Source organism: Corynebacterium sp. MSK122 (assembly GCF_030229435.2).
Taxonomy (GTDB): Bacteria; Actinomycetota; Actinomycetes; order Mycobacteriales; family Mycobacteriaceae; genus Corynebacterium; species Corynebacterium marquesiae.
In genome coordinates this window covers 1-57,671 of sequence record NZ_JASPHV020000004.1, presented here as the reverse complement: position 1 = coordinate 57,671, position 57,671 = coordinate 1, and the positions used below count along the sequence as shown (strand labels likewise).

General features: G+C 59.0%; 52 protein-coding genes. 39 read left to right on the top strand and 13 right to left on the bottom strand.

All coding sequences use genetic code 11. The annotated features are described in order from the left end of the window. Positions 1 to 161 precede the first annotated feature (161 nt). Positions 162 to 698 carry an isochorismatase family protein gene (locus QP934_RS02845; protein WP_419126753.1) on the bottom strand — a complete coding sequence of 179 codons (537 nt, stop codon included), beginning with the start codon at positions 696 to 698 and terminating at the stop codon, positions 162 to 164. A 38-nt stretch (positions 699 to 736) separates the two neighbouring features. Further along, complete coding sequence (locus tag QP934_RS02840; protein ID WP_419126752.1) at positions 737 to 2,224, bottom strand: leucyl aminopeptidase; 1,488 nt, start codon at positions 2,222 to 2,224, stop codon at positions 737 to 739. Positions 2,225 to 2,327: 103 nt separating this feature from the next. Between QP934_RS02840 and QP934_RS02835 the strand changes: the two genes are divergently transcribed. Further along, the gene (locus QP934_RS02835; RefSeq protein WP_419126751.1) at positions 2,328 to 3,425 is read left to right on the top strand and encodes a branched-chain amino acid aminotransferase; all 1,098 of its coding nucleotides are present in this window, start codon (positions 2,328 to 2,330) and stop codon (positions 3,423 to 3,425) included. Between the two features lie 7 nt (positions 3,426 to 3,432). On the opposite strand, the gene QP934_RS02830 is transcribed toward QP934_RS02835, so the two are convergent. Together QP934_RS02830 and QP934_RS02825 are read right to left on the bottom strand one after the other, a co-directional pair. Next, positions 3,433 to 4,227: a nicotinate-nucleotide--dimethylbenzimidazole phosphoribosyltransferase gene (locus QP934_RS02830; RefSeq protein ID WP_419126750.1), complete on the bottom strand. Its 795-nt coding sequence runs from the start codon at positions 4,225 to 4,227 to the stop codon at positions 3,433 to 3,435. Between the two features lie 11 nt (positions 4,228 to 4,238). Next, positions 4,239 to 4,931: a DUF3043 domain-containing protein gene (locus QP934_RS02825; protein ID WP_284836324.1), complete on the bottom strand. Its 693-nt coding sequence runs from the start codon at positions 4,929 to 4,931 to the stop codon at positions 4,239 to 4,241. Positions 4,932 to 5,072: 141 nt separating this feature from the next. Between QP934_RS02825 and QP934_RS02820 the strand changes: the two genes are divergently transcribed. Further along, positions 5,073 to 5,417, top strand: coding sequence for a HesB/IscA family protein (locus QP934_RS02820; RefSeq protein ID WP_005324455.1), 345 nt, complete (start codon positions 5,073 to 5,075; stop codon positions 5,415 to 5,417). A gap of 65 nt (positions 5,418 to 5,482) precedes the next feature. Here QP934_RS02820 and asnB read toward each other — a convergent pair whose 3' ends face one another. Then, a complete protein-coding gene (asnB, locus tag QP934_RS02815) occupies positions 5,483 to 7,405 on the bottom strand; it encodes an asparagine synthase (glutamine-hydrolyzing) (protein WP_419126749.1) in 1,923 nt (640 codons plus the stop codon). Between the two features lie 390 nt (positions 7,406 to 7,795). On the opposite strand from asnB, the gene QP934_RS02810 reads away from it, so the two are divergent. From QP934_RS02810 to QP934_RS02755, 12 genes are all read left to right on the top strand, one after another. Beyond that, positions 7,796 to 8,869, top strand: coding sequence for a cytochrome c oxidase subunit II (locus tag QP934_RS02810; RefSeq protein WP_284786815.1), 1,074 nt, complete (start codon positions 7,796 to 7,798; stop codon positions 8,867 to 8,869). A gap of 19 nt (positions 8,870 to 8,888) precedes the next feature. Beyond that, complete coding sequence (locus QP934_RS02805) at positions 8,889 to 9,320, top strand: cytochrome c oxidase subunit 4 (RefSeq protein WP_049377673.1); 432 nt, start codon at positions 8,889 to 8,891, stop codon at positions 9,318 to 9,320. A gap of 573 nt (positions 9,321 to 9,893) precedes the next feature. Next, positions 9,894 to 10,478, top strand: a complete 585-nt coding sequence (locus QP934_RS02800) for a cytochrome c oxidase subunit 3 (RefSeq protein WP_193393064.1) — start codon at positions 9,894 to 9,896, stop codon at positions 10,476 to 10,478. Between the two features lie 52 nt (positions 10,479 to 10,530). Next, the gene (locus QP934_RS02795) at positions 10,531 to 11,418 is read left to right on the top strand and encodes a c-type cytochrome (protein WP_005324465.1); all 888 of its coding nucleotides are present in this window, start codon (positions 10,531 to 10,533) and stop codon (positions 11,416 to 11,418) included. Further along, positions 11,415 to 12,635, top strand: coding sequence for a ubiquinol-cytochrome c reductase iron-sulfur subunit (locus tag QP934_RS02790; RefSeq protein WP_198491715.1), 1,221 nt, complete (start codon positions 11,415 to 11,417; stop codon positions 12,633 to 12,635). Before QP934_RS02795 ends, QP934_RS02790 begins: the two co-directional genes overlap by 4 nt. Continuing rightward, positions 12,635 to 14,257, top strand: a complete 1,623-nt coding sequence (locus tag QP934_RS02785) for a cytochrome bc complex cytochrome b subunit (RefSeq protein WP_337888180.1) — start codon at positions 12,635 to 12,637, stop codon at positions 14,255 to 14,257. The genes QP934_RS02790 and QP934_RS02785 overlap by 1 nt, the downstream gene beginning before the upstream one ends. Before the next feature lie 961 nt (positions 14,258 to 15,218). Further along, complete coding sequence (locus tag QP934_RS02780) at positions 15,219 to 15,848, top strand: C40 family peptidase (protein WP_337888179.1); 630 nt, start codon at positions 15,219 to 15,221, stop codon at positions 15,846 to 15,848. Between the two features lie 114 nt (positions 15,849 to 15,962). After that, entirely contained in the window at positions 15,963 to 17,006 is a 1,044-nt protein-coding gene (locus QP934_RS02775; RefSeq protein ID WP_419126748.1) for an NlpC/P60 family protein, read from the top strand. Beyond that, positions 17,007 to 18,110: a glycosyltransferase family 4 protein gene (locus tag QP934_RS02770; protein WP_419126747.1), complete on the top strand. Its 1,104-nt coding sequence runs from the start codon at positions 17,007 to 17,009 to the stop codon at positions 18,108 to 18,110. It abuts the gene before it with no gap. A gap of 38 nt (positions 18,111 to 18,148) precedes the next feature. Beyond that, positions 18,149 to 19,081, top strand: coding sequence for an ROK family protein (locus QP934_RS02765; protein WP_419126746.1), 933 nt, complete (start codon positions 18,149 to 18,151; stop codon positions 19,079 to 19,081). A 23-nt stretch (positions 19,082 to 19,104) separates the two neighbouring features. Then, on the top strand, positions 19,105 to 19,845 hold the full coding sequence (locus QP934_RS02760; protein WP_286687839.1) for a lysophospholipid acyltransferase family protein: 741 nt from the start codon (positions 19,105 to 19,107) through the stop codon (positions 19,843 to 19,845). 65 nt (positions 19,846 to 19,910) lie between these two features. Then, positions 19,911 to 21,002: a hypothetical protein gene (locus tag QP934_RS02755; protein WP_337888175.1), complete on the top strand. Its 1,092-nt coding sequence runs from the start codon at positions 19,911 to 19,913 to the stop codon at positions 21,000 to 21,002. Here the strand turns inward: QP934_RS02755 and QP934_RS02750 are convergent. Then, entirely contained in the window at positions 20,908 to 22,089 is a 1,182-nt protein-coding gene (locus QP934_RS02750; protein WP_337888174.1) for a glycosyltransferase 87 family protein, read from the bottom strand. The genes QP934_RS02755 and QP934_RS02750 overlap by 95 nt on opposite strands. A 74-nt stretch (positions 22,090 to 22,163) precedes the next feature. On the opposite strand from QP934_RS02750, the gene QP934_RS02745 reads away from it, so the two are divergent. Next, on the top strand, positions 22,164 to 22,673 hold the full coding sequence (locus tag QP934_RS02745; RefSeq protein WP_269953159.1) for a polyadenylate-specific 3'-exoribonuclease AS: 510 nt from the start codon (positions 22,164 to 22,166) through the stop codon (positions 22,671 to 22,673). Positions 22,674 to 22,717: 44 nt separating this feature from the next. Beyond that, positions 22,718 to 24,106: a class II 3-deoxy-7-phosphoheptulonate synthase gene (locus QP934_RS02740; RefSeq protein ID WP_419126745.1), complete on the top strand. Its 1,389-nt coding sequence runs from the start codon at positions 22,718 to 22,720 to the stop codon at positions 24,104 to 24,106. Here the strand turns inward: QP934_RS02740 and QP934_RS02735 are convergent. Next, positions 24,103 to 25,455, bottom strand: a complete 1,353-nt coding sequence (locus QP934_RS02735) for a protein kinase domain-containing protein (protein ID WP_349819162.1) — start codon at positions 25,453 to 25,455, stop codon at positions 24,103 to 24,105. The two genes, QP934_RS02740 and QP934_RS02735, sit on opposite strands and share 4 nt — an antisense overlap. 10 nt (positions 25,456 to 25,465) lie before the next feature. Here QP934_RS02735 and QP934_RS02730 point away from each other — a divergent pair, with 10 nt between their 5' ends. Continuing rightward, positions 25,466 to 25,870 carry an Rv2175c family DNA-binding protein gene (locus QP934_RS02730; protein ID WP_419126744.1) on the top strand — a complete coding sequence of 135 codons (405 nt, stop codon included), beginning with the start codon at positions 25,466 to 25,468 and terminating at the stop codon, positions 25,868 to 25,870. Here the strand turns inward: QP934_RS02730 and QP934_RS02725 are convergent. From QP934_RS02725 to QP934_RS02715, 3 genes are read right to left on the bottom strand one after another with little or no spacing between them, the layout of a single operon-like run. After that, positions 25,839 to 27,329, bottom strand: a complete 1,491-nt coding sequence (locus QP934_RS02725; RefSeq protein ID WP_419126743.1) for an alpha-(1->6)-mannopyranosyltransferase A — start codon at positions 27,327 to 27,329, stop codon at positions 25,839 to 25,841. The two genes, QP934_RS02730 and QP934_RS02725, sit on opposite strands and share 32 nt — an antisense overlap. A gap of 8 nt (positions 27,330 to 27,337) precedes the next feature. Further along, positions 27,338 to 28,417: a polyprenyl synthetase family protein gene (locus QP934_RS02720; protein WP_419126788.1), complete on the bottom strand. Its 1,080-nt coding sequence runs from the start codon at positions 28,415 to 28,417 to the stop codon at positions 27,338 to 27,340. Between the two features lie 50 nt (positions 28,418 to 28,467). Continuing rightward, on the bottom strand, positions 28,468 to 29,022 hold the full coding sequence (locus QP934_RS02715; RefSeq protein WP_239273574.1) for a GNAT family N-acetyltransferase: 555 nt from the start codon (positions 29,020 to 29,022) through the stop codon (positions 28,468 to 28,470). A gap of 226 nt (positions 29,023 to 29,248) precedes the next feature. On the opposite strand from QP934_RS02715, the gene QP934_RS02710 reads away from it, so the two are divergent. The 21 genes from QP934_RS02710 to QP934_RS02610 all read left to right on the top strand — a co-directional run bounded on the left by QP934_RS02710 (position 29,249) and on the right by QP934_RS02610 (position 51,153). Beyond that, complete coding sequence (locus QP934_RS02710; RefSeq protein WP_419126742.1) at positions 29,249 to 29,680, top strand: SAV_6107 family HEPN domain-containing protein; 432 nt, start codon at positions 29,249 to 29,251, stop codon at positions 29,678 to 29,680. Positions 29,681 to 29,789: 109 nt separating this feature from the next. Beyond that, positions 29,790 to 30,188 (top strand): DUF3040 domain-containing protein, encoded by a 399-nt coding sequence (locus QP934_RS02705; RefSeq protein WP_419126741.1) that lies wholly within the window; start codon positions 29,790 to 29,792, stop codon positions 30,186 to 30,188. A 450-nt stretch (positions 30,189 to 30,638) separates the two neighbouring features. Next, on the top strand, positions 30,639 to 31,073 hold the full coding sequence (gene mraZ / locus QP934_RS02700; protein ID WP_005324499.1) for a division/cell wall cluster transcriptional repressor MraZ: 435 nt from the start codon (positions 30,639 to 30,641) through the stop codon (positions 31,071 to 31,073). A 157-nt stretch (positions 31,074 to 31,230) separates the two neighbouring features. After that, positions 31,231 to 32,271 carry a 16S rRNA (cytosine(1402)-N(4))-methyltransferase RsmH gene (rsmH, locus tag QP934_RS02695; RefSeq protein WP_419126740.1) on the top strand — a complete coding sequence of 347 codons (1,041 nt, stop codon included), beginning with the start codon at positions 31,231 to 31,233 and terminating at the stop codon, positions 32,269 to 32,271. Continuing rightward, the gene (locus tag QP934_RS02690; protein ID WP_419126739.1) at positions 32,268 to 33,062 is read left to right on the top strand and encodes a hypothetical protein; all 795 of its coding nucleotides are present in this window, start codon (positions 32,268 to 32,270) and stop codon (positions 33,060 to 33,062) included. The genes rsmH and QP934_RS02690 overlap by 4 nt, the downstream gene beginning before the upstream one ends. Before the next feature lie 207 nt (positions 33,063 to 33,269). Then, the gene (locus QP934_RS02685) at positions 33,270 to 35,138 is read left to right on the top strand and encodes a peptidoglycan D,D-transpeptidase FtsI family protein (RefSeq protein ID WP_419126787.1); all 1,869 of its coding nucleotides are present in this window, start codon (positions 33,270 to 33,272) and stop codon (positions 35,136 to 35,138) included. A gap of 9 nt (positions 35,139 to 35,147) precedes the next feature. Beyond that, positions 35,148 to 36,683 carry a UDP-N-acetylmuramoyl-L-alanyl-D-glutamate--2,6-diaminopimelate ligase gene (locus QP934_RS02680; RefSeq protein ID WP_419126738.1) on the top strand — a complete coding sequence of 512 codons (1,536 nt, stop codon included), beginning with the start codon at positions 35,148 to 35,150 and terminating at the stop codon, positions 36,681 to 36,683. A gap of 2 nt (positions 36,684 to 36,685) precedes the next feature. Continuing rightward, complete coding sequence (locus tag QP934_RS02675; RefSeq protein WP_419126737.1) at positions 36,686 to 38,215, top strand: UDP-N-acetylmuramoyl-tripeptide--D-alanyl-D-alanine ligase; 1,530 nt, start codon at positions 36,686 to 36,688, stop codon at positions 38,213 to 38,215. A gap of 30 nt (positions 38,216 to 38,245) precedes the next feature. Beyond that, entirely contained in the window at positions 38,246 to 39,352 is a 1,107-nt protein-coding gene (gene mraY / locus QP934_RS02670) for a phospho-N-acetylmuramoyl-pentapeptide-transferase (RefSeq protein ID WP_239273583.1), read from the top strand. Between the two features lie 42 nt (positions 39,353 to 39,394). Further along, positions 39,395 to 40,786 carry a UDP-N-acetylmuramoyl-L-alanine--D-glutamate ligase gene (gene murD, locus QP934_RS02665; protein ID WP_419126736.1) on the top strand — a complete coding sequence of 464 codons (1,392 nt, stop codon included), beginning with the start codon at positions 39,395 to 39,397 and terminating at the stop codon, positions 40,784 to 40,786. A gap of 29 nt (positions 40,787 to 40,815) precedes the next feature. Further along, positions 40,816 to 42,216, top strand: a complete 1,401-nt coding sequence (locus QP934_RS02660; protein ID WP_340418709.1) for a putative peptidoglycan glycosyltransferase FtsW — start codon at positions 40,816 to 40,818, stop codon at positions 42,214 to 42,216. A gap of 23 nt (positions 42,217 to 42,239) precedes the next feature. Beyond that, positions 42,240 to 43,340: an undecaprenyldiphospho-muramoylpentapeptide beta-N-acetylglucosaminyltransferase gene (gene murG, locus QP934_RS02655; protein ID WP_419126735.1), complete on the top strand. Its 1,101-nt coding sequence runs from the start codon at positions 42,240 to 42,242 to the stop codon at positions 43,338 to 43,340. Continuing rightward, a complete protein-coding gene (gene murC, locus QP934_RS02650; protein WP_340418710.1) occupies positions 43,341 to 44,804 on the top strand; it encodes a UDP-N-acetylmuramate--L-alanine ligase in 1,464 nt (487 codons plus the stop codon). Further along, positions 44,804 to 45,475 carry a cell division protein FtsQ/DivIB gene (locus QP934_RS02645; RefSeq protein ID WP_419126734.1) on the top strand — a complete coding sequence of 224 codons (672 nt, stop codon included), beginning with the start codon at positions 44,804 to 44,806 and terminating at the stop codon, positions 45,473 to 45,475. The genes murC and QP934_RS02645 overlap by 1 nt, the downstream gene beginning before the upstream one ends. Before the next feature lie 313 nt (positions 45,476 to 45,788). Next, a complete protein-coding gene (gene ftsZ / locus QP934_RS02640; protein WP_419126733.1) occupies positions 45,789 to 47,108 on the top strand; it encodes a cell division protein FtsZ in 1,320 nt (439 codons plus the stop codon). 24 nt (positions 47,109 to 47,132) lie between these two features. Next, positions 47,133 to 47,864: a peptidoglycan editing factor PgeF gene (pgeF, locus tag QP934_RS02635; RefSeq protein ID WP_198491692.1), complete on the top strand. Its 732-nt coding sequence runs from the start codon at positions 47,133 to 47,135 to the stop codon at positions 47,862 to 47,864. Further along, on the top strand, positions 47,864 to 48,562 hold the full coding sequence (locus QP934_RS02630; protein ID WP_419126732.1) for a YggS family pyridoxal phosphate-dependent enzyme: 699 nt from the start codon (positions 47,864 to 47,866) through the stop codon (positions 48,560 to 48,562). Before pgeF ends, QP934_RS02630 begins: the two co-directional genes overlap by 1 nt. A 104-nt stretch (positions 48,563 to 48,666) precedes the next feature. Beyond that, positions 48,667 to 49,119 (top strand): cell division protein SepF, encoded by a 453-nt coding sequence (locus QP934_RS02625; protein ID WP_049377643.1) that lies wholly within the window; start codon positions 48,667 to 48,669, stop codon positions 49,117 to 49,119. A gap of 76 nt (positions 49,120 to 49,195) precedes the next feature. Next, on the top strand, positions 49,196 to 49,489 hold the full coding sequence (locus QP934_RS02620) for a YggT family protein (protein WP_317026169.1): 294 nt from the start codon (positions 49,196 to 49,198) through the stop codon (positions 49,487 to 49,489). A gap of 203 nt (positions 49,490 to 49,692) precedes the next feature. After that, a complete protein-coding gene (locus QP934_RS02615; RefSeq protein WP_419126731.1) occupies positions 49,693 to 50,832 on the top strand; it encodes a DivIVA domain-containing protein in 1,140 nt (379 codons plus the stop codon). Between the two features lie 99 nt (positions 50,833 to 50,931). Next, on the top strand, positions 50,932 to 51,153 hold the full coding sequence (locus tag QP934_RS02610) for a hypothetical protein (RefSeq protein ID WP_049377639.1): 222 nt from the start codon (positions 50,932 to 50,934) through the stop codon (positions 51,151 to 51,153). A 75-nt stretch (positions 51,154 to 51,228) separates the two neighbouring features. On the opposite strand, the gene QP934_RS02605 is transcribed toward QP934_RS02610, so the two are convergent. Beyond that, positions 51,229 to 52,230, bottom strand: coding sequence for an HNH endonuclease signature motif containing protein (locus QP934_RS02605; RefSeq protein ID WP_419126730.1), 1,002 nt, complete (start codon positions 52,228 to 52,230; stop codon positions 51,229 to 51,231). A gap of 288 nt (positions 52,231 to 52,518) precedes the next feature. On the opposite strand from QP934_RS02605, the gene ileS reads away from it, so the two are divergent. After that, positions 52,519 to 55,689 carry an isoleucine--tRNA ligase gene (gene ileS, locus QP934_RS02600; RefSeq protein WP_419126729.1) on the top strand — a complete coding sequence of 1,057 codons (3,171 nt, stop codon included), beginning with the start codon at positions 52,519 to 52,521 and terminating at the stop codon, positions 55,687 to 55,689. 71 nt (positions 55,690 to 55,760) lie between these two features. Here ileS and QP934_RS02595 read toward each other — a convergent pair whose 3' ends face one another. Together QP934_RS02595 and QP934_RS02590 are read right to left on the bottom strand one after the other, a co-directional pair. After that, complete coding sequence (locus QP934_RS02595; RefSeq protein ID WP_049377633.1) at positions 55,761 to 56,993, bottom strand: MFS transporter; 1,233 nt, start codon at positions 56,991 to 56,993, stop codon at positions 55,761 to 55,763. Next, entirely contained in the window at positions 56,990 to 57,634 is a 645-nt protein-coding gene (locus QP934_RS02590; protein WP_419126728.1) for a GntR family transcriptional regulator, read from the bottom strand. The genes QP934_RS02595 and QP934_RS02590 overlap by 4 nt, the downstream gene beginning before the upstream one ends. Between the last annotated feature and the right edge of the window lie 37 nt (positions 57,635 to 57,671).

The window sequence follows — 57,671 nt, the reverse complement described above, 5'->3', positions numbered from 1 at the left end:
TTTGAGAGAGCGCATGCGAGAGAGATAGAGAGAACCCCTCCCGTTTCCAGAGGGCGGCTTTGGCCGATATATGGAAACACCTTGTAGAGAGACGCTAGCGGCCCTCGGACCACATTCGGTTCGAGGGCCGCTAGCGTTGTCGACGTTCCTACGGCACGGGGCTAGCAGATGGTGGCTCCCGCTGCGGCGAGTTCTTCCAAAGCGGCCTCGCCGCGGGATTCGTCTACCGGTGAGCAATACTCACGCAGTACGCGGACAGTAAAGCCTTCCTTAAGGGCGTCGACGGCCGTGGCGTGAACGCAGTGATCGGTGGCAATGCCCACGATATCCACTGCGTCTATGTGGTGCTCGCGCAACCAGTCAGCGAGCAAGGTACCGTTCGCAGCGCCCTCGAATCCAGAATAGGCGGCGGTGTATTCGCCCTTGCGGAAGTAGGCTTGCGCCGGACCGATGGCCTCATGCATAGCTGCGCCGTGGGACTCGGCCACGCAGTGCACCGGCCACGAATCGACAAAATCCGGGTCCTTAGAAAAATGAGAACCCGGATCGATATGCCAATCCTGCGTGGCTACGACGGTTTCGTAATCCTGTTGCAGGGAAGCGATTTTTACAGCGACCTCATTGCCCCGCTCGGTGGCTAAGGCGCCGCCGGGGCAGAAGTCATGTTGCACGTCAACGATGATTAAAGCAGGCTTCATACTTCTAGGATTCTAAACGCACTAAGCCTGCTGGGGTGCTACTTTAATTCAGCAATCTCGCGCAGGGCGGCAACCACTGTGCGGGTGGGCACGCCGGTGCCCATCTTCGGGGTGTATCCATAAGCGCCCGTGGTGTTGAAGGAAGGGCCAGCCACATCGATATGGGCCCATTCGATTCCCTCGCCCACGAAGTGCTGGAGGTAGGTGCCGGCGTATTCCATGCCACCCTCACGCTTGGCGTTGATATTGCGGATATCGGCGCTGGCGGACTTCACGGATTCCTCGTGTTCTTCTAGCAAAGGCATGGCCCATGCCTTTTCGCCCACCTCGCGGCCAATCTCGGCCATGCGATCGCGGAATTCTTCCGAACCCATCACGCCGGCGGTGCGCTCACCCAGGGCGACCATCTGGGCGCCGGTCAAGGTCGCGGTTTCGATGAGGAAATCGGGGTTGTCCTCGCTGGCGCGCGCAATGGCGTCGGCAAGCACGAGGCGGCCCTCCGCGTCAGTGTTGAGAACCTCGGAGGTAATGCCGCCGTAATGGGTGATGACATCGCCCGGGCGGGTAGCATCGCTGCCCGGCATGTTTTCTGCCAGCGGCAGGGTAGCGGTGATGCCCACCTTCAGGTTCAGCTTTGCCGCAGCGATGATGGAAGCGGCCATTGCAGCGGAACCGCCCATGTCAGAAATCATGTCCCACATCTTGGCGCCCGGCTTCAGGGAAATTCCGCCGGTGTCAAAGGTAATGCCCTTGCCCACCAAAGCGACGTGGCGCTTGGCCTTCTTCGGCTTCCAGCTCAAGCGGACCAAGCGCGGCGGGCGGGCGGATCCACGGCCGACGGCCATGATGCCACCAAAGCCCTGCTTTTCCAGCGCCTTTTCATCCAAGACCTCCACCTCAAGGCCGGCTTCTGCCGCTTGGGCAGACAGGAACGCGGCGTAGGTTTCTGGGTAGAGCAGGTTGGAAGGGGTATTGACTAGGTCGCGGGCGATGAGGACGGACTCGGCGGTAATCTTGGCGCTGTCGAACTCCTGTTGAGCGGACTTCTCCGCCACCACGGTGTAGGTGGTGGTCTCCGCTGCTGACTCGGAGCGCAGGCCAGAATACTTATAGCCGCCGAGGATAAGGCCTTCCACCACCGGGCTGATTCCAAAATCGCCCAGGGAGGTGGCTACGGCCCCCACCTTGGTGATAGAGCGGGAGGCTTGGCCGGCAGCGCGGCGCAGCGTCTCATCGTCTACTTCTTCCGCATCGCCCAAGCCAACGGCGATGATGGATGCTACACCCGCCTTGGCTGGGGCCGGCACGCGCGTGACCTCACCGGCCTTGCCAGAGGCCCCTACGGCCACCAGTGCTTCATAAGTGGAGCGCAGCGCCGCGCCCCCAAGCAGATCGGTGCCTGGCAGTTCTAGGCCGCCTTCGCCCTCGAAAGCGGCGATAAGTAGAGCTTCCGCCTTCTTAGGAACCTTCTTTCCCAGCTTTACCTGGGGAAAGTGGCCGCGTGCTGGTAGATCGGACTGTGCCATTGTCTCCTCCTTTGTGGAAAGGCTTATCAATCTTCCCACCACTGTACCGCGCGGCGATGAACTTATTCCTGCCTTGCTATAGATAAAGGGGTAGATTGTGGGCATGCTTGATTACACGATTACTCGTTCTGATAGCCCTACGTCCGCGGAAAACTTGAGCGATATCCTCGCCAATCCCGGCTTTGGCAAGCACTTTACAGACCACATGGTCACCATTGACTGGACTGAAGAAAAAGGGTGGCACGATGCTCAGGTGCGCCCGTATGGTCCGATGAGCATGGACCCGGCCAGCAATGTATTCCATTATGGCCAGGCGATCTTTGAGGGTATCAAGGCCTACCGTCAGCCGGATGGTTCTATCGCTACCTTCCGTCCAGACCACAATGCGCAGCGCTTAATCAACTCCGCTGAGCGCCTGGCTATGCCCGAGCTTCCGCAGGAGGAGTTTATCGAGTCCCTGCGCCAATTGGTTGAGGTGGATCAGGACTGGGTACCAGAAGCCGGCGGGGAAGCAGCGCTGTACCTGCGCCCGTTTATGATCTCCACCGAGGTCTCCTTGGGCGTTCACCCCGCCAATTCCTACCGCTACGTGCTTATTGCCTCCCCAGCGGGTTCCTACTTCAGCGGCGGAATCAAGCCGGTTTCGGTGTGGCTGTCCACTGACTACGTGCGCGCAGCCCCTGGCGGCACCGGCGCGGCCAAGTTTGCGGGCAACTACGCAGGCTCACTCTTGGCGCAGGCCCAGGCAGATGAAAAGGGCTGTGACCAGGTGGTCTGGTTGGACGCCATCGAGCGCCGTTACATCGAGGAGATGGGCGGAATGAACCTGATGTTTGTGTATGGCTCTGGTGATAGCGCGGAGATTGTTACACCAGAACTATCGGGCTCCTTGCTGCCCGGCATTACCCGCGAATCCCTATTGCAGGTAGCGCAGAATTTGGGCTGCAAGGTCACCGAGCGCCGCATTACTACCGAAGAGTGGCAGCGCGATGCCGAATCCGGCGCGATGTCAGAGGCCTTTGCTTGTGGCACTGCCGCGGTTATTACGCCGGTGGGTCACGTATTGGGAGATTCTGCGGATTTCCAGGTCAATGGCAATGAAGCGGGTGAGATCACCATGGCCCTGCGCGAGCGCCTCACCGGAATCCAGCGCGGCGAAGTGGAGGATACCCACGGTTGGCTCCATACCCTAGTGAAGTAGTCCCCGCTTAGGCGTCCGCGGCGATCTCCACTCCGGTGAGCAGCATTGGCAGCGCCGCGAGGGCGCCGAGCGCAGGTTGTGGCTCCATTCCCAGCTCAAGCAGGGGGTGGAGCCCTAGCTGTTCCAGTGCCAACTTATGCGCAGGGGCACTGGACAGCGTGGTGGCGAAGAGCCACTCTTTCACACCGGGATTATCGCGCTCGGCAAGCAGCGCGGCGGTGGCGGTCAAGGGGGCATCGATAAGCAGGGGCGTACGGCGCTCCGCGGCTCGGGCAATGAACCCCACCGTAGCTGCTAGCACCGTGGACTGGCACGATTCAACCAGCTCCATGCCTTCGAGGTTGCGGGCGCGGAACATAGCGTCCCGGATAGCGCAGACCTCGCGCTTCCAGTCTTCCACGCTGCGCTGCTTGCCGACGATCACTACCGGCTCCGTCTGCGTCATCGTTGCCATTACCACGGCCGGTACTCGGGCGAGTTCTTCGCCGCCGGGAATGAGTAGGTCAGCCCCGGCATCAATTTCCGCATCCGCTGCTGCGGTTCCAAGGCTGTAGGCCTGGGAATAATCCGTCACGGTGACTACATTCAGCCCGGCCTCGGCGCGACGCGCAGCGGTCTCAGCGGCCGAAAGCGAGGTCTCTTGATCCGCGAAAATTACGGCGCGCACGCGCTGCGGCTCATGGGCCGGTGCCGCGCCTTGGCAAGCAGCCAGCCATTGCGCGGCGTCGGTCAGGCGCCCCCAAGGGGCGAGCTGCGCGTCCTGTGCAGTATGTGCCTTCTTATCGGGCTGCGGAATGGCCATGAGTAGTCCCCCTAAACGTCAGCACCGAGCTCCACGCGGGGGCGCGGGATGCGCCACTTGCGCGGCTGGCTGGCGCGAGAATACGCATAAAAACCAAGGCTAAAGCCGGCTTCAGTGGTGCCGGGGAACTTGGCGCGCACGGCATTATTGCAGCGGCGGGCCAAAATGAAGCCCTCGATGGCGAAGATGATGAGGATAACCATCGCTACCGCGTTGATGATTGTTGCAATGCTGGGTACCGCGTAGGTCAAGAACATGACCACGATGAGCACCAAGGCCATCGGCATGACCCAGTTGCTCAGGCTGCGGCGGGCATCCACCCAATCGCGCACATAGGCGCGCTCGGCACCCTGGTCGCGGGCGGGTAGGAAGCGCGGATCGCCTTCTGCCATGCGGGCCTGCTGCTCGCGATTTGCCTGCTGGCGCTCTTGGCGCTCCTTTTTCTTATATTCCTTCCACTCGTCCTTGCTCATGGACTTCTTCATGTCCTTGCGGTGCTGGTAGCGCTGTGCTTCGGACATGCCATGGGGATCGCGCTTTACACCGCGCGCGATCTCTTGCTCTGCGCGCTTTGGCGTAGGGCGACCCTTCGGTGGGGTATAGCCCTTGCGCTGGGGCTCTTTCTGAACTTCTGCCTGAGCTTTGTCCTGTACAGGAGCAGTCTCAGTGGAGGTCTTGTCATCTTTTTGCCACGGGAGTTTCACGTTCCTCACACTACAAGGTTTAGGTGTGAATAGGGGAATAGGCCCGGCCCAGATGGTGTTGTAGATATGGGCTACCTTTTCCCACCTGAACTAACCGGGTAGGGTAGTGGCAACGAATCCAATACTTATTGAGGAGAAGTGATGACCGCTCCAGCTTCCGCAACCGGCGTCATTCTGACTGAAGCAGCAGCCGCAAAGGCAAAGGCGCTGCTTGATCAGGAAGGCCGCGACGATCTCTCCCTGCGCATTGCCGTCCAGCCTGGTGGCTGCGCTGGCCTGCGCTACCAGCTCTACTTTGATGACCGCACCTTGGATGGTGACAAGGTTGACCAGGTAGGCGGCGTAAACCTCGTTGTGGACAAGATGTCCGTTCCCTACCTGACCGGTGCCAAGATTGACTTCGCTGACACCATCGAGTCCCAGGGTTTCACCATTGATAACCCGAATGCCACCGGCTCTTGCGCTTGTGGCGATTCCTTCAACTAAATAGAAGGACAGAAAAGAGGGTGGGTGCCACTGGCACCCACCCTCTTTATGTGTGTGGAAGGCTCTTAGAGCTTGACTGGGTAGTCGCGCTGCTCGATCTGCGGATCGATGCGCCTTTCCACAAAGATGCCGTGCCAGATCATAAAGGACAGCACGGTCCACAAGCGGCGGGAGTGATCGGAAACGCCATCTCGGTGCTCCTTGAGCATCTCGAGAACTTCCTTCCTATTGAAGATGTCCTCGGTCTGGGATTCATTAATGGTGTCCTGGGCCCAGCCATAAAGCTCATCGCCGGCCAGCCAGTGGCGCATCGGTACTGGGAAACCCAGCTTCTTGCGATGCAGAACATGCGCCGGGACGATCTGTTCCATGGCCTTGCGCAGGGCGTATTTGGTGGTGCCGTGCGAGATCTTCAGGTCATAAGGGATGGACTCGGCAACCTTGAAGACTTCCTTGTCCAAGAATGGCACGCGCAGCTCCAGCGAGTTGGCCATATTGATCTTATCGGCCTTGACCAGAATGTCACCGCGCATCCAAGTGAATAGATCCAGGTGCTGCATGCGGGCAACCGGATCAAAATCCTCGGACTGGGCGTAGATGGGAGCGGTAACCTCGCGGTGGTCCCATTCGCGCTTTGCCCACGGGATAACGCGCTGCATCTGCTCAAAGTTAAAGGAACGAGCGTTGCCGTAGTAGCGCTCTTCCATCGTCATCGAGCCGCGATTAAGCAGCGACTTGCCCTTCATGCCCTCGGGCAGAACCTGGGAGAGCTTGCCCAGACCGCGGCGCAGTGGGGACGGGATCTTTTCAAATGGGGCAAGGGACAGTGGTTCCTTGTAGATGGTGTAGCCGCCAAAGAGCTCGTCTGCGCCCTCACCGGAAAGAACTACCTTGACGTGTTTGCGGGCCTCCTGCGCCACAAAGTACAGCGGGACCAGCGAGGGATCAGCCACCGGATTGTCCAGGTACCACATGATCTTCGGGATGGACTCGGCGTATTCTTCAGGGGAAACAATCTTGACGATGTGCTCTACACCAATAGCTTCCGCGGACTCTGCCGCGACATCGACCTCAGAATAGCCCTCGCGCTCGAAACCGGTGGTAAAGGTCAGTAGATCTGGGTTGTGGCGCTTGGCCAGGGTGGCAATAGCGGTGGAGTCAATGCCGCCAGATAGGAAGGAACCCACGGTGACGTCGGCACGCATGTGCTTAGCGACGGAATCTTCCAGCGCCTCTGCAATGCGGTTAAATAGCTGCTGCTCTTCGCCTTGCTTTACCTGTTGCACAGGGAAACGGGGCTTGAAGTAGCGCTCGGAAACGACATCTTCGCCCGGGTGAAGACTGACAGTGCAGCCGGATTCAACGCGGCGAATATTCGCGTGGAGGGATTCTGGCTCCGGGACGTACTGCAGGTCGACGTAGTGCTCAATGGCGCGTCGGTCAAGGTTGAGCTCTAGACCAATCTCGTCTGCCATTTCAAGGATGCACTTCATTTCGGAAGCGAAGACGGTTCCTGCTGGGGTGGTGGCGTAATACAGTGGCTTGATGCCAAATTGGTCACGAGCAGCAAACATCGTCTTGGTGTGGGTATCCCAGATGACGATGCCAAACATGCCGCGCAGGTGGTTGACTACGTCCTTGCCCCAGTGGTGGTAGCCCACCACGATGGGCTCGCCATCACCCTCGGTGTGGAAGGTGTAGCCGAGGCCTTTGAGCTCCTCGCGTAGCTCTACGTAGTTGTAGATTTCGCCGTTAAACGTCATGGCGTAGCGGTCGGGCTGGTCCTCCGGACCCCAGCGGAGGGGCTGGTGGGAGTGCTCCAGGTCGATAATGGACAGACGATTGAAGCCGAACGCGGCATCGCCGTCATGCCACGTGCCGGCGGCATCTGGACCGCGGTGGCGCATGCAGGGCAGGGAACGTTCCAGCGCGTCAACGTACTTATCTACGTTGCCTGTGGCGGCGAGCATGCCAAGAAGTCCGCACATGTAAAGATTGCTCCTTATATATAAGCGTCTATTGCTAGTCACCCACTTTACGGCTAGAGAGCGTGAAACCAGAACACGCCACGGCTTAAGGAAACCTGCCGACTGCCTTGGAATTAGCTTCCCCGATAGGGGTGCGAACTTTCGGATGATGGTTCCAAGGTAATTCTGTGAATTGGCACACACGGAGTCTATGGCTACTGGGGGTGCGGTTGGAACATTGTGCAGGTGGGGCGGTAACCTACCAGAAGGAGAATATGAAATGAGCGCACTAGGTGCCCTTTTATGCCTTTAAACAGGCTGGGAATCTGGCAATTATCCTCTATTCTGATTGGGTAAGAGTGCTCTGTGAGTATTCGAGAAGTTTTGTGTGGACAGAAAGGCAGAACACACGTGGGACAGCGTAATAAGCGCACCTTTGCCCGTAAGGCGGGCGTAGCTGGCGCACTTGCCCTGGGTGGACTCGCTCTGGCAGGTTGTGACGTTCAGGCGCCAACTGCTGTAGAGAACCTCCTGGGATTCGGTTGGCCGAAGGGCATTACCCCTGAGGCAGAGGCCATGTACAACTTCTGGATTTGGGTCTGGGTTGCCGCATGGATCGTTGGTTTTATTATGTGGGGCCTGTTCCTCACTGCAATCTTCCGCTGGAGCGCGAAGAAGGCAAAGAAGGATGGCAAGGGCGAGTTCCCGCGCCAGATTCAGTACAACGTTCCGCTGGAGATGGTTCTGACCATCGTCCCGATCCTTATCATCATGGGCCTGTTCTTCTTCACTGTTCAGACTCAGCAGAAGGTTACCGCCTTGGATAAGGATCCGAAGGTTGTCGTCGACGTCACCGCGTTCCAGTGGAACTGGAAGTTCGGTTATGCCGAGAACCATGTCAATGGTGAGAACTACGACGGTGCCGATAAGGAGCGTCAGGCTGAGGCAGAGAAGACCGCTCGCGACCCTGAAGGTGTGGACAACCCGAACCCAATCCACGGCAAGTCCATGGGCGATCTTTCCTACCTGAACTACAATAAGATTGAGACCGTCGGTACCACCGAAGAGGTTCCAGTTCTGGTTCTTCCTTCCGATACCGCGATTGAGTTCCGTCTCGCTTCGGGCGACGTGTCCCACGCATTCTGGGTACCGGAGTTCTTGTTCAAGCGCGACGTCTACGCACACCCTGAGGCAAACGCTCAGGAGCGTAGCTTCCAGGTAGAAAAGATTGAGAAGCAGGGCGCATTCGTTGGCCGTTGTGCTGAGATGTGCGGTACCTACCACTCGATGATGAACTTTGAAATCCGCGTTGTCTCTCCGGAGGACTTCAACACCTACCTGAAGTTCCGCGAGGACAACCCAGAAGCCACCAACGCGGAAGCTCTGGAAGAAATCGGCCAGGACCCATATGCGGTAACCACCCACCCGTTCTCCGGTGAGCGTGATACCGCTAAGGGCGACAACTACGTGAACACCGCGGCATAAGAGATAAGGACACAACACAATGCGTGCAACATCAAAAGTCTTTTACTCAATCGCGACGTACCTTCTTGTCTCGCTGATTGTCTACATCTTCGGCGTCACCTTCGTTAAGGACGACGGCTACCTCTACGGTGCCGAGTGGGTCGGTATCGTGGGAATGTTCCTCGCCTTCCTGCTGTGCATGATGCTAGGTGCCTACCTCCACTTCACTGATGACCGCAGTGACGTCCTGCCAGAAGATTGGGAAGAAGCGGAAACCGAAGATGCTGCCGGTATCTTGGGCTTCTTCTCCCCAAGCTCCATCTGGCCGCTGGCCATGGCCGGTGCGATCGGCATTCTTGGCTTGGGCGTCATCTTCCTTTACTTCTGGCTGATTGCCCTCGGCGCTGTCTGCCTCATCGCGGCCTGCACCGGCCTGTCCCTGCAGTACGGCCTGCCGAAGGAAAAGCACTAATTCCTCGATATAAAGGAATCCCTGCCTAAAACTTCTCCGCCCTCCTAGTCATCATGGCTAGGAGGGCTTTGGCGATCCAGCGTCGTTCGCGGCGTCAGAAAGTTCCCGAAAGTTCCAAAAAGATTTACCGGTGGGGGAGGGGTAACTGACTATTCCGCGAGTTCGCGATAGCGCTTCTTCTGCATTCTGCCACGTAGGAGTAGATTTTTGCGGGGGTCGTTCGAAAGTTGTAAAGCTGGGCGTTTAGGGGGGTGGCGGAATGTGATTTATCTCTCCAAACAACGGGGCCTGGCGCACGGATTGGTGTATGGATAAGTGGGGACGTCGGGCGTCTGGGACAATTCGGAAATTCAGGGCGGGGCCCGACGTGTGGCGTCACCTGCGTCAATGGGGCGTCGTAAAGCAGGGCGAAAAGTTCCCGATTGGAGAAATAAAGTTTTTCACGTATTCGCGCTGAACGTTTACTGGATAAAGCATCAAAAAAGAATAGAGATAACGGGGGGAATCGAGGTGACTTCAGCGCTCGGAACAGCCATAATAGCCACTGTGACGAGCGTAGTTTCTAACCAAGGTATGACAGCACCACGTGCTGCCTCACTGAACCGACCCAATATGGTCAGTGTAGGCACCATCGTGTTCCTGTCTCAGGAATTGATGTTCTTTGCCGGACTGTTCGCGATGTGGTTTACCTCGCGAGCAAACGGTCAGGAAGGCGATTGGGCGGAGCACACCGCTCATATCAACCTGCCCATGGGTTTCCTCATTACGGCAGTGCTGATTTCTTCTTCTGTGACCTCGCAGTTCGGTGTGTTTGCCGCAGAAAGGGGTGACGTTTACAAGCTTCGACTCTGGTACACCGTGACGCTAGTACTGGGCGTTGTGTTCCTGGGCATCATGGCGTTCGAGTGGACCGAGTTGATTCACGCAGGTGTGACTATCCAGGCCAGCGTCTTTGGCTCGGTGTTCTACATCATCACCGGCTTCCACGCTGCCCACGTGACGGCGGGTTTGATTTCTTTTGCAATCATTCTCGCGCGCGTTGCTAAGTCCAAGTTCACGCCGGCACAGGCGACCGCAGCAATGGCAGTGTCCTACTACTGGCACTTCGTTGACGTTGTGTGGATCGGCGTTTTCACCGTTATTTACTTGGTCCAGTAGCCTGGCCAAGATCCCCAAACAGTCCTCCCGTGTTCGAGTTATCTAAAGGAAAATGATGGATAACAATTCGCAGTCCGTGGCAGTGGAGCAGACCACTGCGGCGGCTAAGAAGACCCGCCGTCGCCGCAAGGCGAAGCGCACCCTTGCCGGTGGCTTCGCTTTGGCGATTGGCCTGTCCGGTGCGGGCGTCCTGGCTTCTGCCTTGACCCCGGACGCACAGGTCGCCACGGCGGAAAAAGATGACCAAGCCCTCGTCCAAGAGGGTAAGGACATCTATGACACCGCTTGTATCACCTGCCACGGTGCCAATCTGCAGGGCATCGAAGGTCGTGGTCCGTCCCTCGTTGGTATCGGCGCTGGTTCCGTGTACTTCCAGGTGCACTCCGGCCGTATGCCGATGATGTCTAACGACGCACAGGCAGAGCGCAAGGCTCCCCGCTACACCGAGCAGCAGACTCTGGCCTTGGCTGCATATGTTGCAGCTAACGGTGGCGGCGCTGACATTGTCTACAACGACGACGGAAGCGTTGCCCAGGAATCGCTGCGTGGTGCTAACTACAATGGCGAAATCCAGGCAGAAGACGTAGCGAAGGGCTCCGAGCTCTTCCGCATGAACTGCGCCTCCTGCCACAACTTCACCGGCCAAGGCGGCGCGCTGTCCTCCGGTAAGTTCGCTCCGGAGCTTGCTCCGGCAAGCGAGCAGGAAATCTACCAGGCAATGCTGACCGGCCCGCAGAACATGCCTAAGTTCTCTGACCGCCAGCTGACCGCAGATGAGAAGAAGGACATCATTGCCTACCTCAAATCTGCAAAGGAAACGCCGTCTCCTGCAGGTTGGGACCTTGGTGGTCTCGGCCCAGTAGCGGAAGGCCTGGCAATGTGGATTATCGGCATTAGCGCCCTGTGCGCTGCCGCTATGTGGATTGGATCGCGCTCATGAGCAATGTGAAGAAGAATTACACTAATGCTGAGCTCGACAAGATGAGCAACGATGAACTCGCTGCTCTTGGTACCGAGCTCGACGACGTCACCGTTGCGTTCCGCAAGGAGCGATTCCCAGTCGAAGGCGACCCAGCTGAAAAGCGCGCTGGACGTAACGTTGCTATTTGGTTGTTCCTGTCCGTCATCGGCGGCCTCGGGTTTCTCGGCGTTTATCTGTTCTGGCCGTGGCAGTACAAGCAGCTAGGGGAGGAGGGCCACATTTGGCACACTCTCTACACCCCTCTGTTGGGCATTACTGCAGCCCTCGCAATTTGCGGCTTGGGCATCGCCATCGTTCAGTACGTTAAGAAGATTCTCCCAGAGGAGATTTCCGTTCAGCGTCGCCACGACGGTCCTTCCGAAGAGGTTGACCGCCGTACCCTGACCGCCCTTCTGAACGATTCTTGGAAGACCTCGACCTTGGGTCGCCGCAAGACCGTTCAGGGTCTGTTGGGCGGCGCCGGCGTTCTGTTTGGTCTTACCGTGATTGCTCCGCTCGGCGGCGCAATTAAGAACCCTTGGAAGGTTCGCCACAACATGAACTACGCCGGCGACGGCACCCTGTGGACTTCCGGTTGGACCCTGCACAATGAAGGCGTCAAGCTCTACTTGGCCCGCGACACCGGTACTATCGCCGAGAAGCACTCCGGTGAAACCGGTGAGCACTACAGCACCAAGGGCGTAACCCGCTTGGTTCGTGTGCGCCCGGAGGATCTGGCGGCAGGCGGTATGGAAACCGTCTTCCCGCTGGCAGAAGAAGACGTCAACGATGGCGACAAGTACGATGCCGAGCGCGATGTCTACGAGCACCACATGCACTCGATTCACGGTAACCGCAATGCGGTCATGCTGATTCGCCTGCGTCACAACGACGCCCAGAAGGCAATCGAGCGCGAAGGTCAAGAAGACTTCCACCACGGCGACTACTACGCCTACTCCAAGATCTGTACCCACATCGGTTGCCCGACCTCTCTGTACGAGGCTCAGACCAACCGAATCCTGTGCCCGTGCCACCAGTCGCAGTTCGATGCTTTGCAGTACGGCAAGCCGGTCTTCGGTCCTGCTGCTCGTGCACTGCCACAGCTGCCTATCACGGTGGATGACGAGGGCTACCTCGTAGCACAGGGCAACTTCATTGAGCCTGTCGGCCCGGCATTCTGGGAGCGTAAGTCATAATGAGCAATAAACTCGCCCAAATGGGCAACAATATGGATGAGCGCTATAGCGCCGCCGGCGTGCTGAGGACTCAGCTGAACAAGGTCTTCCCGACCCACTGGTCCTTCATGCTTGGTGAAATGGCGCTATACAGCTTCATCATTCTTGTACTGACCGGTATCTACTTGGCGCTGTTCTTCGACCCGTCTATCACCAAGGTCATTTACGACGGCACCTACGCACCGCTTAATGGTGTAGAAATGTCCCGCGCATACGCCACCGCGCTGGATATCTCCTTTGAAGTTCGTGGTGGCTTGTTCGTGCGCCAAATGCACCACTGGGCAGCTCTGCTGTTCATGATGTCCATGGTTGCGCACATGCTGCGTATCTTCTTCACCGGCGCATTCCGTCGTCCGCGTGAAGCAAACTGGATTATCGGTTGCGCACTTATCCTATTGGGCATGATCGAGGGCTTCCTTGGTTACTCCCTGCCGGATGACCTGCTTTCCGGTGTTGGTCTGCGAATCATGTCCGCCATTATCCTGGGCCTGCCGATTATCGGCACTTGGCTGCACTGGGCAATCTTTAGCGGTGACTTCCCGTCTGACCTGATGCTGGATCGTTTCTACATCCTGCACGTTCTGGTTATTCCGGGCATCATCCTTGGCCTGATTGCAGCCCACCTGATTATGGTTTGGTTCCAGAAGCACACCCAGTTCCCTGGACCGGGCCGTGCAGAGAATAACGTGGTTGGCGTCCGCATTATGCCGGTCTTCGCCACCAAGGCGATTGGTATGGGCATGATGGTGGCTGGCGTACTGGCGCTGATGTCTGGTCTGCTGACCATCAACGCCATCTGGGCGCTTGGACCTTATAACCCATCCCAGGTTTCCGCTGGTTCCCAGCCAGATATCTACATGCTGTGGACTGACGGTGTCGCCCGTGTCATGCCGGCATGGGAGCTCTACATCGGCAACTACACCATTCCTTCCGCGTTCTGGGTAGCTCTGCTGTGTGGTCTCATGGTTGTCCTACTTATGGCGTACCCGTTCTTGGAGAAGAAGTTCACCGGTGACGATGCACACCACAACCTGCTGCAGCGTCCGCGCGATGTTCCTACCCGCTCCGCTATCGGCGCGGCTGCCATCGTGTTCTTCCTGCTGGTTACCCTGTCCGGTGGTAACGACCACGTGGCACACTTCTTCCAGATTTCGCTGAACGCTATGACCTGGGTTGGTCGTATCGGCCTCATCGTGCTACCTCCGATTGCGTACTTCATGACCTACCGCATTTGCGTTGGTCTGCAGCGCTCCGACCGCGAGGTACTGGAGCACGGTATTGAAACCGGCGTTATCAAGCAGATGCCGAATGGTGCCTTCATTGAGGTTCACCAGCCGCTCGGCCCAGTTGATGCCGAAGGCCACCCGGTTCCGCTCGAGTACGCAGGCGCTCAGGTACCGAAGCAGCTGAACCACCTCGGACTCGCTGATTCCGAGACGCAGGGCACCTTCAGCCCTGATGATTCGGCACTCATGCACCGAGTTCACGAAATTCACTCGGATAACCACGACGAGGAAGCGGAGATGTTCCGCCGCCTCAATGAGGCTAACCGCCGTGAGGACGAGGAAAACGGCCGCATCTAACCGGCTTTTTCTGAGGATTACTCGAAACGCGCTCACAGACCCGCCCTGCTCCTGTTGAAGGAGCACGGGCGGGTCTTGCGCATATACGGATTCATTCCGAACCCAGTCCTTATTTTTCTGGCTGCTCCAAGAGCTGTTGAAAGAAATCCGTTGCGTGTCTGTCAGTCTTTATGAATCTTGAAGGATCTGAAGAACTGCTGCTGAAGCTTGTTGTGCAGTCGGTTTAGTGCGCGGTCTGGTGCTCGTATTGTCGGTGGTTAGTGGTTTGCTCGTGCTTTACAGCACCAAGGGGCCTAGTGCGTGGGCTCAGGGAGGTGTGAATGCCCGAAAGGTTTTATTGCCTGGAAGCACGCTGCACTCGTCGATTGAGCGACTTAGGGGGGCGTCGGTAAGCGTTTAGCTAGAACCACCATAAGGAAAGGTGCCGAAGCGGGGCGTGGTTGGGATGAAAGCTAGTTTCTAGGCGTGCGGTAAAAGGAGTGAATTGGTGGGGGAGAAGGGGCCGCTAAAATACTCTAGTGTTGAAAGTCACAATTTAGAATTCTCTTAATTGTTGAGGTTTTTCATAGCAAGGGTACACCTTTGTTGGGCGACAGTCGTCCGTCTTTATTCGTGCAGCTTGTGGCCATAAATGTTTTAACTCCGGTGAGCGATTGCTTCTATGTGGGGGTTAAATCTCGGCAAGGTCAACGGAAGGTAACGAAGCAATAACAAAGGTTGATTTGGTGTCGCGAATGGACATTGCTTGTGATGATTTCGTAACCTATTCGAGACATTGAGTTACCGCCCGAAAGGTGCTCAATCTAAACAGAAGAATTACAGCGCCGCATCTGGCCCCTCCTGCTGAGGGGCCGAGTGGAGGAAATCCTAAAGGAACGGATTCCCAACGAACGCTAGTCCCCCAGGGTCAGAGCTTCCTTTACAAGGAAGTAGGCGCGCAGGAAGATTTGGAGTTTTACTCATGGCACAGCACCGTCGTCAGGGCATTAAGAACACCCGTCGCATCGCATCTACTGCAGCACTGGCTGCAACCGCAGCAGTTGTCGCACCGGGCGTCGCACAGGCAGCAGAGGTAGTCGTACCTAATACCGACTACCGCTTTGAGGTAGCAGGCCTGGAAAACGTCCCGAACATCGACCAGGTTCCGAACATTGACCGCTACGTTCCGTCCCTGGGTCAGGTTTCTAACCAGCAGAACACCAACTACGCAGCCGCTGGCCACAAGCAGGCCGCTCCGGCACAGCAGACCGTTGGCCAGAAGGCACTGGCAGCAGCACGCTCCGTAATCGGTTCCCCGTACGTTTACGGCGCCGCTGGCCCGAACGCTTTCGACTGCTCCGGTCTGACCAGCTGGGCATACGCTCAGGCTGGCAAGCAGATCCCGCGTACCTCTCAGGCACAGGCTGGCGCTGGTACCCCGGTATCGCTGGATCAGCTGCAGCCGGGTGACATCATCGCCTACTACGGTGGTGCCTCCCACGTTGGTATCTACACCGGCCACGGCACCATCATCGACGCCCTTAACTCCGGCGTCCCGGTTCAGGAGCGCGACCTGAACTACATGCCGATTCACTCCGCAGTTCGCTTCTAAGAAGCAACGGATTTAGCCCTCCCCTTGGTGGGGAGGGCTTTGTCGTGCATTAGGCGGTAAAACCCGCTATAGTTGATACGATTTTGAAAGTTTTCTTAGTCTAAGGGTCCTTACGTGTCTAAACGAGTACTTCCTACAGCTGCACTTGCAGCGGCTCTTGCTGTTACGTCGGTTTCTGGGATTTCGCAGGTTGTTGCGCAGGAGGCGGCTCCGCAACAGGAGGGCGCCACCGAAGATGTAGACGCCTTGGTAGAGCGCGTTGGCGAAGTCGCGCGCAAGGTTTCTGCCAAGAATGAAGAAGTAAAAGAGCTCGAGGTGAAGCTCGAGGAAAAGCAGGCTGAGGTTGCTAAATCTGAGCAGGCCGCAGCTGAGGCACAAACGCGTGCGGACGATGCAAAGGGCGATGTTTCCATCCAGCAGGACCATGTCAATGGCATCGCGCAGTCGCGCTACCGCGGTGATTCCCGTTCGGCAGTGTCTGGTGCCTTGGCCGCGGAAGATCCTTCCGATGCAGTAGAGCGCATGGGTTACCTCGGCGCGCTGTCCCGCAAGGCCCAGCGCACTCTTGATGCGAAGGCTAATGTCGCCTCCATGGCGGAAGAGAAAAAGCATAAGGCTGCCGACGCCGCTGCGAAGGTGCGCGAGGAAAAGAAAGCGCTGGAAGAGCAACGCGAGGAGCTTCTCAAGGAAAAGGAGGAGCTGGAAAAGCAGCAAAGGGACATCGAAAAGCAGGTGGATGCTCTCGATGATCAGCAGCGCGAGGCCTGGGAAGGCCAATTCGGCGGATCTGCGAAACCAGATATGGATCTGGGTGAGATCGCTGACGGTGCAGCCTCTGCTGCCTTGTCCAAGTTGGGTGCGCCGTATGGTTGGGGTGCGACCGGTCCCGATCAGTTTGACTGCTCCGGATTGATGTTCTGGGCGTATCAACAGATTGGTAAGTCCATTCCGCGTACGTCGCAGGCTCAGATTGCAGGTGGCACGTCGGTACCGTTGGAAGACCTACAGCCGGGCGATATCGTGGGATATTATCCTGGGGTAACGCACGTTGGTATGTACATCGGCAATGGGCAAGTGGTCCATGCTTCCACCTATGGTGTGCCTGTTCAGGTAGTACCGCTGAAGTCCATGCCGATTACCGGAACGGCGCGGTACTAAGTGGCCCGCGTTCTGCTGGTAACTAATGACTTTCCACCCAAGATTGGCGGGATTCAGTCTTACCTGCGCGATTTTGTAGCAACCTTAGATCCGCGTGATGTTGTGGTCTTTGCCTCTACCCAGGAATCGCCGGCGGAATTCGATGCCGCGGTGGACTACAAGGTTATCCGCTGGCCTCGCCGCGTGATGTTGCCGACGCCCGCCACGGTGTGTCGGATGCAGGAGATTATCCGCGCAGAAAATATTGACATCGTCTGGTTTGGTGCAGCTGCGCCCCTTGCTTTGATGGGCAAGGCCGCAAAAGAGGCGGGGGCCACCCGTGTGGTAGCTACGACGCACGGGCACGAAGTGGGGTGGTCGATGCTGCCCGTGGCTCGGCAGTGCCTGCGCCGAATTGGTGACCATGCTGACGTGATTACCTATATCTCCGACTACACCCTGCGTCGGTTGCGTCGACCATTTGGACCGAATCCGCGCTGGGAGCACCTGCCTTCCGGAGTGAGCGTGGAAGGCCTTTCTCCAGCCACGCCGGAGCAACGCGCAGCGGCAAAAGCTGAGTTTGGAGTCGACGGGCCGACCATCGTCTGCATTTCGCGGTTCGTTCCACGCAAGGGGCAGGATCAGCTTCTACGTGCTATGCCTCTAGTGCGTGAAGAATTTCCGGATGCGCAGCTCTTGCTCATCGGGCGCGGACGCTACCGCGCGGCTTTAGAACAGTTGGCGGAACTCTACTGTCCAGACGCAGTGATTCAGGAAGCGGAAAGCATTGAGACTGCATTGCATGCAGCGGATGTATTTGCCATGCCGGCACGCACCCGTGGCGGTGGGCTAGACGTCGAGGGCTTGGGAATCGTGTATTTGGAGGCCCAAGCGTGCGGCCTGCCGGTTGTCGCTGGAGACTCCGGTGGTGCACCGGAGACGGTAACGGGGGAGACGGGGGTCGTCGTTAAGGCCGGAGCTGTGCCGGAACTAGCTGGAGCATTGAAAGCCCTCTTGGCCGACCCGCAGCGTAGGCTTCGCATGGGGCGGGCGGGGCGTCGCCATGTGAAAGAGAATTGGACGTGGCGGATAATGGGGCAGCGATTGCGGCAGCTGATGTCTTGATGTGACCCTAACCCGGTTGTCGGTATATTCTATTATGCATGCTTAAGAACAACTCCGCCGATCTGACTATCGGCTTCGACGTCGGTGGCACCAACGTGCGCGGCGGAGTGATCACTCGGGAGGGTGAGATTCTCGCGAGCCGCACGGTTCCTACTTCCATGGACGCCGAGCAGCTGGAAGCGGATATTGTGGGCATCGTCGATGAGCTGTGCGCTGACTATGAGGTGGACGCCGTTGGCCTCGCCTTAGCGGGATTTTTGGATCCTACGTGTGAGGTAGTGCGCTTCGCCCCGCACCTTCCTTGGCGGCACGCCAATGTACGGGAATCGCTCTCGCAGAAGCTCGGTATGCACGTGCGTTTGGAGCACGATGCCAATTCCGCCGCATGGGGTGAGTGGCGCTTTGGTGCTGGCCGGGGTGCGGAGGATTGGGTTTTCTTTGCGGTAGGAACAGGGATCGGCGCCACGCTGATGACGCATGACACCATCTACCGCGGTGCGTTTGGCACCGCCCCAGAATTTGGGCATATCGTGGTAGTCCCTAATGGCCGGCAGTGCTCCTGCGGCAAGCGCGGCTGCTTGGAACGCTATGCCTCTGGTACCGCGTTGCCGGATACCTGCGCTGATCTGCGAGGGAGCTATGAGACTTCGCTGCCGGCTGATCCCACAGGCAAGGAAATTACCCAGGCGGCGCGGCGCGGAGATCCGCTTGCCGTCGCGGTGATGGAAGACTTCAGTCGGTGGCTGGGCCAGGGCCTTTCCATTGTTGCTGATGTATTGGATCCGGAGCTTATCGTTCTCGGGGGTGGCGTATCCCAAGATGCGGACCTCTACCTCGAATGCGCCACCCAAGCTATGGGACAGGACATTGTCGGGGCAGGGCATCGCCCCCTCGCACGTGTTGCCACCGCAGAATTAGGGTCGGCAGCGGGTATGATTGGCGTAGCCGATTTGGCCCGCAGCGGCCGTTAAAACTAACAAAGGACGACCTGGCGATGAAAAACAAGTGGTACTGGGCTTTTAAGCACATCTTCTTCGGACCCGCCCTGCGAGTATGGAATCGCCCGTGGAGCGAGGGCATCGAGAAAATTCCCGCTGAAGGGCCTGCGATTTTGGTGTCGAATCACCAGGCGGTTATGGATTCCTTCTTCTTTCCTTTGGTGTGTCCGCGCCAGATCACGTTTCCGGCTAAGTCGGAATACTTCACCACTCCGGGTCTTGTTGGCAGCCTGCAAAAGTGGTTTTTTACCGCGGTAGGCCAGGTCCCCATCGAGCGCGATAGCGAGGACGCTGGAGACGCCATTGTGGAAACCGCAGAAGGTATTTTGTCCCGCGGCGATCTCTTCGGTATCTATCCGGAAGGAACTCGTTCCCCAGATGGCCGTGTGTACAAGGGCCGTACCGGCATGGGGCGCATCGCCATGGAGACTAACCAGCCAGTATTTCCCATCGCGATGATCAATTCGCGTAAGGCCAATCCCATTGGCTCGTGGATCCCGCGCCCGTTTAAGGTCGGCGTGCGGGTAGGTGATCCTATCTGGCCGCATGACTGGGCCAAGGAGCGCGGCATGAATCCGGCCGAGCACGAAACTATCCGCGCCTTCACGGATTTTGTGATGCGCAATTTGGCCGAGCTGAGCGATAAGCCTTATGTTGATGTGTACGCCTCCGATGTGAAGGCTTCGCTCAAAGCCGGCCATGGTTACCCCGCCGGCGCTGAATACAAGGGGAGGTAATCACTATTCCCAAGGCCCGTTTAGCTTGGCCAGATACCGCTAAAGGCGTATCCATTATCGGCGTCGTGCTCTTGCACGTCACGCTGGTGGTTCCGGAAGGTGAGCTAACGTGGTTGGCTGACCTAAACGTGTGGCTGGACCCGCTCCGCCTACCCTTGTTTTTCCTCGTATCCGGCTATTTCTCTACCAAGATTTTTCGCTATTCTTTCAGCGAGCTTTTTACGCGCCGCCTCTGGTTTTTCCTCGTCCCATACACGGTGTGGATGACCGTTGAACTGTGGACTAAGCGCATCGAGTACCACTGGGTATTTGGCGATCCTTATCTGCAGCTTTCTGATCTGCTTTATAACCTGCTGTTGGGCCATACCATGGCGTGGTTCATTCACGCGCTTATCTTTTTCAATATATTTTTGTGGGCCGTGCGCAGGTTACCAGCGTGGGCGGGCATAAGTCTGAGCTTTGCGCCGTTGCTGTTTATAGCCTGGCAGGATCATTACTACTTTATTGGCAAGGCAATCATGTTTTTGCCCATCTTCGTCGGTGCGGCCTATCTGCGCGGGCCTATTACGCGGTTTGCCGACGCCGCCGAAGCACCCTTCAAAGGCACCTTCCGTAAGGGCTCTATGTGGGCTTATGGCGCGGCGATCATCAGCTACATCGCGGGCCTATCCTTGCGGCAAACCTGGGATGCCGTCGAAGGCGAGGTAGCGCTGCAGTGGCCACTGCCAGGCGGGGACATGCTTGGCAGAGGCGATCTCAACCTGCTTATCCGTTTTGCAGAGCAGACGCTTGAAACCCCAGCGGGCATCGTTGGTGCTGTCCTTATTAGCCATATTCCGGCTCTGTCCACTTTTGTAAAGTTCGTGGGCCGGCATACCCTGCCCATTTACTTGGCCCACCCAATCGGCATGACGCTGGGGTACGGCTTCTTCATGGCCCACCGCGATTATGTGGTGAGCCTTGCTGGCCAGTGGCCGATGGAAAATACCTGGTTCTGGATCGGAATGTGCTTCTTCTACTCCGCTGCGGCATCGGTAGCGCTCTGGGCGCTAGGGAAGGTTCCTATCCTTGGCTGGACGCTGGTTCCGCCGCGGATTGATAAGCGCCGGCCCGTCGTAGAGCCAATGGTAGCGAGCAAAGAACCAGCAGAGCGGTAACGATGGCGTAGTCGTTGCCCACGATGTGCTGCCACCATGCCCAGTTCAGCTCTTGGTTATTGGCATGAGGGACGAGCCAATGGCCGCGGCCCAAAAGCGCCAGCCATGTCAGCGCAGCGAGTGCCCAGTGGCGCTGCGCCACTAGCAGCACGCCCGCCAATACCAGCCAAGTGAAGTGATGCGACCATGACACGGGCGAGCACAGGAGCGATACTGAAGCGGCCAGCAGCATGAGTACCGCCTGATTCTCGTGGGAGAGGCGCTCCATGGCAAACCACACGATGGCAACGACGAGGACAACGGCTACAAGCCACAGCTTTTCAGCGTGTTCAGGGGCTAGGCGGCTAAAGAAACCGCGCAGAGATTGGTTGGAGCTATAGGCAAGTCCACCGATGCGGTTGGAATCGCGCAGCGTTTCGCTCCAGTACTGGATGGAGCTATGTGGATTGCAGGCGAAGGCGATGAGCCCAGCTGCCAGAAAAGAACCGAGAGCGGCGAAAAATGCGCGCCATTCGCGGCGGACGAAAAATACGGCAAGGAATACCGCAGGGGTGAGCTTGATCGCCATGGCGATACCGGTAAGCACGCCTCTGCCGCGTCCGGGGCGCAGCCAGAGAATATCGACCACTACGAGTGCAGTGAGCAGGATGTTGACCTGCCCGAAGCTAAAGGTCTCCGTAATCGGTTCAGTAAGCATCGCCGCTAGAAGCGCCCAGCCTGCCCAGCCCGGGCAGCCAAGGGAGCGCAGCACCAGGGCAACGCAGACCCAGAGAGCAAGAAAGGAGGCGACAGATACGAGGATGCTCGCGGCGGTGAGGGGAATCCAGCTCAGTGGGGCAAAGAGCAATGCCGCAAAGGGCGGATAGGTGAAGGGAAGAGAGACATCGCGATTACTGCCAACGAGGTAGTCCTTGGTGTAGAGGTCGCTGCCAAACCCGGCCCCACCTTCACGGTAAACATCGAGGTCAATGTGGTAGTAGGTGGAGAAATCGCCGGAGAAAAGCGCCGGGATATCGATGAGCCACCAAAGGGCCACGAGGGCAGATAGGCACAAGGGCAAAGCAGTAAACCACAAAGATTTCTTCACGCCAGAAGTGTACAACCGTCTCTTTAAGGGGCCAATTTATCGCCGCAGATTAGGCGGCGCTAGGCTTGGGAGACGTGCGCTACTTCTATGACACCGAATTTATCGAAGATGGACAAACCATTGAATTGGTCTCCATCGGCATCGTCGGTGAGAATGGCAGCGAATACTACGCTGTGTCTACGGATTTTGATCCGTCCAAGGCCAATTCTTGGGTCAAAGACAATGTATTGGCGAAGTTGCCCAGCCCGCGGGACCCAGTGTGGAAACCTCTAGAGACGATTCGCACGGAGGTCTTCGAGTTCCTGACCCAGAGCTCAACTCCGGTAGAGCTGTGGGCGTGGGTGGGCGCTTATGATCATGTGGTTTTGGCGCAGCTGTGGGGCGATATGGCCGGATTGCCTAGGCGCATGCCACGTTATACCCGCGAGCTGAAGCAGTATTGGGAGTTTGCGGGACGTCCGAGCTTGCCAGCCGTGCCTAAGGGCAATCACGATGCGCTTGTCGACGCCCGTCATAACCTCGCCAAGTTCCGTGCCTGCGCCCAAGTGCTTCCGCTGTCTAAGGGTAATAGAATTAATATCTAGGATTTAACTAACGCGCGATAGGCTATAGATGGTTAAATAGCAGTGTGAGTTGGACAGTAGATATTCCGCAAGGCGTTCTGCCAGACCTCCCGCCATTGCCCGCCGGCATTGAAGAGGTCTTCCAGGACGTCATCAAGCGTGACGCAAAGCAGCAGCCCAGCTGGGATACTTCCCAGGCCGATAACGTGCGCAAGATTCTCGAGTCCGTGCCGCCCATCGTGGTTGCGCCAGAGATCGAGGCGCTCAAGAAGAAGCTGGCAGACGTTGCCTTGGGCAAGGCTTTTTTGCTGCAGGGTGGCGATTGCGCGGAAACCTTTGAGTCCAATACTGAGCCGCATATCCGTGGCAATGTGAAAACGCTGCTGCAGATGGCCGTGGTGTTGACCTACGGCGCATCCGTTCCCGTGGTAAAACTCGGCCGCATCGCCGGTCAGTACGCCAAGCCGCGTTCCTCCGATACGGATTCCAATGGTTTGCTGAACTACCGCGGTGACATTGTCAACGCCGTGGAGCCGACCGAAGAGGCTCGTCGCCACGACCCAGCCCGAATGATCCGTGCTTACGCGAACTCTTCGGCGGCAATGAACCTCGTGCGTTCTTTGACCTCGTCCGGAACTGCGGATCTTTACCGCCTGCATGAGTGGAACCGCGAGTTCGTGCGCAAGTCCCGCGCGGGTGCCCGCTACCAGGACTTGGCCCGGGAGATTGAAAACGGCTTGAACTTCATGAATGCCTGTGGAGTGCACGATGACACCCTGCGCTCGGCCGATATCTACTGCTCGCACGAGGCATTGCTGAAGGACTACGAGCGCTCCATGCTGCGCTTGGGCCAGGACAATAACGGCGATACCAAGCTCTACGATCTCTCTGCGCACCAGGTATGGATTGGTGAGCGCACTCGTGGCATCGAAGATTTCCACGTGAACTTTGCGGCGATGATTGGTAACCCAGTGGGCATCAAGCTGGGACCGGGCGTCACCCCGGAGCAGGCCGTGGAGTACGCGGAAAGGCTGGACCCGAATCGCGAGCCGGGGCGCCTAACCATGATTTCGCGCATGGGTCACGATAAGGTGCGCACAGTCCTGCCTGCCATTGTGAAGGCGGTGGAAGACTCCGGCCACAAGGTGGTATGGCAGTCCGATCCGATGCACGGCAATACCTTCACTGCTTCTAATGGCTACAAGACTCGCCACTTTGACAAGATCGTGGATGAGGTCCAAGGCTTCTTCGAGGTTCACCGTGAACTGGGTACCCACCCAGGTGGCGTACACCTTGAGTTCACCGGTGAAGACGTCACCGAGTGCTTGGGCGGCGCCGAGGACATTACCGACGTGGATCTGCCGGGCCGCTACGAGTCGGCTGTGGATCCTCGCCTTAATACGCAGCAGTCGCTCGAGCTGTCCTTCCTTATCGCGGAGATGCTACGTAACTAAATCCACAGGTTCGGCGTCATGCCGTAGAGCGAGGAGCCGAACCACCACCCGCCGATAGCCACTGCGCCCACCGCAATCGCGACCACTACTAAGTACAGCACTAGTGACAGCGGATTGCGGTTGGTCAGCGGGCGCTCGGCGGGTTCTTCATGCGCGCTGTGGACCGGCTGCTCGGGGGCGGGAGTAGGTACTGGTGCAGGCGCAGAGGCAGCTGCCGGCGCGAATGGTTCGAGTGGTGGCTCGGCCGCAGAATACGGCTGTGCCTGGGGGCGTGACAATGATTGCGGCTCCGGTTCTGGAGCGGGCTCTGCCTGTGGCAAATCCAGTTTGGTCTCAAAGCTTAGGCGTTGCGGCGGGATGACTTCTGTCGGACCGCCGTCGAGATGCTCTGTTTCTCCCTGCGGAATGCTGCGGGTGGGCTCGAAAATTTCCGTGGCTCCGGTGCCAGAAAAATCCGTGGGGGCTTGTGCCGTGCGCGCTGCAGCAGCGTTCCTCGGCACAGGAATGGTCACGTCCGGAAGATCGAGCTCCCGGCAGACATCATCGAGCGCCTCGAGGAATTCTCCGGCGTCGGCGAAGCGCTCGCGGGGATCGCGGGCAGTGGCGGTGGCCACGAGGGCGTCGACAAGCTTGGGCACCCCAGAAATCCGCGAGGACGGCGCGGGGACGTCAGAATCCAAGCGGGCCGTGGCATGGGCCAGGGGAGTATCCCCCGAGAATGGAACGGTGCCGGTAAGAAGCTCGAAGAGGACAATGCCGGCTGAATATACATCCGAGGCCGGGGTAATTTCCTCACCTGTGACTTGCTCGGGCGCAAGGTAGGACACGGTGCCTACAATCATGTCTGTCGTGGCTTCGGCATTGGTGGCGCGCACCAGCCCAAAATCGCCCACCTTTACTCGGTGGTGCGAGGTAATAAGCACATTATCGGGCTTGATGTCGCGGTGGATGAGCCCGGTGGAATGCACCTCTTCCAAGCCGCGCAGAACATTGCGTAGGGTAGAGGCGGCCGCCTGCACAGGAAAGGGGCCACCCTCGGCCAGTAGCTCGCGTAGCGTACCGCCATCGATGAGCTCCATGATGAGATAGATGGGCTCGCCGTCAGCGGAAAAATCGTGAATAGCCACGAGATTGGGATGCTGCAGGCGGGCCATGGCGCGAGCCTCGCGAGAAAAACGCTTGATAAAGACCGGATCATCGGAATAGCGCTCGTCCATGACCTTGGCCGCGACCGCTCGTCCCAGCCGCATGTCCACGCAGCGATAGACGGTAGACATGCCACCGCGGGCAATGGGGCGATCGATCCGGTAACGATTCTCCAGAACGTCACCAATTTCCAACCTAGTCATACTTCCCAGTATGGCCGATCATCTAGCCCGCGTTAAAGTAGAGAACGTGACTAATCAAGAAAAATCCCTCGATTCCTTGCTCGCTGACGAAGAACTGCTCAGCATGCAGCAGGTGGCAGAAAAGCTAGACCTGCCCATTACACGCGCTTATGACCTGCTGCAGGACCGAAAGTTCATTGCCTGGGATTCCCCAGAAGGAAAGCGCGTACCGCTGGCCTTCTTCAACGACAAGGGCGTCATTGCCAAGCATGTAACTGCCGCAATTACCGTGTTGACAGACGGCGGCTATAAGGACGACGAAATTTTCAGGCATCTCTTTACCGAGGATGACTCGCTGCCGGGCCGCCCGATCGATGCCCTGCATGGTCACCTTGCCCGCGAGGTTATTCGGCGCGCGCAGGCTGCCGCTTTTTAGGCACGCCTTCAAAGATCCACTGGGTGGCAAACCACACCACCACAATCATGCCGATGACCCAGAACCAGTTGTAGAGCTGGTGATTGCCATCGCCGGAGAAGGAGACGCCAATAAACAGGGCCACGCCGGTGGTGAATTTGATTAGCCAGAGCGGCGGCCGGAAGGTGCCCATCAGGGTGAAGATTGAGGCGTAGTACCACGGTAGGGTCACGGCATTGAAAACGAAGGCAACTTGGTATGCGGCCGCGGTGCCCATAATGGCGTCACGGTTGTTCCTGCGGCAGAGCCACCATACCGTCACCAGCCCAATGAGCATGCAGACCATTGCGATGCTACGCAGGACGGCCAAGATGGCGTTATAGGACGCATCCGGCATAAATATTTGTACCGCCGGGAAGATAACATCGGTGGCCAAGGTGGGACCTGCCAGCGGGTTAATCACCTTGGAATTGCCGCTTACCTGCGATAGCCAGCCCCACGATGTGCCGGAAAACCACGTGATGAGGGCTACTGCGGCGATGATTTCTGCCACTGCGGCGATGCCAGATAGCACAAAGACAGCAAGTTGTCGCCACTTACTGGAGCCCTTGGGGGCATAGTGGTGGAGCATCATCCATACGATAAACGGTGCCGCAATAACCGCAGTTGCCTTCATGGCCACGGCCGTGCCCACGAGGATGAGGGCGGCGTGGAAGCGCTTATGCAATGCCGCTAGCAGTCCGATCGATACGAGCCCCACCATGAGTGATTCGTTATGCATGCCGCCGATAAGGTGCAAGATAATAACTGGATTAGCTACACCAAGCCACAGTGCTACCGCTGGATCCGCACTGAGTTTGCGGGCGATGCGGGGGATTGACCAAGCGATGGTAATAAACCCGAGCAGAGAAAGAACCTTATAGAGCACCACGCCTGCAGTGACGTTATCGCCTACCAGGCTGGTGACCAGTTCTCCTATCCACAGGTGAAGGGGACCATAAGGTGTGGTGGTATTGCGCCAATCTTGTGATACCTCAAGGAGGAAGGGTCCGGGGTTAACGGCGGCACCTTCGGTATACGGATCGAACCCATCGCGAACCATAGCACCTTGCATGAGGTAGGAATACACATCGCGTGAGGCCAATGGCCCGGCTAATAAAAGGGGAGCTACCCAGGCGATGAGGATGCGCTGGATGTCACGTAAGCCGCCCTCGGGCAGAGGATTTTTGAGCTGCGGGCGAATGATGGTGCGCCCAGCTAGCACCCACGCCGTGGCTAAGAGGAAAATACCCACCCAGTACAGCGCGAGGCCGAGATTGCGCCCATGCCCATAGGACAAGAAGCCGATATTTAAGGCTTCGAGGAGTCCTCCACGGTTGCGGGTGGCGCCGCCAGAGAAGGACGCGAGCAGCAAAATGCAGGAGGCAGATAGCCCTAGCGGCAGCGCGCGCGGAATGGGAAAAGAGTACGTCTTTGCCACGGCACAACCTACTTGGGGCGAGCAGTAGCCTTGATAGCCAACTGCTCTAGGGTTTCGGTGACTGTGGGATCCACCTTCGCGGCGTGCAGGCGCTGCAGGCCCGATTGCGTTAGGGAATCGATGCGGCGCTCAATTTCTTCTGGTGCGCCCGAATCAGCGATGATCTGAGCCAGGCGCGATAGCTCCTGGGGATCTGAAGTGTGGCCAACGAGCTTGCGCAAGGTAGCAGCAGCGTGTGGATCGGACTCATCCGCGCGCTGGAGCGCTAGCGCTAAAAGTTCGGTTCGCTTGCCTTCGCGCAGATCATCACCGGCAGGTTTGCCGGTCACCGCGGGATCGCCAAAAACACCCAGCTGATCGTCGCGCAACTGGTAGGCAATGCCTATATCGTGCCCGTAGCCGCGGAAGGCCGCGATAAGTTCCTCGCTCGCACCGGCGATGGCGGCGCCCAAGTGCAGCGGGCGTTCAATGGTATAAGCGGCCGTCTTATAGCGGTTGACGGAATTGGCAAGCTCTACTGATTCGGACCCTGCTGCCTCCAAAGAGATGTCCAAGAGCTGTCCACCGATAACCTCAGTGCGCATGCCGCGCCACGGGCTGCGGGCACGGTGCAAAGCGGCCGCACTCAGGCCGGAATCTTGGAACATGTCTTCTGCATAAACAAGCGCTAAATCACCCACCAAGATTGCTACGGAGGTGCCGAAGAACTCTGGATCCCCCAAGTATTCCGATTCGCGGTGCAGCTTTTCGACGCCCCGGTGCACCGTAGGATTGCCGCGACGGGTATTTGAAGCATCGATAATGTCATCGTGGATAAGAGCGCAGGCCTGGATAAATTCCAAAGAGGCGGCCGCGCGGAGCATAGCCGCGGGATCTTCTTCTCCTCGACCTGCAGCAAGGTAGCCCGCCCAAGCATAGGTAGGGCGCACTCGCTTGCCGCCGTCAAGCACGAAGGATTCCAAAAAGCTCACGGCCTTGGTTACCGGGGCACCAATTTCCGCCACCTGCTCTCGGCGTTGATCAAGGAAGGTGGCGAGTTCCTCGCGCACCGCACCGGGGATTTCCGCAAGCTCAGGAATATTCTGCATAGTCACACCCCACACGATACCGGCTAGGCTGCGCAAGAAATAACAGAGGTTTACAGCGGCAGGCTCGCGCCCAATATGGCAAAGGGGCGGGCATCGGCGGGGTAGAGATGATCACGGAGGACATCGAAGAAGCCGGCGGCTCTATAGAGGCGGAAGGCACCGTTATCCTCGTTCGGCACCTCGGGTGTGGACAACAGTGCGTAGCGCGCCGGGGCATTCCATAGCAATCCCTCTAATAGTTTTCTGCCTAGGCCGTGCCCCTGGTACTGCGGCAAGACGTGGATCTCTGCCAACTCAAAGTAGTTGCGCACAATGTCCCACTGCTCTTCGGTGGGGCCGCCTTGTAGTCGGAGCCCCCGGCGAAGCTCAGCGTCCCACCAGCTGTCCGGGGAGCCTAAGAACCCATAGGCCACGCCGACGATGCCATTGTCGTGGGTGACAATTTGCGCGCTGAATCCGGGGCGGGTCACGTCATTTCGCCAGCTTGAAATGCGGCTATGCAAGATCGCGGGATTGTAGTGCATTGCCTCGATGTAGATTTCAACCAACTGCGGGGCTAATAGGGAGAATTCCGGCGGGGTTAGGCGGCGAATTTCAAAGCTCACACTTCCTATGACACCAGATGCCTGTAGTGGAAGGAAAGCGAGGCCCACTCTGTTCTTTGAAAGCCGCAAGAGTGAATCGAACAAGAGGGCTGCAGTTAATTTGTGGCCTGCAATTAGCATTGATCTAATCGAACACGTGAACTATTATTAACGGTGGAATGTCTGGCGGCTTGCTTAGGGTCGGGGGCAGTTCAACGACGTTATTTATCTAGCTAAGGACAAAACAATGGCACAGATTATTTCGGCAACGAGTACTCGTTCTCTTGGGCGAGAAAGTGGCAAGCGGGCACGATTTCTCTTCCAAGCACGAGAATTATTAGACGCTGCGCGCGGTTATGCGGCTGAGGGGCGATTCGATCAAGCCTTAGAGGTGGCGTACCAATCGGCTCTACGTACTGCTGGCGCACGAGTAGCTGCATCTGTAGTGGCTCGGCGCCGCCGCCTACCCTCCAGTGCATGGGACCGGTTAGCGCTCGTTGGTGTGGAAGACAAACGGTGGGCTGAATCCTTTAAGGGATATTCGCGGACTCGTGCGCGCGTGTCTTCGGGGCTGGATGAAGCGCCGAGCGAGGAATATGTTTATGGCCTCATGCAGCATGCCGCACAATTTTTGGATGAAAGTGAGGCAGGGACTACTTTCGGCTCTTTTGCTGCGTAGTCACTCCGTGGGGGCGCTCACTACCTTTTGGGGAACATACTGATTATTCTGGGCGTTAGTATAGATAGAACTATTACCGCCCGAAGCTCAATCCCTAGTTGGAGGAACAGTGTCTCTTTCCGAGCAGGAGCAGCGCACGCTCCGTGAAATTGAGGAATCGTTACTTGCTGACGATCCTAAGTTTGGCGCTTCCGTTTCTGAGCCTACGTCGTTCGGCGGATCTGGCGGTGCGGTAACCCTCCGAGGTATAGCGCTCGTCGTCGTTGGGCTGTGCATGCTTGTTGGTGGAGTTGCTCTCGCGCAGCAAAGCCTGTGGTTTATTGGGCTTTCTATCGCGGGCTTTTTGGTGATGTTTGCCGCTGGTGTGTGGATGCTGCGCGGAGATGGCTCCGACCACTCTGTACAGAGCCATTACTCCGGTGCCCGTGCAAAGAAGCCCGCGTCTCGCGGTGGTGGAGTCAGCGGCAAGTTGGAGGAAAACTTCCGTCGCCGCTTTGAGGAGCGTTAACGCTTTTTTGATTTGGTTCACCCCGGTTGGCCTAGTGAAGGTCAACCGGGGATTTTTGTGCCGCGCCAAAATTCCCCACTTTGCCCCACGGAAGGGGTGCTAGGTGGGAACTGGTGGGGTAACTATCCCATGGACTTAGTTAAAAGTCCTCGATAACACAGCATATGGGGTTGGTGTGTGGATTGAGGCTCATTATGTTGGTGTTGCAGGTGGGGTGAGTGGGGTGATTGTAGCGGGCTGTCAAGGCCTTTCGTGGGATTTCTTCCCACTGGAAAAACCATTATCTAGCTGCGAGTAATCGAGATCAATCCGAGGGACACGCCGCTTTAAGTGGGTTAGGTGGGGGAAAGTGGGGTAGAGTGGGGCGCAGCGGAGGAAAGAGGGGCTCAAGGGTCTCGATTCTGAAGTAAGAGAATCCGGAGTTTTCGAGTAAGGAAGGTGGACGCCGGGATGTTTCTCGGAACCTACACTCCGAAGCTCGATGACAAGGGACGTCTTACGCTTCCGGCAAAGTTTCGCGATGAACTCGCGGGTGGCCTCATGGTCACCAAGGGGCAGGACCACTCGCTGGCCGTGTACCCGCGGGAGGAATTTGCGGCACGTGCACGGAAGGCTGCGGCGGTTTCTCGAACCAACCCAGAAGCACGTGCTTTTATCCGTAACTTGGCAGCAAGTGCGGACGAACAACGGCCGGACGGGCATGGGCGCATTACGTTGTCCGCGGGGCATCGGGAATATGCCAACTTGTCCAAGGAGTGCGTTGTGGTTGGCTCTGTGGACTTTCTCGAAATTTGGGACGCAGCCGCGTGGGCTGAGTACCAGTCGCAAACTGAAGATGCTTATTCGGCAGCAGATGCCGATGACGTACTGGCGGGCTTGCTCTAAGCCTGTACAAGAGTGCGTGTAAGGACTCTGTCCGAGGCGGATGATTCTGGTGTACTTCCCCGATATCAGAAACCTGCCTCGGACAGGGCCCTATACGCACTCGCATGCTTTCCACCACTGGAAGTCAGGAATTTGAGAAAGGGGGTTGCGGGGAGACATGGCTACCAAAGACCTAAATTATGATGTCGCCGAAAACCACGGCCACGTGCCAGTCATGCGCGAGCGCATGGCCGATCTCCTGCGCCCCCAAGTTGAAGCGGCGGGGGATAAGGCCGTGCTTGTTGACGCCACTCTGGGCGCCGGCGGTCACACTCGCTACTTTCTCGAATCTTTCCCCGGGGCGCGGGTCATTGGCGTTGACCGCGATAAACAGGCGTTGCGCAATGCATCCGAACGTCTTGCGCCCTACGGCGATCGCTTCGTCGGCGTTAATGCACGATTCGATGAGCTGGGCAGCGCCATCGCGGAAGGTGACGGCGACATCTTTGATTCGGCCCGCACCGTAGGCATTGCCGGCGCTCTCTTTGATCTTGGTGTTTCCTCGATGCAGCTAGACCAAGCTGATCGCGGATTCGCTTATAAGGCGGATGCGCCGCTAGATATGCGCATGGATCCTTCGCAGGGGATTACTGCGGCGGATGTACTCAATACCTATTCGCACGGTGACTTAGCGCGGGTCCTCAAGACCTATGGCGATGAACGCTTCGCTGGGAAAATTGCCTCCGCCGTGTTGAGAGAGCGCGACAAGGAGCCTTTCGTCAACTCCGCGCGGCTCGTTGAGCTACTTTATGATGTCATTCCCGCTGCGACCCGCCGTACCGGAGGGCACCCCGCCAAGCGCACCTTCCAGGCGCTGCGGGTTGAGGTCAATCGCGAGTTGGAAGCTATCGAAAATGTCCTGCCGGTCATAACCCAGGCGCTTTCGGAAGGCGGCCGTGCCGTATTCATGAGCTACCAATCTTTGGAAGACCGCATCGTTAAGGCGGCCTTCAAAGAACTGACCACTTCCAAGATGCCTGCTGGGTTGCCGATGGATCTGCCGGGCACCGCGCCGAAGTTCAAGATCGTTACGCGCGGGGCGGAAAAGGCCTCTGAGGAGGAAATCACGGAAAATTCGCGAGCCGCGTCGGTGCGTGTTCGTGCCATCGAAAGACTCGAGGGAATACCAGAATTTCTACCGTCGGGAGGCAGGCAATGAGCACCATCCCACGCCGCAACCACCTAAAGACTGACAGCCGCGACAGAGAGGCCACTCGCACCATGGGCGCCAGCCGAGACTTCACCACCGGAATCGATACCGGAGCCCCGACGGCGCTGCGCGAGCGTCCCAGCACTAAGCGTGCCCCGAGCCGCACTCGGGTACCGCACCGCAGCACGAAGCGCCTGGGTTCGAAGCAGGTAGTGAGCTTCCGTGGCCGTCAGTTGCAGCCGCAGACGAAGAAGAACGGGCTCCTTACGCGGTTGGGCGTCATTTCTCTTACGCTGCTTATCGTCGGTGTGGCGTTGGCCATGTGGCTGTCCGGTCTGTCTACCAAGCAAACCTTTGCCATCCAGCAACTGACCGTGCAGGATTCCCAACTGGATAACCAGATTGAGACCCTCAACCGCGATGCAGAGAATCTCAGCTCTTCTGCTGATATTGCGCGCCGCGCGGACGAAATGGGAATGGCTATTCCTAAGCAGCCGGGCGTTGCGGAAGTTGGCGGCGATGGAAAGATCGTCGACAAGCGCGAAGGCACCCCGGATACTGAAAAGCTCATTGATGTCAACGGTGAACCAATCCGCCCGGGCCAGGCTTCCAGCGGCCCAAAGGATACGGAGGGGATGTCGGATTCCCTCAATGCCGTGCCACAGGGCCAGCAGCGCACCAGCAATGGTGGCGATGCCGACCGTAAATCGGATCGTGAGACCGGCGCTGCTGGTGCTGTCCAGAGCGATGCGCGACCCAATCTTCCAGCCCGTGCGCCGTATGCCAGCCGCGCCGAGTAGCCGGAGTAGCTGAGGAAGAATAATCGGTGAAAAAGATGATGCTCGCGCGTGGTGGCGCGGGCATTCTCACTTTTGTAGGGCACAATCAATACACGCAAGAAATTGTGGCGGAAATAGGGAAGGTGACACTGGACTGTGACTACGCCAAGTAAGGCTAGGCGCCGCCCGCGCCGCTCTGCCAGCTCCGCGGTGCCGCAAAAGAAAATGATGCGCAAACGCCTGCGCATCATCGTATCCGTGGTGCTCGTGGCGATGGTCGTCCTCGCTGGCCGCTTAGCCTGGGTACAGCTTGTGTGGGGCCCAGACCTTTCTGCCAAAGCCGTCACCCAGCGTGAGCGCGTCTATATTGAGCCGGCCCGTAGGGGAGAGATCTTAGACCGCGATGGCCAGCGCTTGGCCTACACGATGAAGTCTCGTTCCTTGACCGTCTCACCGACCCGACTGCGCGATGAGCTAAAAGACAAGGCCGAGATCGAGGCCCAAAAAGATGGCTCGACGGAGGGCATGGATGATAAGAAGCTGGATAGCTTTCTCACCAAGAAGATGGAGCAGACCCTTAAGGACATGTCTGAGGGAATCCCGAAGCTGATTGAGGATTCCGGCGCCTCGACCTCCAAGGTGGATAAGGACGACATTCTCAATAAGCTCAAAGCCGATACCCAGTATGAGGTACTGGTGCGCAATGTCGATCCGGATGTTGCCGTAGAGATCGCCAATAAGTACCACGGAGTGGCAGCGGACCGCCAAGACATCCGCCAATACCCCAACGGCGCCATTGGTGAAAACGTTGTGGGCAAGGTGTCGATGGACGGCCATGGACAGTTCGGTTTCGAGGCCGCGCGCGATACCGAACTTACTGGCATTGACGGCCAGTCCACCGAGGACGTATCTGCAGATGGCCAGGTGATCCCGGGCACGCTGCGTGACGTCGTAGATACCGTTGATGGTCGCGACGTCACCCTCACTTTGGATCTGGACCTGCAGACCTACGTTCAGCAAAAGCTGGAAAAGGCTAAGGCCAACTCCAAGGCTTCCGGTGCAGAAGCAGTGGTCCTCGATGCTGCAACCGGCCAGGTCCTCGCCATGGCAAATACGGATACAGTGGATCCCAATAAGAATGTTGAGGATCAGCTCGATGAAGGCAAGGACTTTGAAAACCGCAGCGTCTCCCATCCTTATGAGCCGGGTTCTGTAGCGAAGGTGGTTACCGCGGCTGCCGCATTGCAGGAGGGTGTGACCACTCCGGATGAGGTGCACCAGGTCCCCGGTTCCATCGATATGGCGGGCGTGACGGTGAATGATGCGTGGGAACACGGCACCGAGCCGTATACCACCACCGGCATCTTTGGTAAATCCTCTAACGTTGGCACCTTGATGATCGCCGATAAATTGGGCCAAGAAAAGTACGCCGATTACCTAAAGAAGTTTGGGTTGGGCAATACCACGGGCGTGGAGCTGCCGAACGAATCGGCCGGCAGCGTCCCGGATCTAGAGCAATGGTCCGGCGGCACCTTCGCCAACCTGCCCATTGGCCAGGGCCAGTCGTGGACCACCTTGCAGATGGCGAGCGTGTATCAAACACTGGCAAATGGCGGCGAGCGCATCGAGCCGCGCATCATTGATTCTGTGAAGGGGCCAGACGGTAAGGACGAAAGGCTGGAGGAACCGAAAAAGACTCAGGTGCTAAGCCCTGAAACCGCCAAGACAACGGTGGATATGTTCCGCGCCGTCTTCCAAGACGATGACGCCGGCCTGCAAAATGGCACGGCCGGTAATGCGCAGCTCAAGGGCTATCAGCTATCCGGCAAAACCGGTACGGCTCAAAAGGTCGATCCGAATACCGGGGCGTATTCGAATTCCGCCTATTGGATCACCTTCGCCGGTATTGCCCCGGCCGATGATCCGCGCTTCGTCGTTGCGGTGATGCTAGATGAGCCAAAATCCGGCGTGGAGGACAATGGAGGCGGTGGCCAATCGGCGGCGCCGATTTTCCGCGACATCGCCTCGTGGCTGCTTAACCGTGACAATATTCCGACTTCGAAACCAGCACCGCGGCTGACCCTGCGGGCACAATAGGAGCTTAGTATGACCGTTTCTTTGGATACTCTCGCCCAGCTTTCTGGTGGGCGCGTCATTGGTGATGCCTCCGTGGAGGTCTCCGCGTGCGGGCTGGATTCTTCCCAGCTGCCTGAGGGCGCGCTTTTCGCCGCCCTGCCGGGCACACGTGCACACGGCGCGCAGTTCGCCCGCGATACTAAGGCTGCAGCTGTGCTTACCGACGCCGCCGGGCTCGACCTGCTTACCGAGGCCCAAGAGACCCGCCCCATTGTGGTGGTGGACGATATTCGTGCCGTGCTCGGACCTATTTCCGCAGAGATTTATGGTCACCCCACCCGCGACCTGACGGTTATCGGCGTTACCGGCACTTCCGGCAAGACCACCACCAGCTACCTGCTGGAGGCCGGCCTGCTCCACACCGGGCATTCCGTGGGCCTAATCGGGACCACCGGTACCCGCATCAACCGCACGCCGGTCCCCACGTCGCTCACCACGCCTGAGGCGCCGACCCTGCAAGAGCTTTTCGCGCGCATGAAGAACGAGGGTGTTACCCATGTGGTGATGGAAGTGTCCTCGCATGCGCTGGAATTGGGACGCGTGCGCGGAACTCGGTTTGCGGTAGGCGGGTTTACGAACCTGAGCCAGGACCACCTCGATTTTCACCCCACCATGGAGGATTACTTCCAAGCTAAGGCAAAGCTTTTCGCTGGGGAACAGGCGGCGGAGCGGGCCGTCCTCTGCATCGATGATGAGTGGGGCGAGCGCATGCGCGGCGTCGCCAAGGGCGCGGGCCACAAAGTGACTACGGTTGCCACCCAGGGCGCTTCGGCCACGATAAGCGCACGCCAAACCGCCGCTGAGGCCACCGGTGCCCAGGAGGTAGCCCTGAATTATAATGGTGCCGATTTCACATTCCGGCTGCCGCTGCCTGGCGAGTTCAATATCGCCAATGCTTGCTTGGCGCTCGGCATGGCCGCCGCGGTAGGAGAGGATCCGGCGGAGTTTCTGTCGGGAGTGGAGAAGGTCGCAGTCCCTGGCCGTATGGAGCGCATCGACCGCGGCCAAGACTTTGTGGCCGTGGTGGACTACGCGCATAAGCCAGCGGCCATCGCTGCGGTGCTCGACACCTTGCGCGGCCAACTGGAGGGAACCAAGGGCCGCGTCGGCATTGTCGTCGGCGCCGGCGGAGACCGTGATAGCTCTAAGCGCCCCATCATGGGCGCAGCCGCAGCCAGCCGCGCTGACCTTACCGTGGTTACCGATGACAACCCGCGCTCCGAGGACCCCGCCACCATTCGCGCGGCGGTTATGGCGGGTGCGCGTGAGGCCGCCCCGCAGGGTGATATCCGCGAGGTAGGCTCCCGCGCCCGTGCCATCGATGAGGTCGTCGATTGGGCCGAGCCGGGTGATGCCGTCATTGTCGTAGGCAAGGGCCACGAGGTGGGACAGCTCGTGAACGGCACAACCTTGCACTTTGACGACCGCGAGGAAATGGCCCGCGCCATCGAGGAAAAGCTGGCCGCAACCCCGCACCGCGATACCCTTGGGGATGCGAAGGAGTAGACATGATTCCACTTTCTATTGCCGATATTGCCGAAATCACCGGGGGCAGCCTCGATTGCGTGTCCGACCCGGACCAGCGCGTTACCGGGTTCATCGAATTCGATTCCCGCAAGGTAACTAAGGGCGGGCTCTTCCTTGCCCTGCCCGGGGCCCGTGTGGATGGCCACGATTATGCAGAAAAGGCCATCGAGCAGGGCGCAGTGGCGGTGCTGGCGGCGCGGTCAGTCGGGGTTCCGGCGGTCGTCGTCAAACCCCAAGGCCGCGTTACCGGTGATGCCGCCAACGCGGATATCTATACCCACGACGAGGACGGCTCGGCCGCCGCGGTGGTGCAGGCGCTATCCGATATTGCGCGGGAGGTCACCCGCCGCCTGACGGCCGAGCAGGGCCTAGACATTGTCGGCGTGACTGGCTCGGCCGGTAAGACCTCCACCAAGGACTTACTGGCCACGATTTTCCGCGCTGAGGGTGACACCGTCGCTCCTCCCGGCTCCTTTAATAACGAGGTCGGCTTGCCGTATACCGCTTTGCGCTGCGATGAGCACACTCGCTTCTTGGTTGCCGAAATGTCTGCCCGCGGCATCGGTCATATCCGCCACTTGACCACCATTACTGCCCCTACCGTCGGCGTGGTACTCAATGTTGGTACCGCGCACTTGGGCGAGTTTGGCTCACGCGAGAATATTGCCCAGGCCAAAGGCGAGCTCGTTGAAGCCTTGCCCTCGGCCGCTGAAGGCGGCGTCGCCGTGCTCAATGCCGATGATCCCTTCGTCGCCGGCATGGCGCCGCGCACCTCGGCCAAGGTCGTCTACTACTCGGCCAATAAGCCGCCGGCTTCCGACGCCCAGTACTACGCCAGCGATATCCAGCTCGATGACGTCGCCCGCCCCTCGTTTGTGCTGCATGCGCCGGGAACGGACCCGCTTCCAGTAAAGCTGCAGGTCTTTGGCAAGCACCAGGTCTCTAACGCTTTGGCTGCGGCCGCGGCTGCTATCGAATCGGGCATGGACCCGCAGGTAGTAGCTAACGCGCTTTCCGGGCATCAGAATGCCTCGGAACACCGCATGGACGTGCGTACCCGCCGCGATGGAGTAACCACCATCGATGATTCCTATAACGCCAACCCCGATTCCATGCACGCGGCCATTGCCGCGCTGGCCTATACCTCGGCCGCCCGACCGGATGCCCGCGCCATCGCCGTGCTCGGTGAGATGGGCGAGCTCGGCGGAGAAGCAGTGGCCGCCCACCGCGCATTGGGAGAGGTGCTTTCCAAGTACCACGTTGACCACCTCGTGGCCGTGGGAGACAACGATAATATGAGGGCCATGGTTGAGGCCGCACAGGCGCGGGGTATAAATACTACTATCAGCCCAGATGTTGACGCCGCTGCGGCGGCGGTCGAAGACATCGTCAGGGTAGCGCCTGCCGGCATCGAAGATTGGACGGGGCGCGAGGCCAAAGATGTAGTCCTCATCAAGTCATCGAATGCCCAGCGCCTGTGGCGCGTGGCAGAACAGCTCAATCGCCGTTAGTCCTCAGTACAAGGAGAAAGACCTCTAGCAATGACTCAGATCATTATCGCGGGCATCCTCAGCTTCCTCGTCGCGATCTTTACCACTCCCATGTTGGTCCGCTACTTTTCCGGGGTAGGCAAGGGGCAAGAAATTCGCGAGGACGGGCCGCAGCTGCACTTGCGCAAGCGCGGCACCCCCACTATGGGCGGTCTGGCGATTTTGCTGGCCATCACCGTGGCTTATCTCGTGGTGGGAATTTATGCCCGCGTGACCGGTAACGGTGGCTTTAGCCCCTCCGGTCTCTTGGTCTACTTCCTCACGATGGGCCTTGGCGGTCTGGGTTTTGCCGATGACTTCATCAAGCTGTTCAAAAAGCGCAACCTCGGCCTGAACAAGACCGCCAAGCTGGTAGGTCAGCTGGCGGTGGCGCTCATCTTCGGCATCCTGGCGCTGCAGTTCCCAGATGCACACGGATTGACCCCAGCGTCTACCAATCTTTCCTTCGTTCGCGATTTTGAAACCTTCGACATCGCCGTGGGCGGCGCCATCATCGGCACCATTGTTTTCCTGGTCTTTCTCTACCTACTTATTGCTGCGTGGTCGAACGCCGTGAACCTCACCGACGGACTCGACGGCTTGGCCGCAGGCACCACCGCGATGGTGATGGGCGCCTATGCACTGATTTCCTTCTGGCAGTTCCGTAACTCTTGCGCCGTGTCGCCAGCGGCAGGGTGCTATGAGGTTCGCGATCCGCTCGACTTGGCCGTACTGGCTGCCGCTGGCCTGGGCGGTTGCTTGGGCTTTTTGTGGTGGAATGCCGCACCGGCAAAGATCTTCATGGGCGATACCGGTTCGCTTGCCCTCGGCGGCCTCGTCGCCGGCCTATCGGTGACCACTCGCACCGAACTGCTCATGATCATCATCGGCGCCATCTTCGTAATTGAGACGGTCTCCGTGGTTATCCAGATCATCGTCTTCCGCAGCACCGGAAAGCGTTTCTTCCGCATGGCGCCCATCCACCACCACTTTGAAAATGGTGGCTGGGCTGAGACCGCCGTGGTCACTCGCTTCTGGCTGCTAAGCGCCATGGCCGCTATTGCCGGCGTATGCATCTTCTACGGCGACTGGCTGTCTGCGGTTGGCTTTGCTTCCTAAGACTCACGCCTTTTTAGCTTTATCGAGGAGAGAGGAATAGAGATGACCGAGTTGCCATCCTCGTTGCGCGGGCGAGTACTCGTGGCCGGGGCGGGAGTATCGGGGCGCGGTTGCGTCGCAATGCTGGCAAGCCTCGGGGTGGATACCACCGTGGCAGATTCCAACGAGACCGCGTTGGCGGAATTGGCGGAGGAATACGGGGTAGCAACCGTCTCCGTCGATTCTGCCGCCCAAGGCGATTTTGACCTTGTGGTTACTTCGCCGGGCTGGCGTCCCGATTCGCCCTTGTTGGTCGCCCTCCAGGACGCTGGGGTAGAGGTCATCGGTGACGTGGAGCTCGCGTATCGCCTGGATCGTGCGGGCGTCTTCGGCGCGCCGCGTACCTGGCTGGTAGTTACCGGAACCAACGGCAAAACCACGACTACCGGTATGTTGGCCCAGATTATGCAGGCAGATGCAGAGCGCACCGGCAAGCGCGCACTGGCGGTGGGCAATATCGGCGTTTCGCTTTTCGACGCCCTCACGGCCACCCCCCGCGTCGACGTTCTCTGCGCCGAGCTATCTTCTTTCCAGTTGCATTGGTCCAGCCATTTGCGCCCAGATGTGGGCGTGCTACTGAATTTGGCTGATGACCACCTGGATTGGCACGGATCGTTTGATGCCTATGCCCGCGCGAAGGCCAAGGTGCTCTCCGGTGAAGTCGCTGTGGTGGGCAAGGATGACGCCGAGGCGGTCCACTACGCCGCGGATACCGCAGACCTCTTCGGTTTTACTGCCGCTGAACCTACACAGGGAGAGGTGGGCGTAAGTGCCGGCCGTCTTGTCTCGCGGCTTAGCGAGAAGCGCGAGGATCTCGCGTCCGCAGAGGGCATCGAGCCCGCCGGCCTGGCAGGAGTCCTAGACGCTGCGGCCGCAGCCAGCGTCGCGCGTCTGGCAGGCGCCACCCCAGGGTCCATTGCGCAGGGGCTGGCCGCATATACCGTCGCCGGGCACCGCGGCGCTGTGGTCCATGAGCATTCCGGCATCACGTTCATCGATAATTCCAAGGCCACCAACCCGCATGCGGCGGATGCGGCGCTCAAGGGGCTCAATTCCGTGGTCTGGATTGCCGGCGGGCAGTTGAAAGGTGCGGAGGTGGACAGGCTCGTCGCCAAGCACGCCGCCCACATCAAAGCTGCGGTAGTCCTGGGCGTGGATAGGGAAGCGGTTGCCCAGGCCCTCGCCGCCCACGCGCCGCATGCCCCGGTGGACGTCATCGAAACGCAGGAGCCTTTCGCAGCCATGAATGCTGCGGTGGAGGCTGCACTGCAACACGCCGACGCCGGGGATACCGTTCTTTTGGCGCCGGCTGCGGCATCGTTGGACATGTATACCGGCATGGCTCAACGTGGTGATGTATTCGCCGCGGCCGCGCGGGAGCTTACCCGCAACTAGAGCTATAGATTTAAGGATCAGGAGAACACATGACGGCCACCTCCCAGCAGCGCCCGCGCTCCAAGAGTTTTGGCGACCGCGTTCGCGAGCTGCGCGAGCGAGCCCGCCAGGAAGCAGGCCTTGATTACCAGCTGCTGCGCTTTATCATCTTTTTCCTCGTGGGCATCGGCGTGCTCATGGTCTTTTCTTCCTCCATGGCTACTTCCCTGACCGAGGACGGCGGAGTATGGAACCAGGCATTGCGCCAGTGCGTGATGGTGTTCTTGGGTCTCGTTGCCTTTTGGTTTGGTCTCAAGGTGTCGCCGCATACCCTGCGCAAATGCGTGCCGTGGATTGTGGGTTTGTCCATCATTTTGCTCATCGCGGTGCTGATCCCTGGCGTCGGTACCGGCCGCGAGGAGGTAGGTTCCCAGTCCTGGATTTACTTGGGGCCGTTCTCCCTGCAGCCCTCGGAGCTTGCCCGCGTCGCCGTAGGCATGTTTGGTGCGACCGTATTGGCGGATAAGGAGCACAAATCCATGAAGGTGACGGATCCCTTCATGATGTACTCCCTCATTGCCGGCGTTATGTTCTTGCTCATCGTCCTTCAGGGCGACTTGGGTATGGCTTTGTCCTTTGCCCTCGTGGTTGTCTTCACCCTGATTTTCGCGGGTGTCGACTGGCGCGTTCCGGCGACCATCGGCGTCGCAGCCGTGTGTGGTTTGCTGTTTATCTTCCTTTCTGGCGGCTTCCGGTCCAACCGCTTCCACACCTATTTCGACGCCCTCGTAGGCAATATCTCCGATACTCAAGGTACGGGTTTCCAGTCCTATCAGGGCTTTCTCTCGCTTGCCGACGGCGGCTTCTGGGGCGTTGGCATTGGCCAATCCCGTGCCAAGTGGTTCTACCTGCCCGAGGCGAAAAATGACTTTATTTTCGCCATCGTGGGTGAGGAACTCGGCTGGTGGGGCGGTGCGCTCGTCATCGTGCTATTCGCCGCACTGGGCTATGTGGGCTTGCGCACCGCGATGCGCGCACAGAACCAGTTCCAGTCCCTGCTGGCCGCAACGTTGACCATTGGTGTGGTCACGCAGGCCTTCGTGAATATTGGCTACGTCATTGGCCTGCTGCCGGTAACCGGTATTCAGCTGCCCATGATTTCGGCCGGCGGTACCGCGGCGATCATCACGATCGGCTCGATGGGCATCTTGTGCAACGTGGCGCGTCATGAGCCGATGCAGATTTCCGCCATGCAGAATTTCGGTCGCCCGCTGTTCGACCGTCTCCTTTTCATCGGCGAGCCACAGCCGGTGCCGCAGCCGAAAAAGAAGCAGCAGGGCCGTCACGCTCGGCCGCAGGAGCCGCGGTCCCGCGTGCGCGAGGAGCGCTTTGGTCGCCCCGTGACCGGAAGCGGTCGCCGCTATCCGCGCGCCGAGCGCCGGTATCGATAGGTGGCGCTGGTAGCCTTTAGGCTATGAATTCCACGCCTATTTCCGTCGTCATCGCAGGTGGCGGCACCGCCGGACACATTGAACCCGCCCTCGCCGTAGGCGAAGCTTTGCGTGAGCGCCACGGCGCACGCATCACCGCCCTCGGTACCGAAAAGGGCCTCGAGCGCGATATCATTCCCGCCCGCGGCGTGGACCTTAGCCTGATTACCCCCGTGCCAATCCCGCGCAAGGTCAACGCGCAGCTCTTCAAGCTACCGTTTAACCTCTCTCGCGCGGTGGCGGAGGCCAAGCAGGTGCTCAAGGACGTCGAGGCGGATGTCGTCTTTGGTACCGGCGGCTACGTGGCCGGCCCGGCTTATATCGCAGCGCGTTCGCTCGGCATTCCGTTCTATGTTCTTGAAACCAATGCTTTGGCTGGAATGGCCAATAAGCTCGGCGTGAAGATGGGCGGCATTGGGCTCAACGCCCACCCGGATTCTGGCATGCCGGGCGAGGTCGTCGGCATTCCCGTTCGCCCGAGCCTAGCGGAGGACCCGAATGGCAACCTGGCCGCAGACGCGCGCACCAAGTGGAACTTGGCCGAGCTTCCCACCGTCCTCATCACCGGTGGGTCCCAAGGCGCGGTCAGCATCAACCGCGCCGTCGCTGGAGCGGTGGAGGACCTCGCACAGGACTTCCAGCTCCTGCACGCCTATGGCAAGAAGAATGACCCGCCAGCAGAACACCCGAACTACGCCGCACTGCCGTATATCGAGGACATGGGCTCCGCCCTTGCGGTAGCCGACCTCGTCGTGTGCCGCTCCGGCGCGATGACCGTTGCCGAAGTATCCGCCGCAGGCCTGCCGGCCATCTACGTTCCGCTGCCGCACGGCAATGGCGAACAGGCGCTCAATTCCCGAGAAGTGGTCGAGGCAGGCGCCGCCATCCAAATTCCGGACACGGAGCTGACCCCAGAGCGACTCATCTCTGAGGTGCGCGGCATTCTCGATGACCCGCAACGCCTCGAGTCGATGACGCACGCCGCCGCCCATGCCAGCGCCGGGGACGTGGCAAATACCATCGCAGACCGCATCGCCGCCCGCGTATCCGAGGCCGAAAACGCGGCTGGAAGGAAGGATAAGTAAATGACCGATCCCGCACACTACGATCTGCGCCGCGTCCACCTCATCGGCATTGGTGGTTCCGGAATGTCGGGGCTCGCGCGAATCCTTGCCGCTCGCGGCGGAGTGGTTACTGGTTCCGATGTCAAAGACTCCACCCCGGTTGAGGTGCTGCGCACCATGGGCGCCAAGGTCGCCATCGGCCATGCCGCGGAAAATCTGCGACTGTCAGGTGAGCTGCCCACCGTCGTAGTTACCTCATTTGCCGCCATCCCCCAAGACAACCCGGAGCTAGTAGCCGCAAAGGATAACGATATCCCGGTAATTCGCCGCTCCGATCTGCTTGCCGCCTTGATGGAAGGTCACCAGCAGGTGTTGCTGGCTGGCACCCATGGTAAAACCTCCACCACGTCGATGACCGTGAGCGCGATGCAACACGCGGGTCTTGATCCTTCCTTCGCCATCGGCGGCCAGCTCAACCGCGCGGGTACCAATGCCCACGGTGGCACCGGGGAAGCGTTCGTCGCCGAGGCCGATGAATCCGATGCCTCCCTGCTACGCTATAGCCCTGACGTCGCGGTGCTCACGACCATCGAGCCCGACCACCTCGACTTCTTCCACAGCGAGGAAGCCTATTTCCAAGTCTTCGATGACTTTGCTGACTTGGTCACCCCGGAGACCGGCTACCTCGTTGTGTGCGCTGAAGACGAGCACGCTGCCCGGGCCGGCGAGCGGGCGCTGGAGCGCGGCATCAACGTCGTGGCCTACGGCTTGCAGGAGAAGTCTTTTACCTCCACCGTGCCGTTGGCCGCCGAGCTGGTCCGCGAAGAGACCACCGCGGAAGGCATGGACACCACCGTCAAAGTCAACCTTCCTGGTGTTTCTGAAACCGTGCGCTACGAGCTGCAGATCCCAGGCCACCACATGGTGCTCAATTCCATGGGAGCCTTGATCGCCGGTGTGCTCTCCGGCGGCACTCCAGCCGCCATCGCCGAGGGATTGGCTGATTTTGGCGGTGTGCGGCGGCGCTTTGAGTACCGGGGGAGCGTCGACAAGCAGGGCAAACCCGTGCGCGTTTTTGATGATTATGCCCACCATCCCACCGAGGTTGCGGCAGTGCTGCGGGCAGCACGCGCCAAGGTCGAGGCTGAAGGCCACGGCGGGCGCGTCATCGCGTGTTTCCAGCCGCACCTGTACTCGCGCACCATGGAATTCGACGCGGAATTTGCCCAGGCACTCTCGCTTGCCGACGCCGCCGTGGTACTCGACATCTACGGCGCTCGCGAACAGCCCGTGGAGGGAATTACCTCCCGCATCATTACCGATAAGATGCCCGCTGATATGCAGGTCATCTTCGAGCCGGATTTTTCCGCCGCTGCCCGCGACGTCGTGTCGGTGGTGGAGCCAGGAGATGTGGTGCTGACCATTGGTGCTGGCTCGGTAACCATGGTGGCGGCGGAAATCCTCGATGAATTGCGGGCAAGCTAGTGCGCGTATCCGCAAAGCTCATCGCTGGGGTCATCGCCGCAATTGTCGCCGCGGCCCTGATAGCGGCCGCTGTGATGTGGACGGTTCCCGTCCTGAAGGTACGCAATTTTCAGGTGGAGGGCGTCCACCAGCTCGATCCCACACAGGTGGAGGAAGCCTCTGGGGTTCCCAAGGGCGAAAATTTGTTCCGCGTTAATGCGCGCGAGGCAGCTTCCGGTGTTGCTGGATTGGACTGGGTCGATTCGGCGACAGTCTCTCGCGATTTCCCTTCGACCTTGACCATCAACGTGTCCGAGCACAAGGCTGTGGCGTTTGTAAAGCGCGATAATAAGCCCTACCTGATCGATGATAAAGGCGAGGAATTTACCTCCGCGGAACCTCCCGCGGGCGCGGTTGAGGTTACGGGCTCTGTCGATAGTGGCTCCCCGCAAACCCAGGATGCCGTGCGAGCGATTGCAGCGCTTTCCGACGACGTCCGCAACCAAGTAGCAAAGCTCGAAGTAGCGGGCGAATACTCGCTGACTTTCACCACTAAAGATGGCCGGCGCATCTTCTGGGGGGCCAGCGATTCCAACGATGAGGACAAGGCGCATGCCTTTGCCACAGTGTTGAAGATGGAAGGCCGCGAGTGGAATATTTCCAACCCTGAGTTGGTCACCACCCGCGGATAGGGCGACGGGTGCCCCCGCGGGTGCTTTCTATCGCTCTTGTGGGCCCGTGCAGCACCGCTTAGGCGTGTGCGCTGCATGGGCTCTTTTTAGTGCCTGAATCATGGGGCGGATGATGCGGGTGTGACTTGTAAAACCGCAGGTGAGAAACCCTAAAGTGGAACTTGAGGGTCTCGACACGCGGAAAATGTGCGTGAAAATTACACCGCTGTCGTTAAAGATGGAAAGGAACGCGATTCGCCTTCGGTGGACCGCATTACATTCCTCGTTTAATGCACGTGCAGACTTACAGTAGCGAAAGGTGAGACCTACTCACATGATCTCTTCCAATAACAATCTCGCGGATATCAAGGTCGTCGGCGTCGGCGGCGGCGGCGTCAACGCCGTCAACCGCATGATCGAAGAAGGCCTCAAGGGTGTTCAGTTCGTCGCCATCAACACCGACTCTCAGGCCCTTATCTTCTCCGATGCAGACACCAAGCTCGACATTGGCCGTGAGGCCACCCGCGGCCTCGGTGCCGGCGCTAACCCTGAGGTAGGCAAGACCTCCGCAGAAGACCACAAGTCCGAAATTGAAGACGCCCTCGAGGGCTCCGATATGGTCTTCGTGACTGCCGGCGAGGGTGGCGGCACCGGCACCGGTGCTGCTCCGGTCGTGGCGTCTATCGCGAAGAAAATGGGTGCGCTGACCGTCGGTGTTGTCACCCGCCCGTTCAAGTTCGAGGGTGCTCGCCGTACCCGCCAGGCCATGGCCGGTATTGAGGAGCTGCGCGAGGTCTGCGATACCCTCATCGTCATCCCGAACGACCGCCTGATGCAGCTCGGTGGGGAAGAACTCTCCATCGTTGAGGCTTTCCGCGCTGCCGATGAGGTGCTGCACAATGGCGTGCAGGGTATTACCAACCTGATCACCATCCCGGGCATGATCAACGTCGACTTTGCGGACGTCCGCTCCGTCATGTCCGATGCCGGTTCTGCGCTTATGGGTATCGGTTTCGCCCGCGGCGATAACCGCGCAATGACTGCCGCTGAGCAGGCCATTAACTCCCCGCTGCTGGAATCCACGATGGAAGGCGCCAAGGGTGTGCTGCTTTCCATTGCTGGTGGCTCCGACCTTGGCCTGCACGAGGTTAATGCCGCCGCCTCCATGGTGGAAGAGCGCGCCGATGAGGACGTCAACCTCATTTTCGGCACCATCATTGATGACACCATGGGCGATGAGATTCGCATTACCATCATTGCTACTGGTTTTGACGCCGAGGCCAACATGGCTCAGGCTGCTGCCGATCAGCAGCCGCAACAGGAGCAGCGCAAGCCGGCTTCTCTTTTTGACAATCGTCAGCGCGAGAACGCAGAGTCCGTCACCCCGGCACCGGCGCAGCCTGCTGCCGCTCAGCCGGTACAGGATGACTATTCCCCGCGCCACTCCTACGAGCCGCGCGCCGGCCAGGAGCGAGAGCGCTACACCCCGCAGCGCCCTGCCGAGGAGCGTCGCCCAGAGTCTAGCGGTCTGTTCACCAACTCTGATCGTTTCTCCCGCGAGGAACGCCGCGATGACTACCGTTTGTCCCGCCCGTCCCAGCGTCGTGACGATGACGGCGACGACGATCTGGACGTGCCTTCCTTCATGCGCTAAGCGCAAAACGCTACGCTGGTGTGCATGCCAGTAAACGAGGAACATCGCACCACACGCCCCGTCCGCATGGTTTTTACTAGCCGTGCTGGCGGGGCGTCTGCTATTCCATACGACTCCTTTAACTTGGGGCATCACGTCGGCGATGACCCCGCCGCGGTTGCCGCTAACCGCGAGCGCTTGAAGCGCGTGACCGGTCTGGACGACATCGTGTGGATGGAACAGCTACACACCAATACCGTCACCGTCGTCGATGGTCCACGGGACGAGCCCGTGCCAGCCACAGACGCAATTGTCACCACCCAGCGACGCCTCGGGCTGGGCGTCCTCGTCGCTGATTGCACGCCGGTGCTGCTTGTCGACGTCGCCGCTGGTGTCATCGCCGCCGCCCACGCCGGCCGCCTTGGCGCCCGCAACGGCATTGTGGTCAATACCGTGCGCGAAATGCAGAAGCTTGGCGCTCAGCCCGAGCGCATTCAGGTGGTTATGGGGCCGGCTGCTTCGGGAAAGAACTATGAAGTGCCCGAGGAAATGGCCACTGACGTCGAGCGTCGCTTGCCCGGCTCCAAGACACGGACGTCGAAGGGCACGTGGGGCATTGATGTGCGCGCAGGGCTGATTCGCCAGCTTATGGGGCTAGGTATCACCGCCATTGAATCTGACCCCCGTTGCACCATTGAAGACGAAGAATTCTTTTCCTATCGACGCGAAGGCACCACCGGCCGCCAGGCCGGACTAATTTGGTTGGAGGCTAAGTAATGTCAGACCGAAAGGTACAGCTAGAACAAAACCTATCGGCCACTTGTGCCGAGATTGAACGGCTAGCAGCGCAGTCAGGGCGAAAACCGCCCCAGCTGTTGCCGGTGACGAAGTTTCACCCTGCTGCGGATATTGCCCTGCTGGCGGATCTTGGGGTTACCGACGTCGCCGAAAACCGAGAGCAAGAAGCTCGGGCAAAGGCCGCTGAGTTGCCCCAGTTGCATTTTCACATGATTGGCCAGATCCAGACCAAGAAAGCCAACCATGTAGCTCGATGGGCGACCAGCGTGCATTCGCTTGATTCCCTCAAGCTCGCCCACGCACTGGAGCGGGGAGTTTCCTTAGCCAAGGAACGAGGCGAGCGCGAAAGCAACTTGCCGGTATTTATCCAAGTCTCCGCCGATGGTGATGGTGCTCGAGGTGGTGTATCTCCGGACGACCTCGATGAGCTCGTCCGTGCCGTAGAAGAAGCGCAGCACCTGGAACTTGCCGGACTCATGGTTGTTCCGCCTCTCGACGCCGACGCAGGTGAGGTATTCCGGAACGTGTGTGGAGAGGTAGAGCGCTTATCGTCCGAGCTCAATCGACCGCTGAAAATGTCTGCTGGCATGAGTGCGGACATGGCCGAGGCAATTGCTGCGGGCAGCGATATCGTGCGTGTCGGAACCAGCATCATGGGACCGCGGCCAGTAGGTTAAAAACATCGCAAAAGCGCATTTCACAGCGTAAATCACATGAGTCACACCAGACACATTTTACGCGTTTAGACTTGTACAAATTTAGGTCAGAGGGAGACCCAAAAATGTCATTCATTGATAAGACGAAGGATTTCTTCGGGCTGGGCCCGGTGGACATCGAAGAGGACGATGCCTACTACAACGAGGAGCCGCGTTACTCCGAAAATAGCTCCTCGGCCTACGCACCTCGCCGCGCCCCGCAGTCCTATGAGCCGGCGCCAGTACACGAGGAATTCGTTCCGACCATCGTGGCTATTTCGCTGACGTCTTTCAATGATGCCGCCAAGGTAGGCGAGCCCTTCCGTGACGGTGATGCTGTGGTCTTCGAGTTGACTGACGCCGAAAAGGCCACCGCCAAGCGTTTCATCGACTTCGCTGCCGGTCTCTGCTTCGGCCTGGAGGGCCGTATGCTCAACCTCACCAAGGGCATGGACACTGAGCGCAAGGTCTTTTCCATCGTGCCTAAGTCTGCAGACATTGCAAAGCACGAACTCGAGCGTGCCGCAGGCCTGCGCTAAAGCGGCATGGTTCATTTAGCCCTCGCGGGGTGCCGATTGGGCACCCGCGGCGGTTTATTCGATAGGCTCGGTCATTGTGACACAACTCGGAATTATTCTTATCCTGCTCGTGCGGATCTACACGTGGGTGCTCATCGCCCGCATCATTATTGAGATGATCCAGTCCTTCTCGCGGCAGTTCAACCCTCCACGCTGGTTCATGGTTATAGCGGAGCCTTTGTTTGTGATTACAGACCCGCCGGTCAAGGCGTTGCGGCGCCTGATCCCGCCCCTGCAAATGGGGGGCGTAGCGCTTGATGTATCGGTGCTTGTACTGTTCGTCTTGCTCTCGATACTCACAATGATCTTGCGGATAATTTTCCTGACTTAGCACCCCCGTCGCCTCGAAACCTGCGGTAAACGTTGAGACTCGGCGGGGCGTCGATTATTGTGGGCGTTTGGTTACGATAAATCGCGATAACCCGTATTATGAACCACATGTACCTTTGTGGGGAAGGTTTAGTTAGACCTGAACCGCACTCCTAAGGCCCTGGAAGCTCCGGGGTTGTACCAACCTGAAGGGGAAGAGAAGACATGCCACTGTCACCAGCTGATGTTCACAACGTCGCGTTCAGCAAGCCGCCGATTGGCAAGCGCGGCTACAACGAAGACGAGGTGGATCAGTTCCTCGACCTCGTAGAGGACGCCCTTGCCCAGCTGCAGGATGAGAACGAAGACCTGCAGGCTCAGGTCAGCGATTTGAGCTCCCAGTCTAAGGCGGGTGCTGGTGCTGCTGGTACCGCAACTGCGGCTTCCACCCGCACCGATGAGGCTGCGCTGCGCAAGGAGATTGAGGCCAAGCTGCGCGCGGAGTACGAAACCAAGCTGGCGGACTCCAAGTCCGAGGTTTCCCGTGCTAAGGAGGAGACCAAGAAGGCACAGGAGCAGGTTAAGGCAGCTCAGGCTGAGGCTTCCAAGGCACAGGCGTCTGGCTCCGCTGCTGCTTCCTCTTCCGCAGACCTGAAGGCAGCCCGCGATGAGGCGGCTCAGGCCAAGAAGGACGCCGAGGCAGCTCGCGCGGAGGCAGCCCAGGCAAAGAAGGACCTCGAGGCTTTCAAGAAGGAAAACGAAGAGCTGAAGAAGTCCGCTTCCGCAGCTGGTTCCTCCAAGGCTGGTGCTGCTCAGACCGCCGATGGCCTGGCTACCCCAGAAACCCACATGCAGGCTGCCCGCGTTCTGGGGCTGGCACAGGAGATGGCAGACCGCCTGACCTCCGAGGCTCGTGCGGAGTCCGAGTCCATGCTGTTCGAGGCACGCACTGCCGCTGAGAAGCAGCTGAGCGATGCAGATTCCCGCTCCAAGGCGCAGCTTGCCGACGCCCAGAAGAAGTACGACGCCCAGCTGCAGGATGCAGATTCCCGCTCCAAGAAGCTGGTATCTGACGCTGAGGCTAAGGCAAAGCAGACCGAGTCTGATGCTTCCTCCCGCGCTGAGGCACAAATCCGCCAGGCAGAGGAGAAGGCCGCTTCGCTGCAGGCCGATGCCGAGCGCAAGCACACCGAGGTTATGAACACCGTCAAGCAGCAGCAGACCGCACTGGAGGCTCGCATCTCCGAGCTGCGCACCTTCGAGCGTGAGTACCGCACTCGCCTGAAGACCCTCCTCGAGTCTCAGCTAGAAGAGTTGGCTACCCGCGGCACCGCCGCACCGAACGGCGAGGCTGGCAATAACTAAGCCACCCCGTTCTTCGTAGCGCCTCCGCCACCGCGGCGGGGGCGCTATTGTTGTTTTAGACCGTCGTGCTTTAGCCCGCTCCTACCGAAAGGAACCACTGTGCTCGTTGCCGCTTTAGTTCTCGCCCTCGTGGCATTCGTGGCCTTGGTCAACTTCGTTATCTCGGGAGCCGACTGGTCGTTGTATATCGTTTTCGCCGCTGCTGGACTCGGACTCGTGTGCTTCATCCTGGACTGGGCGCATAAGCATCGCGCTGACAAAGCCCAAGCAACTGAATCCCCCGAACAAGAGGCTCTGCGCGCAGCCTTCCGCGAGGACTAACGCCGCGAGACCGCAAGCTTTCGGTTGCAGGCATGCCAATAAGGCGCACGAAGCGCCTTATTTCGCAGTCGGGTTCTAGCACTCGGGCGGTTGCCACCGAATCTGTCCGTTGGTACGGGCAAGTCGCCCGCGCAGCGGAGGGGCATTGGGATCGTCATCGTTGGCGCCATTGTGGTACGCGCAAGCTGTGGATAAGTTCGCGATATTGGTCAATCCACCGTGCAACCACGGCTCCAGATGGTGAATTTGGCATTCGTCGGCAGGCTTAGCGCAGCGCGGCCATGGGCATACCGGGTTTTCCGCGCCCGCCATCAACCGTTGCTTTGCATTGGCGAAGCGCTCCGTGCGGTACAGGTTCACCGCGCCTTCATAGGGGCTCAGCAGGGTAATGAGCCCATGCTCCTTTAGTGCGCGGCGCACATATTGCGCACCTGTAAGCGTTGCTCCGTTGGTCATCTGCAAGGTGATTTCTTCACCGTCACCGTTGACGATGCGCACGTAGTCCTCCAGCTGCACGATGACATTGGTTACCACGGTGCTTCGTTGCCCCGTATTGTTGCCGAAGAAGGTTTCTTCCACCACATCCAGCGGCTTTTTATCCTGGTTCTCCACCGCCGCGTGGAGGTCCGCAATAAACGAAGACGAGCCATCGATCGCTAGCGTCCACGGCGCATCCTTGCGTCTGATGATGCGTACACCAGGCTTCACCTTGCGCTTTTTCTTCGGGACCTTGGACTGGGCCAGCTTTTCTAGCGCCCCTGCTGTAGCTTTGGTGGTGCACAGTTGTTCGCGGAGAACCCAGGCGTCGAAAAGCGTGGGCATCTTGCGCGCATACTTTTCAATGATGGATAAAGCAACGATGGAATGCCCATTGTGCTGAGCACCTTCGATAGCACGACGACGCTTCCTAGTGAACTTGGTCGTGCCGCAGTACGCCTCTTTTAGCAATACCAACTCGCGGGCCGTTTTTTCAGCGGCGCCTCGCGCGCAGAGGTCGTCCTCAGACATGCCTGCGCACCCGAGGACGATGTCCATCCCGGGTGCCATGGCTGCGAGGTAAGTATCTAGCGCGTTCACGATTCACAATTTATTTCCCCGCGCAATCCCCCACAAGGGAAAATTTTTAGCCTGTGGATAACTTCTTGTGTACGAAGATTCTGGGGCGCTATACTGTGGCCTACACGCAGTGATCCGGCCATCACCGGGGAGCAATTCAGAAGAACGGCCAGTGTGGCCCAGTAGAACTGAACGGGTGGGACCGTCAACTCCTTCACCGAAACGAAGCGGAGCCTTCGGGCTCAAGCAGGGTGGTACCGCGAGCCTTGATGGCGCGTCCCTGCACCGTGTTAAGAGTGAAGGATAATTATGGCGAAAAAGGTTTACCCCAAGGTCGACATGACTGGCGGCTCCAGCCGCTTCCCAGATATGGAAGAGGAAGTCCAGAAGTACTGGAAGCAGGATGATACCTTCCAGGCTTCGCTAGAAAAGACCAAGGACTGCCCAGAGTACATCTTTTATGATGGCCCTCCATTCGCAAATGGCTTGCCGCACTATGGGCACCTGTTGACCGGTTATGTGAAGGATATCGTCCCGCGCTATCGCACCATGGCTGGCAATTACGTGCCTCGTGTCTTCGGCTGGGATACCCACGGTCTGCCCGCCGAGCTGGAGGCGGAAAAGCAGCTGGGTATCACTGAAAAGGCGCAGATCGAGGACATGGGCTTAGAAAAGTTCAATGAATACTGCGCCAAGTCCGTGCTGGAGTACACCGACGAGTGGGAAGAGTACGTCAACCGCCAGGCCCGCTGGGTGGACTTTGAAAACGGCTACAAGACCATGGATATCGACTACATGGAATCCGTCATGTGGGCATTCAAGGAGCTTTATGACAAGGGCTTGATCTACAAGGGCTTCCGCGTCCTGCCGTACTCTTGGGCGGAGCACACTTCTTTGTCCAATCAGGAGACCCGCCTGGACGATTCCTATAAGATGCGCCAGGATCCGACCCTGACGGTTACCTTCCCAGTGGAGGGCGCGCGCGAGGGAAGCGCTGCAGAAAAGACGTTGGCGGAGCACCCTGCGCTTGCCGACGCCTCCTTCCTCGCCTGGACCACCACCCCTTGGACCTTGCCTTCGAACGAGGCCTTGGCGGTTCATCCAGAGGTTACCTACGTGCTCTTTAAGGCTACGGAGGGTGATTTCGCTGGCCGTACCTTCATCATGGCGGAAAACCTGCTGGCCACCTTGGAGAAGGAACTAGGGGCGGCCGAGGTGCTGGAGACCTTTACCGGCGCGCAACTCGAGGGCTTTACGTATGAGCCGATCTTCGGCTTCTTCCCGGATCTGCGCAACGCCTACCAGGTTTTGATCGCTGATTACGTCACCACGGAGGACGGCACCGGTGTGGTACACCAGGCTCCTGCGTTTGGTGAAGACGATATGAATACCACCAACCAGTACGACATCGAGCTGGTTATCCCAGTGGATGAGGATGGCAAGTTCACCTCGCAGGTTCCGCCGTATGAAGGCCAGCTGGTCTTTGATGCGAATAAGGACATCATTAAGGATCTGAAGGCTGCTGGGCGAGTGGTGCGCCACGTCACCATCGAGCACTCCTATCCACACTCGTGGCGCTCGGGGGAGCCGCTTATCTACATGGCGCTGCCGGCGTGGTTCGTGAAGGTGACGGAGTTCCGCGACCGCATGGTGGAGCTTAACCACAAGGAGATTGAGTGGCTGCCGGAGCATATCCGGGATGGCCAGTTTGGCAAGTGGCTCGAGGGAGCGCGCGACTGGAATATCTCCCGTACCCGCTACTGGGGTGCACCTATCCCAGTGTGGATGTCCGATGATGACAACTATCCGCGCATGGATGTCTACGGCTCCTTGGACGAGCTGGAGCGCGATTTCGGTGTCCGTCCGGAGTCGCTGCACCGTCCACACATCGACGAGTTGGTGCGCCCGAACCCGGATGATCCGACCGGTAAGTCGATGATGCGCCGCGTGCCAGACGTGCTGGATTGCTGGTTTGAGTCCGGCTCGATGCCGTTTGCGCAAAAGCACTACCCATTCGAGAACAAGGAATGGTTTGAAACCCACTCGCCGTCCGACTTCATTGTGGAGTACTCCGGACAGACGCGTGGTTGGTTCTATGTGATGCACGCGCTGTCCACCGCGCTTTTTGACCGCCCGGCGTATAAGAAGGTCGTGGCCCACGGCATCGTGCTGGGCAATGATGGCCTTAAGATGTCTAAGTCCAAGGGCAACTATCCGAACGTCAACGAGGTCTTTGATCGCGATGGTTCGGATGCCATGCGTTGGTTCCTGATGTCTTCGCCTATCCTGCGCGGAGGCAACCTCATCGTGACTGAGCAGGGCATTCGCGAGGGCGTGCGCCAGGCTATCCTGCCTATCTGGAATGCCTATACCTTCCTGCAGCTCTACGCAGAGAAGGAAGCAAAGTTCGACACCAGCTCCGCGCATGTTTTGGACCGCTATATCTTGGCTAAGACCCACGATGTCGTGGCCAATGTCAACACGGCGCTTGCCGATACCGATATCGCCACGGCAACCGAAGAGGTGCGCCTGTTTGCCGACGTCCTTACCAACTGGTACGTCCGTCGCTCGCGCGATCGTTTCTGGGAGGGCGAGGACGCCCATCCTGAGGCGTTTAATACCTTGTACACCGTGCTGGAGACTGTGACTCGCGTGGTGGCACCGCTGCTACCGCACGTGGCGGAGGTTATCTACCGCGGGCTTACCGGTGAGCGTTCGGTGCACTTGGCAGACTACCCGCAGGCCGCGGATTACCCGTCTGATGCAGATCTCGTCTCTGCGATGGATGCGACCCGCGCGGTGGCCTCGGCAGCGTCTTCGGTGCGCAAGTCCAATAAGCTGCGCAACCGCTTGCCGCTGCCGAAGCTGACGGTGGCCCTCGACGGGGCGCAGCGCCTGGCGGACTTTGCCGATATCATTCGCGACGAGGTCAATGTCAAGGAAGTTGAGCTTACTGACGACGTCGATTCGGTAGGCACCTTCCAGGTTGTCTGTAACGCGAAGGTCGCCGGCCCGCGGTTGGGCAAGGACGTGCAGCGCGCCATCAAGAACCTCAAGGCGGGCAACTACGAACGCCGCGGCGATGAGGTTGTAGTGGACGGCGATATCGTGCTTGGCCCGGATGAGTACACCGAGCGCCTGCAGGCAGCGAATCCGAAGTCGACCGCGCGTATCGAAGGTCTTGACGGCCTGGTAGTACTTGATACCGAGGTGACCGAAGAGCTCGAGGCCGAAGGCTGGGCTGCGGACGTTATCCGCGGCCTCCAGGATGCCCGCAAGGCTTCTGGGTTCGAGGTCTCGGATCGCATCGCGGCCGTACTCTCTGTCCCCGAGGAGAAGAAGGCCTGGGCGGAGCGTCACGCCGACCACATCGCCGGTGAAGTGCTCGCCACCGATTTCCAGGTGACCACCGAGGCGCTCGATGGTGCGGATGTGCACGAGGTGGTGAAGGGGGTTAGCGCTACCGTCGTCAAGCAGTAGCGTGTGCGTTGCCACCTAAAAAATGATTGCCCAGCCAGTGCGGCTGGGCAATTTTTTATGAGTGATAGGACTTAACGGACCGGGCCAGGCAGGTGGGCGCGCCAACCGAGGACCACGTTAATGAGGCAGCACACTGCGAGCACGGCGCCAATGAGGAATAGGGTGGTAAAGCCGACCAGCGGCGCGAGTGCGCTGAAGGCCATGGGGATAAAGAAGCCGGTATAGGACACCGAGTAGTAGACGGCGGTGAGGCCGGCGAGTTCTTCGGCGCGGGCGATGCGTTGGACCTCGGACAGACCGGCGACAAGGGCGAGGCCGTAGCCTGCGCCCATGACCGCCGCGCCGGCGATTCCGAGCGGCAGGGAGCGAGTATGGGAGGCAACCGCGCCGAGGATGGTGCCCACAGTGATAACCCCCATGGCAACTGCGGAAGCGCGGGCGGAGCGGCTGGTATCGATGACCTTGCCGAGCATCTGGATGCCGACGCCGCAGCCCAAGGTGATAACGGTCATCAGGCCCGAGAAAGCGATGGGGGCATCGCCGGCGGACTCGGACAAAAGCTGGGGCAGGAGGGCATAGGCGGCGCCAGCGCAGCCGAAGACCCACGGTGCGACCGGCAGGACAATGCGCACGAAGCGGCGGTGTGCTGCGGAGGGAATGTGCAGCATACGCAGCATGTCGCGGATGCTCAAGTCAAGGAAGGTGTCTTTTACCGTAGCGCCCCGCGGCGGGCGGGTTTCCGGGGTCTTCATCAGCCAGATGGCGGTGGCAACCGTGAGGAGGATGTGCAGGATATACGCCAAGTGGGTGGGCCACGGACCCCACTGGGCCAGTACCGATGCGAGGCCGGCGCCGATGAGGAAACCTAAGGTCAGGCACATGGAGGCGTGGCGCGGCCCGGCAGCTGGATCGCCGCCAGCGCGGGTGATGAGCTCTGCCACCCATGTGGAGCCGACAGCCATGACGATGCCCAAAGCCAAGCCGCACATGATGCGGCCCACGGCGATGACGAGCGGCTCGTTCGGCGCGATGGATAAAAGGAAAGAACCCAACAGTGACAGCGGCGCGGCAGGCAGCATCGTGGGGCGGCGGCCAATGTAGTCCGAAAGCGGGCCAGAAATCAGCAACGCCGGCACGATGCCGAGCACATAGGCGGCCAAGAGGCCATTGACGGTGACCTGCGAGAAGTGCGACTCCTCGCGGTACATAACTAGGAGAGGGGTGAATTCATTGCCGCCCCACGCGACAGCAACCATGCTGCCAGCGACGGGAAACCATGAGTGTTTGGCAAACTTTTCGGTCATAGTTGATTCCTCGAGTTGCTTAGGTGGGTGTCCAATGCGGAAAGGTAGGCGTCGAGGTCGCCGGCGCGGAGGGCATCGGCAAGCGTGCGGTGCTGATCCACAAAGGTGCGGGCGCGGGCTACGTTGCGGCCAATGGCCGTAGCGGTAAAACGCTGCTGGCGTTCGCGCAGCTGGTGTCCCAGCCCAGCCAGCAGGGTATTGGCACCGCCATCCATGATGATCTGGTGGAAACGCGCATCAAGATTCGTATAGGCATGCAGGTCTGCGCCATCCAACGCAGCGTTTTGTTCCGTGATGGTCGCGTCTAGCTGATCAGCGATGTCCGCGCGCTCGGTGTCAGGCATGGCGCAGATTTTCTCAGCGCAGTGCCTATCTACGAGCAAGCGTGCTTCATAGACCTCGCGAATTTCCTGCGGGCTGATCGGCACGATGAGCGCACCACGCCTGGGGTAGAGCTGTAGAAAGCCTTCGACCTCTAGGCGCAGGAAAGCCTCGTGCATTGGGGTGCGGCTAATTCCCATTTCGGTAGCCAGGGAGGCCTCGGAAAGCATCTGCGAGGGCTCGAAGGAACCGTCAATGATCTTCTCTTTGACGAAGTCATAGGCGCGCTCCGCAGCGGGCTGCATTCGTTCATTGGACATGCATCCATCTTGCACTGTCTCTTATACACATCTCCGA

Excerpts from the sequence above, each read along its gene's own strand:
- QP934_RS02720 (WP_419126788.1), bottom strand. The coding sequence starts at position 28,417 with ATGCAGAATATTCCTGAGCTTGCGGAAATCCCCGGTGCGGTGCGCGAG.
- ileS (WP_419126729.1), top strand. The coding sequence starts at position 52,519 with ATGGCGAAAAAGGTTTACCCCAAGGTCGACATGACTGGCGGCTCCAGC.
- QP934_RS02690 (WP_419126739.1), top strand. The coding sequence starts at position 32,268 with ATGAGCACCATCCCACGCCGCAACCACCTAAAGACTGACAGCCGCGAC.
- QP934_RS02710 (WP_419126742.1), top strand. The coding sequence starts at position 29,249 with ATGGCACAGATTATTTCGGCAACGAGTACTCGTTCTCTTGGGCGAGAA.
- QP934_RS02660 (WP_340418709.1), top strand. The coding sequence starts at position 40,816 with ATGACGGCCACCTCCCAGCAGCGCCCGCGCTCCAAGAGTTTTGGCGAC.
- QP934_RS02835 (WP_419126751.1), top strand. The coding sequence starts at position 2,328 with ATGCTTGATTACACGATTACTCGTTCTGATAGCCCTACGTCCGCGGAA.
- QP934_RS02785 (WP_337888180.1), top strand. The coding sequence starts at position 12,635 with ATGAGCAATAAACTCGCCCAAATGGGCAACAATATGGATGAGCGCTAT.
- QP934_RS02760 (WP_286687839.1), top strand. The coding sequence starts at position 19,105 with ATGAAAAACAAGTGGTACTGGGCTTTTAAGCACATCTTCTTCGGACCC.
- asnB (WP_419126749.1), bottom strand. The coding sequence starts at position 7,405 with ATGTGCGGACTTCTTGGCATGCTCGCCGCCACAGGCAACGTAGATAAG.
- murD (WP_419126736.1), top strand. The coding sequence starts at position 39,395 with ATGACCGAGTTGCCATCCTCGTTGCGCGGGCGAGTACTCGTGGCCGGG.
- rsmH (WP_419126740.1), top strand. The coding sequence starts at position 31,231 with ATGGCTACCAAAGACCTAAATTATGATGTCGCCGAAAACCACGGCCAC.
- QP934_RS02845 (WP_419126753.1), bottom strand. The coding sequence starts at position 698 with ATGAAGCCTGCTTTAATCATCGTTGACGTGCAACATGACTTCTGCCCC.
- QP934_RS02820 (WP_005324455.1), top strand. The coding sequence starts at position 5,073 with ATGACCGCTCCAGCTTCCGCAACCGGCGTCATTCTGACTGAAGCAGCA.
- murC (WP_340418710.1), top strand. The coding sequence starts at position 43,341 with ATGACCGATCCCGCACACTACGATCTGCGCCGCGTCCACCTCATCGGC.
- QP934_RS02765 (WP_419126746.1), top strand. The coding sequence starts at position 18,149 with ATGCTTAAGAACAACTCCGCCGATCTGACTATCGGCTTCGACGTCGGT.
- QP934_RS02630 (WP_419126732.1), top strand. The coding sequence starts at position 47,864 with ATGTCAGACCGAAAGGTACAGCTAGAACAAAACCTATCGGCCACTTGT.
- QP934_RS02790 (WP_198491715.1), top strand. The coding sequence starts at position 11,415 with ATGAGCAATGTGAAGAAGAATTACACTAATGCTGAGCTCGACAAGATG.
- QP934_RS02830 (WP_419126750.1), bottom strand. The coding sequence starts at position 4,227 with ATGGCCATTCCGCAGCCCGATAAGAAGGCACATACTGCACAGGACGCG.
- QP934_RS02675 (WP_419126737.1), top strand. The coding sequence starts at position 36,686 with ATGATTCCACTTTCTATTGCCGATATTGCCGAAATCACCGGGGGCAGC.
- pgeF (WP_198491692.1), top strand. The coding sequence starts at position 47,133 with ATGCCAGTAAACGAGGAACATCGCACCACACGCCCCGTCCGCATGGTT.
- mraY (WP_239273583.1), top strand. The coding sequence starts at position 38,246 with ATGACTCAGATCATTATCGCGGGCATCCTCAGCTTCCTCGTCGCGATC.
- QP934_RS02685 (WP_419126787.1), top strand. The coding sequence starts at position 33,270 with ATGCGCAAACGCCTGCGCATCATCGTATCCGTGGTGCTCGTGGCGATG.
- QP934_RS02680 (WP_419126738.1), top strand. The coding sequence starts at position 35,148 with ATGACCGTTTCTTTGGATACTCTCGCCCAGCTTTCTGGTGGGCGCGTC.
- QP934_RS02625 (WP_049377643.1), top strand. The coding sequence starts at position 48,667 with ATGTCATTCATTGATAAGACGAAGGATTTCTTCGGGCTGGGCCCGGTG.
- QP934_RS02590 (WP_419126728.1), bottom strand. The coding sequence starts at position 57,634 with ATGTCCAATGAACGAATGCAGCCCGCTGCGGAGCGCGCCTATGACTTC.
- murG (WP_419126735.1), top strand. The coding sequence starts at position 42,240 with ATGAATTCCACGCCTATTTCCGTCGTCATCGCAGGTGGCGGCACCGCC.
- ftsZ (WP_419126733.1), top strand. The coding sequence starts at position 45,789 with ATGATCTCTTCCAATAACAATCTCGCGGATATCAAGGTCGTCGGCGTC.
- QP934_RS02795 (WP_005324465.1), top strand. The coding sequence starts at position 10,531 with ATGATGGATAACAATTCGCAGTCCGTGGCAGTGGAGCAGACCACTGCG.
- mraZ (WP_005324499.1), top strand. The coding sequence starts at position 30,639 with ATGTTTCTCGGAACCTACACTCCGAAGCTCGATGACAAGGGACGTCTT.
- QP934_RS02800 (WP_193393064.1), top strand. The coding sequence starts at position 9,894 with ATGACAGCACCACGTGCTGCCTCACTGAACCGACCCAATATGGTCAGT.
- QP934_RS02805 (WP_049377673.1), top strand. The coding sequence starts at position 8,889 with ATGCGTGCAACATCAAAAGTCTTTTACTCAATCGCGACGTACCTTCTT.
- QP934_RS02595 (WP_049377633.1), bottom strand. The coding sequence starts at position 56,993 with ATGACCGAAAAGTTTGCCAAACACTCATGGTTTCCCGTCGCTGGCAGC.
- QP934_RS02735 (WP_349819162.1), bottom strand. The coding sequence starts at position 25,455 with ATGACTAGGTTGGAAATTGGTGACGTTCTGGAGAATCGTTACCGGATC.
- QP934_RS02780 (WP_337888179.1), top strand. The coding sequence starts at position 15,219 with ATGGCACAGCACCGTCGTCAGGGCATTAAGAACACCCGTCGCATCGCA.
- QP934_RS02840 (WP_419126752.1), bottom strand. The coding sequence starts at position 2,224 with ATGGCACAGTCCGATCTACCAGCACGCGGCCACTTTCCCCAGGTAAAG.
- QP934_RS02730 (WP_419126744.1), top strand. The coding sequence starts at position 25,466 with ATGGCCGATCATCTAGCCCGCGTTAAAGTAGAGAACGTGACTAATCAA.
- QP934_RS02615 (WP_419126731.1), top strand. The coding sequence starts at position 49,693 with ATGCCACTGTCACCAGCTGATGTTCACAACGTCGCGTTCAGCAAGCCG.